Below are 57338 nucleotides of genomic sequence, written 5' to 3'. Positions count from 1 at the left end.
CCAGCACGTCCGCGAGGACCCGAAGCTGCCGTCGTCGATCAACCCTGCGGTGCCGCCGGAGCTCGACGCGATCCTGCTCAAGGCCATGAGCAAGAACCCGGCCAACCGGTACCAGTCGGCCGCGGACATGCGCAACGACCTGCTCCGGGCCCTGGCCGGGCAGCGGGTCGAGGCGACGCCGGTCATGGGCGAGAACGAGAAGACGACGCTGCTCGCCGCCGCGCCCGCCGGCTACGGCTACGGCCGGGACGACGACGACTGGGGCGACGAGGACGACGAGGCCGCGCGCCGCAAGCGCCGGAACCGGATCATCGCCCTGGTCACCGTGCTCGCCGTGCTGCTCGTCGGGGGCGCGATCACCGCGTTCGTCCTGCTCAACAACAAGGACGACAACACCCCGCCGAGCGCCACCCAGGTGACCGTGCCCAACGTGGTCAACGTCGCGGTGGCCGACGCCCGCACCCAGATCGAGGCCGCCGGGCTCACCGTCGGCGCCGTGACGCCCCAGCCCAGCACCGACCAGCAGAAGGGCCTGGTGCTCTCCACCAACCCGGCCGGCGGCGCCAAGGCCGACAAGGGCGCCAAGGTCGACGTGGCCGTCGGCGCCGGCCCGAACACCCAGGCCATCCCCGCCGTCATCGGCCTGGACGTCCAGGACGCCAAGGACAACCTCACCGGCGCCGGTTTCACGGGGAACATCAACACCGAGCAGGTGGACAGCCTCAAGCCCGAGGGCCAGGTCGTCGCGATCGACCCGGCTCAGGGCAGCCAGGCCGCCCTCGACGCCGCCATCACCCTGTCGGTCTCGGACGGCGACGCGCCGATCCCCGCGGTGGTGGGCCAGCAGCAGGACGCGGCCCAGAAGGCGCTCAAGGACGCCGGGTTCACCAACGTGACGGTCAAGCAGGTCGAGGACGCCTCGCAGCCGGCCGGCACGGTCACGGCTGTCGACCCGGGGCAGAACACCCAGGCGACCGCGGACACCGCGATCACCCTCTCGGTGGCCTCCGCGCCGACGAAGATCACGATCCCGCCGTCCATCGTCGGCAAGACCGAGCCCCAGGCACGGGCGATCCTGCAGCAGGCGGGCTTCACGAACGTCACGTCGCTGCAGACCGAGCCCCCCAACGGCGAGGCCCCCGGCACCGTCGTCGGCTCGGACCCGCAGCCCGGCACCCAGGCGGGCAAGGACGACCAGATCACCCTCCTGGTCGTCGGACCCGCCTAGGGCCCGCCCAGAGACGCGACGAGGGCCCCTTCCCACACCGGGAAGGGGCCCTCGTCGCGTCCGGCCCTCAGGCGGGCAGCAGGCGGCGCATCCCGGCCTCGGCGGCCGCCACGGTCGCCTCGTCCGGCGCGAGGCCGCAGGCGGCCAGCCAGGTGGCCAGCATCCGGTGCCCGCCCTCGGTGAGCACCGACTCGGGGTGGAACTGCACACCCTCGATGGGCAGCTCCCGGTGCCGCAGCGCCATGACGATGCCCGACGGCGTGTGCCCGGTGACCTCGAGCTCGTCGGGCACGGTGGCCGGGTCGACCGCGAGGGAGTGGTACCGGGTGGCGGTGAACGGCGAGGGCAGCCCGGCCAGGACGCCGACGCCGTCGTGCACGACCTCGCTCGTCTTGCCGTGCAGCAGCTCCGGCGCGCGCACCACCTCGGCGCCGAAGGCCTCCGCGATCGCCTGGTGGCCCAGGCAGACGCCGAAGACCGGCGTCCCGGCCTCGGCCGCGGCGCGGACCATGGGCACGGTCACGCCGGCGCCGGCCGGCGTGCCGGGGCCGGGGGAGAGCAGCACCCCGGCGACGTCGAGCTCGGGCAGCTCGTCCACGGTGACGGCGTCGTTGCGGCGCACGATGCAGCGCACGCCCAGCTGGCCCAGGTACTGGACGAGGTTGTAGACGAAGCTGTCGAAGTTGTCGACGACGAGGACGGGCCGGTTGTCAGGCACGCCTCAGGTGTACACGGCTAGTGCGCCTCGGCGTACTGCAGGTCCAGCGAACCGGTGAACTTCGGCAGGGTCACCTGCGACTTCGCCTTCACGGAGAAGGTCAGCCCGAAGGCGTCCACGGCCTGCTGGAGCAGGTCCACCTGCGGCGAGGCGGCCAGCTGCGCCTTGACGGCGTCGACGTCGCCGATCGCGGTGATGACGAACGGCGGGGAGTACGTCCGGCCCTGCAGCAGCAGCACGTTGCCCACGCACCGGACGGCGCTGGTCGCGTCGAGCCGCTGGTCCATGATCGCCACGCCGTCGGCCCCGGAGGCCCAGACGGCGTTGACGACCGCCTGGACGTCGCTCTGGTGGATCACCAGGTCGTCGGGACGGGCGTTGGCCGGCAGGGTGCCGTCGGGCCGCGTGGGGGCGTCGTCGAGGGTGATCTCCACGCCGGGCCCGGTCAGCGCGACCAGCCCGGCCGAGACCGCTCCCGAGTCGCCCTCCTGCTTCGCCTGGGCGACGCCGGAGTTGCGGGAGGCGGCCTGGTCGGTGAGCTGCTGGATCTGCTGCTGCAGGTCGGCGAACTGCTGCTCCTGGCGGGCGATGGCCCCCTGCCGCTGGGAGATGAGGCCGGACAGCTCGGTGACGTCGCCGGCGCGCAGGTCGGTGCCCTGGGCGGTGCGCCCCGACGTGGCGAACAGCAGCCCGGCGGCAAGGGCGACGACAGGGACGAGCGCGGCCCATCCCGAGGGACGACGGAGCCTGGGGATGCGGGCCACGACACCTCCTCGGGACACTGGACGGGGACGGCACGTCGGGTGGCTACGGCACGGTGGTCCGCCACCGCCGTCCACTTCCAGCTTAGGCTGGAGGGCAGCAGTGGCCGGGGACGACGAACCGGCCCCCGGAGGGAGTTCGCACGTGCCCAAGTCCAAGGTGCGCAAGAAGTCGGTCTACACGCCGCCGAGCGACGTGCTGGCGCGCGGCTCGCGGGCCAAGGCGGTCCAGCCCAGCCCGCGCTGGTACGCGATCCTCATGGTCGCGCTCATGCTCATCGGCCTGGTGTGGATCGTCGTGTACTACGTGGCCGGCGACAAGATCCCGCTCATGGTGTCCCTCGGCGCCTGGAACTTCGCGATCGGCTTCGGCGCGATGGTCGTCGGGCTGGTCATGTCGATGCGCTGGCGCTGACCGCGCCGCTCGGTCTCCGAAGGCCCTCGTCCCCCACCGGGGACGGGGGCCTTCGTCGTCCCCGGGGTTGTGGATGCTGTGCACAGCCGGGCGCTTCGTCCACAGGTCGACATGGCGCCCTACCCCCAGGGTTGTCCACCGCGTGTGGAGAGAGGGACGGGGTCGTCACACCGCTGACCTGCGCAGACGCCGCAGAAGGGACGGATGTGACGACCTCGCCATCGTCGTAACTACACCGATGTGAGTCTGTCCCCAGCTGTGTACCCAGCTGTGGAGAAGTCGACTTGTACTCCCCAGCGACGCGGTGACCTGCGGATTCGCCGGCCGTCCCCAGGGGTAAGGCAGGCACCGGTAGCTGCACCTGGTGGACGGGCGTCGTCCCGGGGCGGGCGCCCTGGGAGCCTGGGGACGTGCAGTGGTCACCGCGGCCGGCCGAGACGGCCGCCCTCGCCGTCATCGGGCTCGGTCTGGCGCTCGCCGTCGTCCTGGTCGACTCGGCGGGCCGGCTGCTCGTCGGTGCGGCCGCCCTGCTGGTCCTCGGGCTCGCGGCCCGGGACGCGCTGCTGCGGCCGAGGCTGTCCGCCGGTGCCGACGGCGTCGTCGTCCGCACGCTGGCCGGGCGCCGGCACCTGCCGTGGCACGGGCTGCGGGTGCAGGTGCGGGCCACCAGGCGGTGGGGCGTGCGGGGCCGCACGCTCGAGCTGGACACCGCCACCGGCCCGGACGACGACGGCGTCCTCGTCCTGCTCGGCCGCCGCGACCTCGGCGCCGATCCCGAGGAGGTCGCCCGGGTGCTCCGGGGCCTGGCGGCCTAAAGGACGACGACCGTCGGGACGGTCAGGGCGACCACGACGAGTGCGACGGCGAGGACCGCCGTACCGGCGATCTGCAGCGACCTCGTGCGCTTGGTCAGGACGAGCACGGCCATGGCGAGCGCACCGGCCACGAACCCACCGATGTGACCGACGAGCGAGATGCCCGGGATGACCACGCTGATGACGACGTTGAGCGCCACCAGCGTGACGATGCCGCGCAGGTCCTGCCGCTGGGCGAGCATGAGCACGCCGAAGGCGCCCATGAGCCCCCAGATCGCCGTGGAGGCACCGGCCACCGCGGAGACCGTGAAGAGCTGGACCGCGGCCGCGCCGCCGAGGATGGACACCCCGTACACCGCCAGGTAGCGCCAGCGGCCCAGCGCGCGCTCCAGCTCGGACCCGAACACCAGCAGCGCCAGCATGTTCAGCGCCAGGTGGAACGGGCCGAGGTGCAGGAAGGCCGCGGTGATCATCCGCCACCACTCGCCCGCGTCGACCGCCGGCGGGAACTGGACGAGCGCGGCGCCCAGCGGGGAGACGTAGTTGCGGGTGAGCGGGTTGCTGCCGACCGTCGCCGCGGAAATCGCCGTCGCGACGTACACGGCGACGTTGATCCCGATGAGGACGAGGGTCACCGGCCCCCATCGCCGGCCCGCCGCCCGCAGCCCGCCGCTCTTCGGCGCGCGGGCACCCGCCTGCCCGGCCCGGACGCACTCCGGGCACTGGAACCCGACCGAGGCCGGGACCATGCACTCGGGGCAGATCGGCCGGCCGCACCGCGTGCAGACGATGCCGGTCGGGCGCTCCGGGTGCCGGTAGCAGGTGGTGGTCGGCGGGGCCGGCTGGGACTCGCTCAGCTGCGCTGCACCTCCACCGACTGGAGCACGACGTCCTCGACCGGGCGGTCGTTGCGGCCGGTGGCGACCTTCGAGATGCGGTCGACGACGTCGCGGCTCTCCTCGTCGGCGACCTCACCGAAGATCGTGTGCCGCATGTTCAGGTGCGGCGTCTTGCCCACGGTGATGAAGAACTGGGAGCCGTTGGTGCCGGGGCCGGCGTTGGCCATGGCCAGCAGGTACGGGCGGTCGAACTGCAGCTCGGGGTGGAACTCGTCCTTGAACTGGTAGCCGGGGCCGCCGTAGCCCTGACCCAGCGGGTCACCGCCCTGGATCATGAAGCCGTCGATGATCCGGTGGAAGATCGTGCCGTCGTAGAGCCGGTCGGTGGTCTTCTGCCGCGACTCGGGGTGCGTCCACTCGCGACGCCCCTCGGCCAGGTCGGCGAAGTTGGCCACCGTCTTGGGGGCGTGGTCGGGGAACAGGTTCACCCGGATGTCGCCGTGGTTCGTGTGCAGGACGGCGCTGCGCGCCGGAGCAGTCGATTCGGTCACGACGTCCACTCTCCCACTCGACGGTTGTTCCACGGGAAACGGCCGTCGATCAGCTCTCTCCCGTCCAGCAGGCGAACACGCCGGCGGCGAGCAGCCGGACGACGTCGATCCGCCGCTGGTGGCCCGCCCCCAGGTCGTCGGGGAGGGCGGTGGCGTCGACGGTGAGCACCAGGTTGTCCTTGACCGCGACCAGGACGCCGCCCGGCGCGCTGTAGGCCCGCGCGCCGAAGCCCTGCTCCGGGGCGGTGGCGCCGACCTGGGTGCGGAGAGCGTCGAGCTCTGCGCCCGCGGCGTCGACCGACGGCGCGACGGTCACCGCCAGCACGAGCGTGCCCATCGGGACGGCGTAGGTGCACGTGTAGACGTGGTCGGCCCAGGCGGACTGCGGGGTCGGTGTGCTGTCCAGGTCGAGGGCACCCGTGACCTGGCTGCGGATCTCGTCGCTGCAGATCATCGTGGCCGAGGACGGCGGTGTGGGGCTCGCGTACTGCTCGGCTGCCACCGACGGGTCGACCGTCGTCGCGGTCGCCGACGTGGTGGCCGGCGTGGTCGGGGCCGCGGACCGGGCCGCGTCGGAGCAGCCGGTCACGAGCAGGGCGAGCAGGACCGCGACCACCACGCGCGCTCCCGGGCCGACGATCCGCACGGGAACCATCCTGCGCCCGCGGTCGCCCGCACGGGGAGGTTCAGCGAGCCGACGGATGACGTCGAGGAGTGGAGACGAGGGGAATCGAACCCCTAACCCCCGCCTTGCAAAGGCGGTGCTCTGCCAATTGAGCTACGTCCCCGTGAGCTGTCCCCGGCGAGCGGGGAGGGAGCTCAGCGGGCGGTCGGAGTGCTGACCGCGCCCGGGCCGCTGGTGGCCTCGTGCCACAGGTCGGCCTCGGCCTTGCCTGCGGAGCGCTTGCGGATGGCGGTGATGGCTCCGGCGATGACCGCCGCGAATGCCAGCTTCTTCAGCACGCGTCGAACCTCCTCGCAGCACGTCGCGCCGCGGGACGCGCGTGCGTCTCGGCACCGGGGGCGCCGGCACACGGGTGGGCCTGGGAGGACTTGAACCTCCGGCCTCATCCTTATCAGGGATGCGCTCTAACCGTCTGAGCTACAGGCCCGTGAACCTCGAACAGCTTACCTGGGTTCGTTCTCGGCCCTGGAGCCCCCCTCAGTCCCGCTCGGAGAGGGTGAGCTCCAGGCCGCCGACCAGGTCGGAGCAGAGGTTGTAGATGAACGTGCCGACGGTGCACAGCGCCGTCATGAGGATGACGTTGATCGCGCCGATGACCGCCGCACCGCCGAACACGATGCCGGGGGTGATGACGTCCTTGCCGCCGCCCGAACCGGAGGCGCTGCCCAGCTGGCCGAACAGGTCGTTGAGGGTGTCGAAGACGCCGAGCGCGGACAGGACGCCGTAGAGGATCCCGACCGCAACCATCCAGATGAAGAACAGCGCGATCGACAGCACCAGCGAGATCTTGAACGCCGACCAGATGTCGATGTGCCGCAGCTGCAGGCGGGCCCGGCGCGGACCGCGACCGGCGGCCTTGCCGCCACGCCCGCGACCCTGTGCCTTCTTCGCGGCCGGCGCGGAGCCGGTCGGCGTGCCGGCGGTGCCGGTCGGCAGACCGCCGCCCTGCGCCCGCAGACCTCCGGTGCCCGGGATCGCCTGCGTGGTCGAGACGGATCCCGGCGCCGGTTCCCCGGCAGCGGTGTCCTGCGTGCGCACCGAGCTCTGCCGGTCGCTCATCCCGATCTCCCAATCCCCGGCGGCTCGCGCCGTCCGCTCGCTGCCCGACCGCCCAGGGTGACGGTTCTCCCGCCACCCTGGAGCGGTCCAGCTCCGTGACTCGACAGGCCCCGGTCCGTCCGTCGCAGGTTACGTCGCGAGGCCGGGCACGCGCCTGTCATCGGGGATCACCCTAGGCTGTGGCCTCGTCATTGTCCGTCGTACGGGCGATCGCCACGATGCTCACGTCCTCCGGCAAGTTCATGAGCTTGACACCCATGGTGGCACGGTCCTTGTTGTGCCGGACGCCGTTGACCGGGGTGCGGATGACGCCGCCACCCGACGTGATCGCGTAGAGCTCGTCGCCGAGCGTGACCGCCAGCGCGCCGACCAGGTTGCCCTTGCGGGCCTTCGGGTCGGCGGTCAGCACGCCCTTGCCGCCACGGCCCTGCGCCGGGTAGTTCTCGATACCGGTCCGCTTGGCGAAGCCGCGCTCGGTCGCGACCAGGACGTCGACGCCCTCCTCGACGACCATCATCGACAGCAGGGCGTCGTCGCCGACCAGCGAGATGCCACGGACGCCCTCGGTGGCCCGGCCCATCGGCCGCAGCGCGGTGTCGTCGGCCTTGAACCGGATCGACATCGCCTTCTTGGTCACCAGCAGCAGGTCCTGCTCGGGGTTGATCAGCGCCGCGCCGACCAGCTCGTCGCCGTCGCGCAGGTTGATCGCGATGACGCCGCCGCTGCGCGGGGAGTCGAAGTCGGTCAGCCGGGTCTTCTTGACCTGACCGTTCGCCGTGGCCAGGACCAGGTACGGGGCGACCTCGTAGTCCTTGATCTGCATGACCTGGGCGATCCGCTCGTCGGGCTGGAACGCCAGGATGTTGGCCACGTGCTGACCGCGCGCGGTCCGGTTGGCCTCCGGCAGCTCGTAGGCCTTCGCCCGGTAGACCCGACCCTTGTTCGTGAAGAACAGGATCCAGTCGTGGGTGGAGCCCACGAAGAAGTGGTCGACGATGTCGTCCTGCTTGAGCTGGGCCCCCATCACGCCCTTGCCGCCGCGGCGCTGCGACCGGTAGAGGTCGCTCTTCGTCCGCTTGGCGTAGCCGGTGCGGGTGATGGTGACGACGACCTCCTCCTCCGCGATGAGGTCCTCGATGGAGACGTCGCCCTCGTTCGGCACGAACTTGGTGCGGCGGTCGTCGCCGTACTTGTCGACGATCTCCTTGAGCTCGTCGCGGACGATCTGCCGCTGCCGCTCGGGCGAGGCGAGGATCGCCTGAAGGTCGGCGATGCGCGCCTCGAGCTCGGCCAGCTCGTCGTAGATCCGCTGCCGCTCGAGGGCGGCCAGGCGGCGCAGCTGCATGTCCAGGATCGCGGTGGCCTGGATCTCGTCGATGTCCAGCAGCTCCATCAGGCCGGACCGCGAGGCGTCGGCCGACTCGCTGCGCCGGATGAGGGCGATGACCTCGTCGAGCATGTCCAGCGCCTTGGCCAGACCGCGCAGGATGTGCGCGCGCTCCTCGGCCTTGCGCAGCCGGTAGCGGGTGCGCCGGACGATGACGTCGATCTGGTGGTTGACCCAGTGCCGGACCAGCTCGTCGAGCCGGAGGGTCCGGGGGACGCCGTCGACGATCGAGAGCATGTTGCAGCCGAACGTCGTCTGCAGCTGGGTGTGCTTGTAGAGGTTGTTCAGCACGACCTTGGCGACGGCGTCGCGGCGCAGCGTGATGACCAGCCGGCGGCCGACGCGGTCGCTTGACTCGTCGGCGATCTCGCTGATGCCCTGCAGCCGGCCGTCGCGGACGGAGTCGGCGATCGCCTCGGCCAGGTTGTCCGGGTTGACCTGGTACGGCAGCTCGGTGACGACGAGCTGCACGCGGCCGCGGGAGTCCTCCTCGACGGTGACGACGGCGCGCATCTTCACCGAGCCGCGGCCGGTGCGGTACGCGTCCTCGATGCCGTCGCGGCCGACGATCAGGCCGTAGGTCGGGAAGTCGGGGCCCTGGATGCGGGCCATGCACGCGGTGAGCGCCTCTTCGGCCTCGGCGTCGGGGTGGTCGAGCATCCAGAAGACGGCGTCGGCGACCTCGCGCAGGTTGTGCGGGGGCATGTTGGTCGCCATGCCGACCGCGATGCCGGCCGAGCCGTTGATCAGCAGGTTGGGGATGCGGGCGGGCAGGACCAGGGGCTCCTGGTTCTTGCCGTCGTAGTTCGGCTGGAAGTCGACGGTCTCCTCGTCGATGCCGGCCAGCATCTCCATGGCCAGCGGGGTCAGCCGCGCCTCGGTGTACCGCATCGCCGCGGCCGGGTCGTTGCCCGGGGAGCCGAAGTTCCCCTGGCCGTCGATGAGCGGGTAGCGCATCGACCACGGCTGGGCCAGCCGCACGAGGGCGTCGTAGATCGCCGAGTCGCCGTGCGGGTGGTAGTTACCCATGACCTCGCCGACGACGCGGGCGCACTTCACCGTCGCGCGGTCGGGGCGGAAGCCCTGGTCGTACATCGCGTACAGCACGCGCCGGTGCACGGGCTTGAGCCCGTCGCGGACCTCCGGGAGGGCGCGGCCGACGATCACGCTCATCGCGTAGTCGATGTAGCTGCGCTGCATCTCCTGCTGGAGGTCGACCGGCTCGATGCGGTCGCGGGAGGGGGTCTCCGTCACGGTTCAGATCTCCACAGTCACATACACAGAGGTGGATAAAGTCGCTGGTCAGACGGCATGAACGGAGTGCCAGGGGCGCGCTTTCCGCGCCGTGGCACTCCGTTCACGTCAGACGTCGAGGAAGCGGACGTCCTTGGCGTTGCGCGTGATGAAGGACCGCCGGGCCTCGACGTCCTCGCCCATGAGCACGCTGAAGATCTCGTCGGCGGCGGCCGCGTCCTCCAGCGTCACCTGCGAGAGGATCCGCGACTCGGGGTTCATCGTGGTCTCCCACAGCTCCTTGGCGTCCATCTCGCCCAGGCCCTTGTACCGCTGGATCGCGTCGTCCTTGGGCAGCTTGCGCCCGGCCTCGGCGCCGGCCTTGAGGACGGCGTCGCGCTCCTTGTCGGAGTACACGTACTCGTCGCCGACCTTGCCGCCCCACTTGATCTTGTACAGCGGCGGGTTGGCCAGGTACACGTGGCCCGCCTCGACCAGCGGCCGCATGAAGCGGAACAGCAGGGTCAGCAGCAGCGTGCGGATGTGCTGGCCGTCGACGTCGGCGTCGGCCATCAGCACGATCTTGTGGTACCGGAGCTTCGACAGGTCGAACTCGTCGTGGATGCCGGTGCCGAACGCCGTGATCATCGACTGGACCTCGGTGTTCTTGAGCACCCGGTCGATGCGCGCCTTCTCGACGTTGATGATCTTGCCGCGGATCGGCAGGATCGCCTGGAACATCGAGTCGCGGCCGGACTTGGCCGAGCCGCCGGCCGAGTCACCCTCGACGATGTAGACCTCGGAGTTGCGCGGGTCGGTCGAGCGGCAGTCGGCCAGCTTGCCCGGCAGCGAGTTGTTGTTGAGGACGTTCTTGCGCGCCAGCTTGCGGGCGTCCTGCGCCGCGCGGCGGGCACGGGCGGCCGAGCTCGCCTTGACGATGATCGTCTTGGCCTCGGTCGGGTTGGCCTCGAACCAGTGGGTGATCTGGTCGTTGCAGACCCGCTGCACGAAGCCCTTGACCTCGGTGTTGCCGAGCTTGGTCTTCGTCTGGCCCTCGAACTGCGGGTCGCCGAGCTTGACCGAGACGACGGCGGCCAGACCCTCGCGGATGTCCTCGCCGGTGAGCTTCTCGTCCTTCTCCTTGAGCAGCTTCTTGTCGACCGCGTACTTGTTGACGATCGAGGTCAGCGCGGCGCGGAAGCCCTCTTCGTGGGTGCCGCCCTCGTGGGTGTTGATGACGTTGGCGAACGTGTAGACCGACTCGGAGTACGCCTCGGACCACTGCATGGCGACGTCGACCGACATGCGCATGTCGTTCTTGCCGGTGCCCTCGGCGGCGAAGCTGATCACCGACTTGTGGATCGGGGTCTTCTTCGCGTTGATGTGGGCGACGTAGTCGACCAGACCGCCGTCGTACTTGTAGGTGATCTCGGTGGCCTCGAACGCGGCGGCCTCGGCGCCGGGCGCCGGCGCCTCCTCGGCGACGGAGATCTCGTCGGCCAGACCGGTCTCGGCCTTGCCCTGACCCGGGCGCTCGTCGCGCAGGACGATCTTCAGGCCCTTGTTGAGGAAGGCCATCTCCTGCAGGCGGCGGTTGATCGTGTCGAACGAGTAGGTCGTCGTCTCGAAGATGCCGCCGTCGGCCCAGAAGGTGACCGCGGTGCCGCGCTTCTTGGTCGGGCCGACCTCTTCCAGCGGACCGGGCTTGGCCTCGTTGTAGACCTGGTGCCACTCCTTGCCGTCGCGCCAGACGCGGACGTCGAGCCGCGTCGACAGCGCGTTGACGACGGTGACGCCGACGCCGTGCAGACCGCCGGAGACGCCGTAGCTCTTGCCGTCGAACTTCCCGCCCGCGTGCAGGACGGTCATGATCACCTCGACGGTCGGGCGCTTCTCGACCGGGTGCATGTCCACCGGCATGCCACGACCGTTGTCCTCGACCCGGACACCGCCGTCGGCGAGCAGGGTCACCTGGACCGTGTCGCAGTAGCCGGCCAGCGCCTCGTCGACGGCGTTGTCGACGACCTCCCACACCATGTGGTGCAGGCCGCGCTCGCCGGTGGAGCCGATGTACATACCGGGGCGCTTGCGCACCGCCTCGAGCCCCTCGAGCACGGTGATGGAGCTGCCGGAGTACGTGTTCTCTGGCTTGGGTCGAGCGACCACGTGGGGCCTTCCTCTCGCGCAACCGGCGCACCTCGACCCCGACGACGACGGAGGGCACGAAGGCGCAGAACGGCGCTGAGCCGGTTGCTGGCGGTTTCTGCCGTCGAGTCTACCCGGGGCTACGACAGGAATGCCGCCGTCCACGCCCTCAGGGCGGATCTGCGCCACTTTCGACTCGTCCGCCACCCCCGGTCCTGCCCGGGCGGGTGACACGCCGTCCTCGGGGCGGCTGGACGGCTTGCCCGTTCCACGTGGAACACGCCCCGGACGGCGACCCGGCTACACGCCGGCGAGGGCCCCCAGGCACGCACCCAGCAGCCGGGCGTGGTGCTCGATCAGCGAGCCGCGGTGCGGCAGGGCGCGGATCGCGGCGAGGTGACCACCCGCGGTCCAGAACTCGTCGCGGTCGTCGCCGGCGAGCAGCAGCCCGCGCACCGCCGGGTCGGCGACCAGCCGGCGAAGCTCCGGGGTGTCCTGCTCGGTGAGCAGCACCCACCGGGTGTCGAACTCGGCGTCCCCGCTGGGCAGCTGCAGCAGGCCTCCGGTGCGGTGCTTCCACAGCCGCGCCGGCGACAGCCGCATCCGCGGCAGCGGGATCAGCACCGGCGCCGCGGTCACCGCGTACTCGACCTGGCGGACCCGCCCCGACACGTAGGTGACGTCGAAGGCCACCAGCTCGATCGAGCCGGCCCGGCCGCGGACGACGCCGGTCGCGCGGTGCTCCTTGCCGATCCGCCGCGCCGGCGCGGTGTCGATCAGCTCCTGCAGGACGGCGTCCTGCGGACCGGTGCCGTCGGACAGCGTCCAGCCGTGCCTGATCGCCCAGTCCTGCGCGCTGGACTCGCCCACGACCAGCGGCTCCTCGGCCGGGCCGCCCCACGAGCCCAGCCACCCGCCCGCCCGGTCGGCGGCGGGGGGCTCGGCGGTGGGCGGCGGGCCCTGGTACTCCTCCTGCGCCGGGCCGCGCTCGGCCGGCGGCAGCGACCAGCCCGGCGGCTCCCACGGGGCCGAGCGGTCCGGCTCGCCGGAGCGGTCCTGCCCGCCGCCCAGGTGCGACGGCTCGCGCCAGCCGGCGCCCTCGTCACGGCCGTCCCCGGCGTCGTTCCGGTCGGTGCTCATGCCTGCCTCATGGCTGGATCGCCCTCATCCGTAGGTGTCGCGCGGCCCTCGGCCGCGCACGGAGCGCGGGCCCTTCTTCCACGAGGGCGCCGTCGGTCCGACAACGCGCAACTTCGTCACGACGTCCCCGCCGACCGAGGCGCGCAGCTTGCTCAGGATCGTGGGGGCGAGCAGCCGCAGCTGCGTCGCCCAGGCCGTGGACTCCGCGACGACGAGCAGCTCGCCGTCGGTGAGGGTCTGCGGCTCGCAGTGGGCGGCGATGTCCGCACCGACCAGCGTCGACCACCGGCCGAAGACCGTGCCGACCTTGGTGTGCTCCGACCAGTCCTGCGCGCTGACCAGCGAGTCCACCAGCCGGCCGAGCGGCTGGGGGTCGTCCTCGCTCGCCCGCGGGCCGGTCCAGGCGCGGCGGGGGCCGGCGATCCGGCGGCGCGTGGGCTGGGGACGCGCGGCCGAGGCCGCCCGGGCCGCCTCCAGGGCGGCGCGGGCGATGTCGCTCGGCCGCGCCGGCCGCTCATCGGTCACCGGGCACCTCCATCAGCTCCGCATGGTCCTCGTCGCCGGCGTCGTCGAGCGGCACCGCCGCGCCGTCGGCCACCCGCACCACGTGCCGGCGCAGCTCCGCCGGCACGTCCTCCAGGACGGCGGCGGTGATCAGCGTCTGCTCGGCCGTGCGGGCCACCCCGGCCAACGCGGCCCGCCGGTCGGCGTCCAGGGTGGCGAAGACGTCGTCGAGCACGAGGACCGGCTCCTGGCCGTCGGCCCGGAACAGCGCGAAGGTGGCCAGCTTCAGCGACAGCGCGAGCGACCAGGACTCGCCGTGGCTGGCGAAGCCCTTCGCCGGGGCCGGCCCGAGGTGGATCACCAGGTCGTCGCGGTGCGGGCCGACCAGCGTCATCCCGCGGTCGACCTCCTCGCGGCGCCGCTCCTCGATGCGGGCGCGCAGCGCGGCGGCCAGCTCGTCGGCCGTGGGCAGCGTCGTCCCCTCGGTCAGCGGGGCGCCGTCGCCGGCCAGCGGCACCGTGCTGGTGTAGCCGAGCGCCGCGCTCGCGGCGTCCGGCCCGGCCACGTCGGCGTAGGCCCGGGCCATGTGCGGGGCGAGGTCGGCGATCAGCCGCAGCCGCGCGGCCAGCAGCTGGCTGCCGAGGTCGACGAGGTGGCCGTTCCAGACGTCGAGGGTGGCCAGCGCGTCACCGCGGGCCAGCCGCGCCGTCTTGAGCAGCGCGTTGCGCTGCTTGAGCACGCGGTCGTAGTCGCTGCGGACGCCGGCCAGCCGCGGCGTGCGGCTGACCAGCAGCTCGTCGAGGAACCGGCGGCGCTCGGTGGGGTCGCCGCGGACCAGGGCGAGGTCCTCGGGGGCGAACAGCACGCTCTTCACCACGCCGATCAGCTCGCGCGGCCGCTGCAGCGGTGCCCGGTTGACCCGCACCCGGTTGGCCCGGCCCGGGTTGACCTCGATCTCGACCAGCAGCTCCCGGTCGCCCCGGCGGACGGCCGCGCGGACCACCGCCTGCCCGTCGCCGTGGCGGACCAGCGGACTGTCGGAGGACACGCGGTGGCTGCTCAGGGTGGCCAGGTAGCCGACCGCCTCGACGAGGTTGGTCTTGCCCTCGCCGTTGCGGCCGACGAACACCGTGGGACCGGGGAGCAGCGCCAGGTCCACCCGCTCCCAGTTGCGGAACGAGCCGAGCTGCAGGTGCCGGACGTACACCTCAGCTGGTGACCGTCGACGTCATGCGGGGCGCTCGGCCTCCTGCGCCGCGACCGCGCGGACGGCGTGCCCGCCGAACTGGTTGCGCAGGGCGGCGACCGCCTTCATGGTCGGGGAGTCGTCCTGGCGCGAGACGAAGCGGGCGAACAGCGACGCCGCGATCGCCGGCATCGGGACGGCGTGCTCGATCGCCGCCTCGACCGTCCACCGGCCCTCGCCGGAGTCCTCGGCGTAGCCGCGGATCCGGTCCAGCTGCGGGTCCTCGTCCAGCGCCCGGACCAGCAGGTCGAGCAGCCAGGAGCGGATGACGGTGCCCTGCGTCCACGAGGCGATGACGCCGGGGACGTCGTCCACCAGGTCGGTGGCCTCGAGCAGCTCGTAGCCCTCGCCGTAGGCCTGCATCATCGCGTACTCGATGCCGTTGTGGATCATCTTCGAGAAGTGGCCGGCGCCCGCCTTGCCGGCGTGCACGAAGCCCGCGGCGGGCAGCTCCTGGCCCGACTCGTCGGTCTGCGCCGGCGGCTTGAGCGCGTCGAAGATCGGCTGGACCGTCGCCACGTGGTCCTTGTCGCCGCCGACCATGAGCGCGTAGCCGTTCTGCAGGCCCCACACCCCGCCGGAGACCCCGCAGTCCAGGTAGCCGATGCCCTTCGCACCGAGCTCCTGGGCGTGCAGCTGGTCGTCGGTCCACTTGGAGTTGCCGCCGTCGACGACGATGTCGCCCGCGCTGAGCAGGCCGCCGAGCTCACGGACCACCGACCGGGTCGGGTCGCCGGAGGGCACCATCACCCAGACGACGCGGGGGGCGTCCAGCGCCTGGACCAGCTTCTCCAGGCTGTCGACGTCCCGTTTCGGCGAGGACCTGTCGAAGCCGACCACCTCGTGACCGGCGCGGCGGATCCGCTCGGCCATGTTGCCGCCCATCTTGCCCAGCCCGACCAGCCCCAGCTGCACGGTGACGTCCCCTCTCGAGCGATCTCTGAAGTCCGAGTGCGCCGTGCCCGGGAGGCACCGCGCTGACACCTCAGCCTGGCAGCCGGACCGGCATGATCAGGTAGCGGTAGCTGCCGCTGCGCTCGGCCGGCCGCGCCGGGGCGTCCCCCTCGTCGTCGGTCGCCGGCTCGTCGACCCCGGAGAGGACGGCGGGCTTGAGCGGGCTGGTGAAGTCCATCCGCGCCCGCGGCGTGTGGACGGCGGCCAGCCCGTCGAGCAGGAACGTCGGGTTGAAGCCGATGGTCAGCGGCTCGCCGTCGAACTCGACGTCGCAGCGCTCCTCGGCCTGGCCCTCGTCGTCGGTGCCGCCGGCGCGCAGCGTCACCTGCCCCGGGGTGAACTCGCAGCGCAGCGGCGTGCCGCGCTCGGCCACGAGGGCGACGCGCTTGGCGGCGTCGGTGAACAGGCCGACGGGCAGGACGGCGTGCGCCGCGGACTCGCTCGGCATGATCGCGCGGTACTTCACGAACTCGGCGTCCAGCAGCCGGGTGGTGGTCTGCCGGTCCTTGCCGGACAGGCCCAGGATTCCCTCGCCCGAGCCGCCCGAGGACAGCGATACGACGATCTCCGGCCCGCTGGTCAGCGTCTTGGCCGCGTCGGCGAGCGTGCGCGCGGGCACCAGCACCGCCGCCGAGACGCCGGGGGTCTCCGGCCGCCAGGCGAACTCGCGCACGGCCAGCCGGTAGCGGTCGGTGGCGGCGAGGGTGATCAGGTCGTCCTCGATCTCCAGCCGCACGCCGGTGAGCATCGGGAGGGTGTCGTCGCGGCCGGCGGCGACGGCGACCTGGCCGACCGCCTCGGCGAAGACGTCGCTGTCGACGACACCCGCGGACGACGGCATGGCCGGCAGCGACGGGTAGTCCTCCACCGGCAGCGTCGGCAGGCTGAACCGCGCGTTGCTGCAGGCGATCGCCAGCCGCGGACCCTCGGCGGTGATCTCGACCGGGTGCGGCGGCAGGGCCCGGGTGATCTCGGCCAGCAGCCGGCCGGGGACCAGCGCGCGGCCGCCCTCGGTGGCGTGCACGTCGACCTCGGCCCGGGCGGACACCTCGTAGTCGAAGCCCGAGACCGAGAGCTGGTTCCCGTCGACCTCCAGCAGGATGCCGGCGAGCACCGGTACGGAGGGACGCGGCGGAAGGCTGCGCGCCGTCCAGGCGACGGCGTCGGCGAGCACCTCGCGTGCCACGCGGAACTTCATCTCTCGACCCACTTCAGCTCAGCCCGTGCCCGTCGACGGCGGTGTGCCGTCCCCGAGTCCGGGACGCTCCCGTGCTCTCTCGTTGCTCATCGTGCCTGGTGCGGTCGTCCAGGGGGAAACCGCGGCTCTTCTTCAACCCGTTGGGGTCCCGATCTGGCCCCTCCTCGAGCGGGATCCCCACCCAGACTGGGGTTCGAGAAAACCTCGAGATATCTCCTTCATCCTCGTCATCACTGGTGTGGAAGCTGGGGAGAACCCCCGACCGCGCAGGTCAGCGCGGGAATCGACATGTTGGCTCGTTGTGGGTGGCCGGCGTCGTCCTGTTGTCGACACGTGGACATCTCGACGGCCGTGCACACGTCGGCGTCGTCGTCCACGATCTGTCCCCTGTCTGCCCCCTGTGCGTCCCCAGCCCGTCCGCAGGCCGCCCGGTCCGTTCCGCGACGTACCACCAGGGCTTTTGCAAAAGCGCAGGTCAGCGGCCCGAATTACATCGCACTGCAAGTACGGTCCCGGGCTCGACCGCAAGCCCCTCGGGACGACGGAGAGGTGAACAGTGCGCGTCGGTGACCCGACGTGAGCCGGTCCGCACGCGGATTCCCCAACCTGTGCACATCCCTGGGGACAACTTCTCGACGAGTCGACCGACCGGAGCCGCCCGATCGCCCGTCGACCGCGCGGGACGTGGGGTTACGCCATGCACACGGTTCCCCACAGCTGTGGAGAAGTCGACCTGGCGACCGTGCCGGCCGCGGTCGGCGGGTCAGTTGCGGGCGCGGCTCTTGATGCGGGCCGTCAGCTCGGTGACCTGCGTGTACGTCGCGCGGCGCTCGCTCATCAGGTTGGTGATCTTCTTGACCGCGTGCATGACCGTGGTGTGGTCCTTGCCGCCGAAGGAGGCGCCGATCCGCGGCAGCGACAGCTCGGTCAGCTCGCGGCAGAGGTACATCGCGATCTGCCGGGCGTTGACCAGCGTGCGGCTGCGGTTGGTGCCCTGCAGCTCCTCCATCGTCACGGAGAAGTACTCCGCCGTGGCCGCCATGATGATCGCCGCGGTGATCTGGGGACCCTGCTCGTCGCTGATCAGGTCCTTGAGCACCAGCTCGGCCAGCGGCAGGTCGACCTGCTGCTTGTTCAGGCTGGCGAAGGCGGTCACCCGGATCAGCGCGCCCTCGAGCTCGCGGATGTTGGTCTGCACCTTGCTGGCGATGAACTCCAGCACCGGGTCGGGGACCTGCAGCCGCTCGCCCCACGCCTTCTTGCGCAGGATCGCGATGCGGGTCTCGAGGTCCGGCGCCTGGACGTCGGTGATCAGGCCCCACTCGAACCGCGTCCGGAGCCGGTCCTCCAGCGTCGTCAGCTTCTTCGGCGGCCGGTCGGAGGTGATGACGATCTGCTTGCTGGCGTTGTGCAGCGTGTTGAACGTGTGGAAGAACTCCTCCTGCGTCCGCTCGGCGCGCTCCAGGAACTGGATGTCGTCGATGAGCAGGAAGTCGATGTCGCGGTAGCGGCGGCGGAAGTCCTCCGCGCGGCCGGAGTGCACCAGGTTGATGAACTCGTTGGTGAACTCCTCGGTGCTGACGTAGCGCACCTTGACGTTGGGGAACATCCGCGCCGCGTAGTGCCCGATCGCGTGCAGCAGGTGGGTCTTGCCCAGCCCGGACTCCCCGTAGATGAACAGCGGGTTGTAGGCGCGCGCCGGGGCCTCGGCGACGGCGACGGCCGCGGCATGGGCGAACCGGTTCGAGTTGCCGATGACGAAACTGTCGAAGACGTACTTGGGGTTCAGGCCCGGGTCGGCCGGGGTGGCCGCCGCCTGCCGGCGCGTCCGCGGGCCGGCGTCGGTGCTCCCGCGCCGCCCCTCGGGAGCGGGCAGGTCCAGGTCGAACGGCAGGACGTCGGCCGTCGGCCCGGTGTCGTCGCCGGCGCCCGCCTCGGGTGCGGCCGGCGTCTCCGGCGCCCAGGCGGCCGGGCTCCAGTCCTCGGGTGCGCCTCGGTCGGGGGTCGGCCGGCCGGGGACGTCGTCCGACCCCGTGGCCGGCTCGCGCTCCCAGACCGGCAGGGCGTCGGTGCGCACCCCGAAGGCGCTGCGGCCGTCGTCGGCCCGCGCGCGGTCCTCGTCGTCCTCGTCCCGGCTGGGCTCGGGCGGTGACCACGGCCGGCGGACGGGCGGCTCGTGCGCGGTGGAAAGCTGGTCGGCCGGCGCGTCCTCCAGCTGGACGGCGACGCGGATGTCGCGGCCGAACTGCTCGGACAGGGCCTCCGAGAGCACCCGGCGCATCCGGGACTCCAGCACGGTCTGGGTGAACTCGTTCGGCGCGGCCAGCACGGCGGTGTCCTCGACCAGGCCCAGCGGCCGGGTCAGGTTGAGCATCGCGTTCTGCTGAGGGGACAGGCTCGTGGCCAATCGCTCGCGGATCTGGTCCCAGACCGTCGCCAGGTCCAGCGTGGCATCGGTCATGCCCGTCGTCCTCCCCATTGCCCGTGTTCTCCGGGCCGAGCCCGGTCGTCCCCCGCGGTGCGCGTCCGCCTGCGCCCGGCCTGTGGATACCCGAACACACGGGGTCCACATCGCTGTCCACAGGGTGTGCACGATCGACGCCCGTCGTCCACCGGGGACCGCGGTCGCGGTCCTGGAGGACGATATCGGCGCTGGTCAGGGCCCTGTGTGGCAACGGACGGGGGAACGGCCACGCCGGTCGGACCGACGGGTCCGCCCCGGTGCCGGGCCGCTACGACCCGACGCGGAGCGACGGCGACGCTAACAGCCTCATCCACAGCCCGGCAACGATCGCCGGACGTTCTTCGGCGCGTCGGCGCGAGTTCACGCCGCTGTCGCCACGGCGTGCCTGGGTGCGGTTGGCGAGGGCGTCGTGCAGCCTGGAACGTCGGCTCCCCGGGCGGTGCCCGGCAGCGGTCGATCCTCGGCTATGCTGGTCGGAGTCTGCGATGGCGCCGCGGTTCGGCGCAGGGTCTGCCCTGCCCACCGGTCGCCGTCGTGGGGAAACCAGCTTCCGGGGGTCTCCCCCGAGCGTGCCCGTCGGCCGGCGGGCACGCCCCCGCCGATGTCGTTGCAGTAGGAGTACCTCGTGAGCAAGCGCACGTTCCAGCCGAACAACCGTCGCCGGTCCAAGACCCACGGCTTCCGGCTGCGGATGCGCACCCGCGCCGGTCGGGCGATCATCGCCGGTCGCCGGCGCAAGGGTCGCGAGAAGCTCTCCGCCTGAGGTGTTGCCCGCGCAGGCCCGCCTGCGCCGGCGTCCGGAGTTCACCGCGGTCGTCCGGTCGGGGCGACGCGTCGGGCGGTCGACCATGGTGCTCCACTACCTTCCCCAGCGCCCCGCCGCTCCCGGTGGGGTAGCCGCCGCCGGTCCGCGCGCGGGCTTCGTCGTCGGCCGCACCGTGGGCAACTCCGTGGTCCGCCACCGGGTGACCCGGCGGCTGCGTGCCGTCGTCCTCGGCGAGCTGCACCGCCTGCCCCCGACCGCCGACCTCGTCGTCCGTGCCCGCCCCGAGGCGGCCGAGGCGACCTCCGAGCGGCTGCGCCGGGATCTGGCCTCCGGGCTCGACCGCGTCCTCGGGGAGCAGGTCCGGTGAGGACCGCCCTGCTGGCCGTCGTCCGCTTCTACCAGCGGGCGATCAGCCCTGCCTTCCCGCCGCGGTGCCGGTTCTACCCGTCCTGCAGCGCCTACGCGCTCGAGGCGATCGAGCTGCACGGCGCCGCGCGCGGCAGCTGGCTGGCGCTGCGCCGGCTGGCCAAGTGCGCCCCCTGGCACCCCGGCGGGGTCGACCTCGTTCCCGGGTCAGGAACCGCTGGGGCGGGCCACACGTCGTCCACAGCGGCGTCCGATCTCGCCACCCCGCCGGCCCGCCGGGCCCCGTCGGAGGAGTCCGCCGTTGCTTGACTGGCTGTACACCGCCATCTCCTGGGTGCTGGAGCAGTGGCACGCCCTGTTCTCCACGTTCCTGGATCCGGCCGGCGGCATCACCTGGGCCCTGTCGATCATGTTCCTGGTCGTCACGATCCGGCTGCTGCTGTTCCGCCTGTTCATCCGCCAGGTGAAGTCGCAGCGGGCGATGCAGGAGATCCAGCCGGAGATCCAGAAGCTGCGCAAGCAGTACGGCAGCGACCGGCAGGGCTTCAGCCAGGCGGTCATGGCGCTGCAGAAGGAGCGCGGCGTCAACCCGCTGGCCGGCTGCCTGCCGATCCTGCCGCAGATCCCGGTCTTCATCTCGCTGTTCCACGTGCTGCGCCGGCTCAAGCCGGGCGCCGCGGGTCTGTACGGCTGGTCCTACGAGCTGACCCAGCAGGCCGCCACGGCCAAGCTGTTCGGCGTCGCGCCGATCTCGGCGTCGCTGACGATGCAGGAGCCGAAGAAGAGCTCGATCCTCGCCATCCCGGGCGTCACGCAGGCCGGCATCACGACGGTCTGCATCGTCCTGATCATCGTCATGGTCCTGACCAGCTACTACACGCAGCGGCAGATCATGAAGCGATCGGGCCCGGTCGAGGGCCAGGCCGCCATGGTGCAGAAGCTGATGCTCTACGGCATGCCGCTGGGCCTGCTCGTCTCGGGCTCGCTGTTCCCGATCGGCGTCCTGCTCTACTGGTTCACCAACAACCTGTGGACCCTGGGCCAGCAGTTCTACATCCTCAAGAAGCTGCCCCCGCCGCCCGGATCGCCGGCCGCGCTGGCCGCCGCCGCCGCCGAGAAGGCGGCCATCGACCCCAAGGCGCTCGCCCCCAAGCCCGGCGCGAAGCCGGTGCGCGGCAAGGGCGGCCGCCCGGTGCTCCCGACCGCGGCTCCCGCTGCGGATGCCGAGCCCACCACCGGTTCGGACGGCGCCACCTCCCCGGTGGCGCCCACCGAGTCCGACCGCACCCAGGGCAACGGCGCGTCGCCGAACGGCTCGACCGCGCCGGCACCGGGTGCACGCCCACCGGGCAAGCCCAAACGCAAGCGCCGCTGACCGGCGCCCCGCGTCCGTCCCGGGACGCCCCTGCCGGCGCCGACCGGCCATCGACCACCCGCACCGACGAGGAGGATTCCCGTGAGCGCTCCGCAGCAGCCCGCGACCGTTGAGCCCGAGGCCGCCCCGGACCTGCCGGACACCGACGACGACAGCGACGACGCGCTCGTCGACGACGTGAGCGACGACGAGAACGACAGCGAAGACGACGCGGGCGACGACACCGGCCGGGGCACCGACCGGGACGGCGGCTCCGACGACCTGCTGGTCCGTGAGGGCGACGTCGCCGGGGACTACCTCGAGCGGCTGCTCGACATCCTCGACGTCGACGGCGACATCGACCTGGACGTCGAGGGCGACCGGGCCTCGGTGGCGATCGTCGGCGGCCAGCTCGACGACCTCATCGGCCAGGAGGGCCAGGTCCTCGAGGCCCTGCAGGAGCTGACCCGGCTCGCGGTGGCCCAGTCCACCGGAGTGCGCAGCCGGCTGATGCTCGACGTCGGCGGCTTCCGGGCCAAGCGGCGGGCGGACCTCTCCTCGCTCGCCGGTGAGGCGGCACGCCGGGTGGCGCAGAGCCGCCAGCCCGAGCGCCTCACGCCGATGAACCCGTTCGAGCGCAAGGTCGTGCACGACGTCATCGCCGCGGTGAGCGGCGTGCGCAGCGAGTCGGAGGGCGAGGAGCCCAACCGTCGCGTGGTCATCCTCCCCGAGGCGTGAGGCTTCCGGACGAATCCGTTCCGCCTGCGCCGGACGTCGCCCGCGCCGTCTTCGGCGACGCCCTCCCGCAGGCGGAGCGCTACGTCGCCCGCCTCGCCTCGGACGGCGTCACCCGGGGCCTGATCGGGCCGCGCGAGGTCTCCCGGCTGTGGGAGCGGCACGTGCTCAACAGCGCGGCGGTGGCCGAGGCCGTCCCCGACGGCGCCCGCGTGGTCGACGTGGGCAGCGGGGCCGGCCTGCCCGGCATCCCCCTCGGGTTGGCCCGTCCCGACATCTCTCTATCCCTCGTCGAGCCGATGGCCCGGCGCGTGGAGTTCCTCGAGGAGGCCGTCGCCGAGCTCGGCGCGCCCTGGCGCGTGGTCCGCGGCCGGGCCGAGGACCGCTCGGTGGGCGCCGCGGTGGGCCAGGTGGACGTCGTCACCGCCCGGGCGGTGGCCGCGCTCCCCCGGCTCGTCGCCTGGTGCCGCGGACTGCTCCGCCCGGGGGCCCAACTGGTCGCCCTCGTCGGCGCGCGGGCCGTGGCGGAACTGCCGGCGCTCGTGCCCGAACTCGAGGCGGCAGGCATGCGCGAGATCCGTGCACGGGCTGTCGGCGCCGCGCTCGGAGAGGCTGCCACTACCGTGGTGGTGATGACCCGCGCGGAACGCTGACGGCGACACCGTCCGCTGTTCCACGTGGAACCGATGAGAAGTGCCCGACCCGTTCCACGTGAAACGGGTTGCGGGAAACGAGGGGGAAGGACCGCGATGACCGACCCGGGCGAGCGGTTGCGGAGCAGTCTGGCCGCCGCTGACCAGGGCGCACCGGGGGACTTCGACAGTCCCATCGCAATGGAGGCCCTGCGCGCCACCCGCGTCCTGCACGCCGCCGACCAGGACCCGTTCCCCGCGCCGTCGCGGCTGCGCGTGATCACGATCGCCAACCAGAAGGGCGGCGTCGGCAAGACCACGTCCGCGGTGAACCTGGGGGTCGCGCTCGCGCTCTACGGCCTGCGGACGCTGGTGATCGACCTCGACCCGCAGGGGAACACGAGCACGGCGCTCGGGGTCGAGCACACCGTCGGGACGCCGTCGGTCTACGACACCCTGGTCGGGGACAGCCCCCTGTCGGCGGTCACCCACGCGACGACGGCGAGCCCGCTGCTCACCTGCGTCCCGGCCACCATCGACCTGGCCGGCGCCGAGATCGAGCTGGTCTCCGTGGTCGCCCGCGAGTACCGGCTGCGCCGCGCCATCGAGGCCTACGTGCACTCCCTGCCGGAGGAGCGGCGGCCGCAGTACGTGCTCATCGACTGCCCGCCGTCCCTGGGTCTGCTCACCCTCAACGCCCTCGTGGCCGGCGACGAGGTGCTCATCCCCATCCAGTGCGAGTACTACGCGCTGGAGGGTCTCGGGCAGCTGCTCAACAACATCGATCTGGTCCGCGCGCACCTGAACCCGGGCATCGCCGTCCGGACCATCCTGCTGACGATGTACGACGGCCGGACCAAGCTCGCCGACCAGGTGGCCGAGGAGGTCCGCAACCACTTCGGCGACCTGGTGCTGCACGCGGTCATCCCCCGCAACGTGCGGGTGTCCGAGGCGCCCGGCTACGGCCAGTCGGTGCTGACCTACGACCCGGGATCGCGCGGCTCCACCAGTTACGTGGAGGCGGCTCGCGAGCTCGCCGAGCGCGGTGCCGCCCTCCCGCCGCTCGAACCGGGCAAGGCGCCGGCCGGCGTCGCCCCGCCGTCGTACGGCGATCTCAGCGCATCCACCGATTCCTCGACGGAGAACCGATGACCAAGCGTGGCGGACTCGGCCGCGGCCTGGCGGCCCTGATCCCCACCGCGCCTCCCCCGGCGCCGGAGGAGCCGGCCGTCGAGCGGCCGACCGTCGTCCCGGACGCCGCACCGGCCGGGGCCGCGGCTCCGGCCGGTGCTCCGGTCAGCCCCGTGCGGCCGGTGCCGGTCGCCGAGGAGACCGTCGGTGTCCCGGGCGCGCAGCTGCGCGAGGTGGCCGTCGACGACGTCGTCCCCAACCCGAAGCAGCCGCGGCAGGTCTTCGACGACGAGGCGCTCGACGAGCTCACCCACTCCGTGCGGGAGTTCGGCCTGCTGCAGCCGATCGTCGTCCGGGAGCGGCCCGAAGGCGGCTACGAGCTCATCATGGGCGAGCGCCGGCTGCGGGCGGCCAAGGCGGCGAACCTGGAGAGCGTCCCGGCGATCGTCCGGGACACCACGGACGACGCCCTGCTGCGCGACGCGCTGCTGGAGAACATCCACCGGGTGCAGCTCAACCCGCTGGAGGAGGCCGCGGCCTACCAGCAGCTGCTCGAGGAGTTCGGCGCCACCCACGAGGAGCTGGCCAGCCGGATCGGCCGCAGCCGCTCCCAGGTGACCAACACGATCCGGCTGATGAAGCTGCCGGTGAAGGTGCAGACCCGGGTCGCGGCCGGCGTGCTGTCGGCCGGGCACGCCCGCGCCCTGCTCGGGCTGCCGTCCAACGAGGCGATGGACGCGCTGGCCACCCGCATCGTGGCCGAGGGCATGTCGGTGCGGGCCACCGAGGAGGCGGTGGCGATCGCCGCCGCCGAGGAGCCGACCGCCAAGCGCCGCACCCGGCGGATCAGCGCGCCCGGGGTCGAGGACCTCGGGCAGCGGCTGTCCGACGTCTTCGAGACCAAGGTGCAGGTGCAGATCGGCCGGGCCAAGGGCCGCATCGTCGTCGAGTTCGGCTCGGTCGACGACCTGCAGCGCATCGTCGGCCTCATGGCTCCGGACATCACCGGGCGCCGGACCGACTCCTGAGCGGCGCCCGAGGATCGGTCCGGCAAAACGTCACGGACGTAATTCAGCGGGCTGAGCCGGCCCTTCGGGCGAGCAGCTTGCCCAGGACCTCGCCGAGGTCGTAGCCCGCGGCCTCGACGGCCATCGGGAACATCGACGTCTCGGTCAGCCCCGGGGAGACGTTCACCTCGAGGAAGTGGACCTCGCCGTCCGGCGAGACGATCGCGTCGGTCCGCGACAGGTCGGTGAGCCCGAGCTCCTCGTGCACCAGCACGGCGAGCGCGGCCGCCCGGACGGCGACGTCCTCGGGCACCCGGGCCGGGGTGTGGTACTCGGTGAGGCCCGGCGTGTACCGCGCGGTGTAGTCGAAGACGCCGGACTCCGGGACGATCTCGACCGCCGGCAGCGCCTCGGGCCCCTCCCCCAGGTCGACCACCGACAGCGCCAGCTCCACGCCCTCGACGTAGCGCTCGACCATCACGGTGTCGCCGTAGGCGAAGCAGCTGACCATCGCCGCGGGCAGGTCCTCGACCCGGCTGACCTTCTGCACGCCCAGCGAGGAGCCGCCGGAGGCGGGCTTGACCATCAGCGGCAGCCCGAGCCGGGCCACGATCAGGTCGAGCACGGCGCCGGCGCCCAGCTCGCGGAAGGTGCTGTGCGGCAGGGCCACCCAGTCCGGCGTCGCCGCTCCGGCGCCCCGCACGACCGACTTGGCCGCGGGCTTGTCCCACGCCAGCCGGCAGGCCGCCGCCGGCGACCCCACGTACGGAACCCCGGCCAGGTCGAGCACCGCGCGCAGCGACCCGTCCTCGCCGGTCGCGCCGTGCAGCGCGATGAACACCGCGTCGGCGGGGGCGGCGGCCAGGCCCGGCAGCAGCTCGGCGTCGGCGTCGCGCAGCTCGGCCTCCAGGCCGTGCCGGGTCAGCTCCTCGACCACCTGGGTGCCCGAGGAGAGGCTGACCTCCCGTTCGAAGGTCAGCCCACCGGCCAGGACGACGGCCCGCAGCGCGTGCGGTCGCTCCCCTGCTGCCTCGACGGGTGCTGCTGCGGGCTCGGTCACCGGCGGTCCTCGAATCGGTCGCTGTTGGCGGGGCCGACGAACGGCTCGACGTCGGGCACCTGGGGTCCGAAGGGCTGTCCCCCACCCGACCCACCGTGCTCAACGGCGCGGAACTGCCCCGTGTCCACCTTGTCGAAGGTGCGGTGCAGGTCCAGCTCCGCCTCGATGACGCGGGCCAGCCGGCGCACGCCCTCGCGGATCTGGTCCGGCTCGGGGTAGCAGTACGACAGCCGCATGTACTCGCGGCCGTTCCCGTCGGCGTAGAAGCCGATGCCGGGCACGTAGGCGACGTGCGCGTTGACCGCGCGCGGCTGCATGAGCTTCGAGTCCAGACCGTGCGGCAGCTTCAGCCAGACGTAGAAGCCGCCGTCCGGACGGGTCCAGGTGGTCCCGGCCGGCATGAGCGCGTCCAGCGACTCCAGGGTGGCGTCGCGGCGCTCGCGGTAGAGCTCGGTGAACAGCTTGATCTGCTCGCGCCACGGCTGGGTGTCCAGGTAGCGGGCGACCGCGTACTGGGTCAGCGACGGCGGGCAGAGCACCTGGGCCTCGGTGGCCAGCACCAGCTTCTCGCGGACGGCGAGCGGCGCGAGCACCCAGCCCACCCGCAGGCCCGGGGAGAAGGTCTTGGAGAACGAGCCGAGGTAGATGACCCGCCGGCTGTCGCGGGCCCGCAGCGCCGGCAGCGGCTCGTGGTCGAAGCCGAGCAGGCCGTAGGGGTTGTCCTCGATGATCAGCAGGTCGTACCGGTCGGCGAGGTCGATGATCGCCCGCCGGCGCGGCTCGGACAGGGTGACGCCGGCCGGGTTGTGGTAGTTCGGCACGGTGTAGAGGAACTTCACCCGGTCGCCGTTGGCGCGGCACTCCAGCAGTGCCTGCTCCAGCGCCTCGGGGATCAGGCCGTCGTCGTCCATGGGGACGTGCCGCACCCGGGCCTCGGCGGCCTGGAAGACGCCGAGCGCCCCGACGTAGGACGGGCCCTCGGCGAGGATCACGTCGCCCGGGTCGCAGAAGACGCGGGTGACCAGGTCCAGCCCCTGCTGGGAGCCGACGGTGACGACGACCTCGCTGGGGTTGGCGTCGGTGATGCCCTCCAGCGCCATGACGTCGCAGATCCGCTCGCGCAGGCGGGGGTCGCCCTGCCCGGAGCCGTACTGCAGGGTCTGCGCGCCCATGCCGGAGACGAGGTCGCCGATCATCGAGCCGACCGCGTCCAGCGGCAGGGCGGTGACGGCGGGCATGCCCCCGGCCAGGGAGACCACCTCGGGCCGGCTGACCACGGAGAACAGCGCGCGGATCTCCGAGGTCTTCATGCCGTGGGTGCGTGCTGCGTAGCGGTCCGCCAGCGGGTCCAGCCGCGGATGCCGCGGCGTCACGTGCGCATGCGCACCGGGACCTTGGGGGGTCGGGCCCCCGGGGGAGACAGCCACCCTCACGAGTGTAGGGAGGGCGCCCCAGCGGTTTTCCACGACACGGCGGACGGGGCGAGCGGGGATCTGCCCGATCGCCCTTCCGTCACACCCCCGAGCCGGTCGCGGGGAGCACGAAGGTGCCGGTCGGCGGGTCCGCCTCGGGCGCCAGGTAGAGCCGCTGGACGGCGGCGAGGACGCCGTGGGCGATGGTGCTGCGCAGCCGGGCGTCCAGCAGCAGCAGCCGGTCGACCGGGTGGGAGAGGTAGCCCAGGTCGATCCGGACGGCAGGCATCCGGGTCATCCGCAGCAGGTCCCACGTCTTGGGGTGCGAGCCCAGGTCGAGCATGCCGGTGCGGGCGAGCACCTCGCGGCGGACCAGGTTGGCGAACTGCTCGCCGCCCGTGGACGAGGCGCCCGAGCCGGTGCCGTAGTAGTAGCTGGCCACCCCGCGGGCGTGCTCGGAGGGGTGGGCGTCGACGTGCAGGGAGAGGAACAGGTCGGCGCGGGCCTGGTTGGCGAACGCGGTCCGCTCATCCGCCGTCGGGTTCTGGTGCCGCCCGCGGGTCAGGTAGACCGTGGCACCCGCTGCGGCCAGCCGGCCCTCGATCCGCGAGGCGATGTCGAAGACGAGGTCGGCCTCGGTGGTCTCACCGAAGGTGAACCCGGTCTCCGTGCCGCCGTGCCCGGGGTCGATGACGATGCGCCGGGCCAGCAGGTGCGGGCCGCTCTCGACGAAGGAGGCGCTCTGCCGCAGCAGCTGCGGGCGGCCGCCGACCACCTTGCGGCCCAGCTGGCGCAGCGCGCGCAGGGTGGCCGGCCCGCAGGTGCCGTCGGCGGTGAGCCCGTAGTCGCGCTGGAAGGTGCGCAGGCCGGTCTCGGTCTCCGGGCCGAAGACGCCGTCGACCGGTCCGGCGTCGTAGCCGAGCTCGTGCAGGCGGTCCTGCAGGTTGGTGACGTCGTCGCCGCGGGTGGGGCGCTCGGGGTCGTAGCGCAGCAGCCGGTCACCCAGCGACCAGCGCGCCTCGGAGAGGGCGCGGTAGGTCTCCTCGCCCACCCGGCCGTCGACCGACAACCCGCGGACCTGCTGGAAGTGCCGCACGGCGAGCGCGGTGGCCTCGTCGTAGACGGCCGCCTCCGCGGCCTCCTCGTGATCCGGGCCCGCCGGCAGCAGCTCGAGGCTGCGCAGCGCGGCCTGCACGTCGGCGACCGCTGGGCCACGGTCCCCGGTGCCGAGGGGCTGCATGCGACTGTCGCTCATCGTGTCCTGATTGTCGCCCGCCGCAGCCGACGCGGCCCAGTCGGGGTGCCCCGGACGTGGCAGAGCCCGTCCGACCGGGTGGTCGGACGGGCTCTGGGTCACGCTGCGTGCGAGAGCGACGAGGACGCTCAGCCGATGTAGTCGGCCAGGTCGGAGAGGATCGCGCCCTTCGGCTTGGCGCCGATGATGCTCTTCACCGGCTTGCCGCCCTGGAACACGGTCATCGTCGGGATCGACATGACCTGGTAGTCACGGGCGATCTGCGGGTTCTCGTCGATGTTCAGCTTGGCGATCGTCAGCTTGTCCGCGTGCTCGGCCGCGATCTCCTCGAGGACGGGGGCGACCATCTTGCAGGGGCCGCACCACTCCGCCCAGAAGTCCACCAGCACCGGCTTGTCGCTGCCGAGGACGTCGGTCGCGAAGGTCGCGTCGGTCACCGTCTTGGTGTTGCCTGCCATGGTCGTACTCCCTGAAGGGTTGCTCGGAGGTGTCGGTAGGAGAACGGGCGCTGCGGGGGTTCTATGCCCGCGTCAGCGCTCGTCGAAGGTCTCGGCCAGCCAGCGCTCGGCGTCGATGGCCGCGGCGGCGCCGGTGCCCGCCGAGGTGATGGCCTGGCGGTAGATGTGGTCGACGACGTCCCCGGCGGCGAAGACGCCGTCGATGTTGGTGCGCGTCGTCGGGTGCTCCACCTGGATGTAGCCGGCGTCGTCGAGCTTCAGCTGGCCGGCGAAGAGCTCGCTGCGCGGGTCGTGGCCGATCGCCACGAACACCCCGGAGACGGGAAGCTCCTCGGTGCTGCCGCTCTCGACGTCGGTCAGCCGGACACCGGAGACGGTGTCGCCGCCGAGGACGTCGGTGACCTGCTTGCCGAGCTGCCAGCGGATCTTCTCGTTGTCCTGGGCGCGCTTCTGCATGATCTTCGAGGCGCGCAGCTCGCTGCGGCGGTGGACGACGGTGACGCTCTTCGCGAAGCGGGTGAGGAAGGTGGCCTCCTCCATCGCGGAGTCGCCGCCGCCCACGACGATGATGTCCTGGTCGCGGAAGAAGAAGCCGTCGCAGGTGGCGCACGCGGACACGCCGCGGCCGAGCAGCCGCTGCTCGTTGTCCAGGCCGAGGTACCGGTACTTGGAGCCGGTGGCGACGATGACGGCGTGCGCGAGGTGCACCTCGTCGCCGACCTTGACGACCTTCGGCGTCGCGGTGAGGTCGACCTCGCTGACGTCGCGCGGCTCCAGCTCGGCGCCGAAGCGCTCGGCCTGGTTGCGCAGGTCGTCCATCAGCTGGGGACCCTGGATGCCCTCGGGGAAGCCGGGGAAGTTCTCCACCTCGGTGGTGGTCATCAGCGCGCCGCCGAACTGCGAGCCCTCGAAGACCAGCGGGTGCAGGTTGGCCCGGGCGGCGTAGATCGCAGCGGTGTAGCCGGCCGGCCCGGACCCGATGATGATCAGGTCGCGGACGCCGTCCTGCTCGGCCGGCGGGATGCCGGGGTTGGCAGGGTCGGTCTCGACCGCAGGGCCGGGAGTCGGCGAGGAGTTCGTCACGGGCGGCACAACCCCGATGGTAGGGGTGGCATTCCCGCTCGGGCGCTCAGCGCGCGGCGTGGACGACGACCTCGGCCAGGTTGCCCTGGAAGCCGCCCTCGCTCGGCACCAGCCCGGTGACCCAGACCAGGACGAACCGCGCCTTGGCGGGCTTGTCGAAGGTCAGGTCGGTGGTGCCGTCGACCTTGCCGCTGGCCCCGACCGCGTAGCTGTCCAGATCGCCCTTCGGGTCCTCGCCGGTGCGGACGTCGACCGCGATGCCCGGCGTGGTGGTGGTGAGCGTCACGCCGGCGATGTTCTGGTCGCTGCCGAGGTCGTACAGGATGCCGACGCCGTCCTTGAGGTTGCCGAACGCCGGCGAGCCCCGGTACTCCAGCGTCGACCACGAGGTCGACGGGTCGTTGTCGTAGCTGAGCGGGACCTCGCGGTCGTTCTCCGGCTCGCCGTCGCCCTGCGGGTCGTACACGTCGGCGCTGACGATGGCGATCGGCGCGCCGGGCTGCGCCGATGCGCTGGAGCTCTGCGCGGACGACGAGGAACCCGCCGGGGGCGTGCTGCCCTGGCGCTCGTCGACCGAGTCGGCCACGGTGAGCACGTTCGTGCCGATCCACCAGGCCAGGGCGATCACCACGGCCAGCGCGAGGACCGAGACGCCGATGAACGCGACCCGGCGGCGGGCGCCCGGCTCCTCGGTCTCGGCGAGGTCGGTGCTCCCGGTGTCGGTGTAGGGCTGCGAGCGGTACCCGGCGTCGCTCCAGCCCTCGTCGTGGAGGACGGCGTCCAGGTCGTCGGAGGTCGACGTCCACGGCTCGGCCGCGACGTAGGCGGGCCCGGTCTGCGGCACCGGCCGGACCGGGAGCGGCACCGGCGGGAAGGTGTGCGGGTCGAGCCGGACCGGCGCGTCGACGCTCACGGTCGGGGCGGGCGGCTCCGAAGCGATCGGAGCGGCGGCCGGAGCGGCGGGCAGGTCGGCCTGCTCCGTGGCGGGCGCGCCGGCGTCCTGCTGGGTGCGCAGGCGGCGCAGCCAGTTCTCCGACTCACCGCGGTCGGAGGACGACAGCGACGACGAGGGGGACGTGCGCGGCCGCTCGTTGAGCAGCGAGACCATGGCCGCCACGCTGGACAGGCCCTGGCCGGGCTCGGTGGAGCGGGCGCGGCGGACCAGCGCGGCCAGGTCCGGGGGCACGCCGACGCCGCGACGGGGGCCGCGGCCGGCCGCCTCGACGGCCTGCGCGCCGCCCAGGCACGCCTCGAGCAGCCCGCCGAGCGCGGTGATGTCGCCCTGCACGGTGCCCGTGGCCGCCGGCACCGCCCGCAGGCCCACCAGGCCGTTCGGCCGGAGGACGACGTGCTCCGGGGTGAGGCCGCCGACGGCGAGGCCGACGCGGTGCGCCTCGGCGACGCCCTCGGCCAGCCGGCGGATGACGGTGCGCGCCTCGCGCTCGGGCAGAGGTCCGCGCTGCAGCCGGTCGGCGAGGGTCTCGCCGTCGATCCACTCGTTGACGACGTAGGCCGCGCTCCCGGGGGCGTCGACGTCCTCGCTGCCCTCGGCGGCGTCGTAGACCATCGCCAGCGCCGGGGTGGCCAGGCCACCGGCGGTCAGCGCGCGGGCGATCCAGGCGTGCGCCGCAGGGCCGCCGGGGGTGTGCACCCGGATCGCCACGTCGCGGTTGAGCACGCGGTCCTTCGCCCGCCAGGAGCGGATGACGCCGGTGGGCGTCGGCTCGTCGCCGCCCACCTGGTCCAGGGGTCGATAGCGGTCGGGCAGGCCGGTGACCGTGGAGGTCATGGAAGCGGACGACCTCCTTCTCCTTCTCCGGCCCGGTTCACGACCGCCCGCGGCCGAACCGCGCCCGGACCGCTTCGAGCGGCTCCCGGACCTCGGGGACACGGGCGACCACGAAGCCTGCAGCAACCGCGACGCCGATGACCACGGTACCGACCAGGAGAGTTCCGAGCGAGCCTGCCACCGATGTACCCAAAACGTGACCGAGCAGGGCGACGACCGCCCAGCCCAGCAGGCCGGCGGCCGCCGACACGCCGGCGATCCGCAGCACCGGGGCGAGGGTCTCCCGGGTCCGGACGGCGCCGAGGACCCGCCGCAGGGCGACGTCCCCCAGCACCCACCCGGCCACGTACGTGACGCTGGTGACGAACATGAGCCCGGCCACGACGTGCTCGGGCCCGACCACGACCGGCACCAGCAGGAGCAGCGGCACCCGGACGGCGACCATGCCGACCTGGATGAGCGTGGGCGTGCGGGCGTCCTTCATCGCGTAGAAGACGCGCAGCTGCAGCAGCGTGATCGCCATCGGCAGCAGCCCGAACGCACCGATCGCGAGGGCCTCGCCGATCCCGCGCGCCTCCTCGACCGTGGTGTTGCCGCGGGCGAAGACGACGGCGGCCAGCGGCGGGCCGAGGACGATCAGCCCCGCGGTCACCGGCAGCAGGCCGAGCGCCGACAGGCGGGTGCCCAGCGCGAGGTCGGAGACGACGCCGGGGACGTCGTGGCGGGAGGCCGCCCGGCTCATCCGCGGCAGCAGCGCCGTCAGCAGGGCGACGCCGATGATCCCGTAGGGCATCTGGAACAGCAGGCTCGCCGTGGCGAACGCGGCCGATCCGAGGCCGCCGTGGCGACCGGCGGCGTTGGCCACGTTGGTCGCGACGACGACGCCGACCTGGCTGACCGCGACGTAGCCGATCACCCAGAGGCCGAGGGTGCCCGCCTCGCGCAGACCGGTGTTCTTCAGCCCCCAGCGCGGGCGCAGCGGGACGCCGGCCTTCGGCAGCAGCGGCAGCAGCACCAGGGCCTGCACGGCGATGCCCAGCGTGGTGCCGATGCCGAGCAGCCACACCTGGCCCGAGGTGATGGTGAGCGGGGTCAGGTCGCCCGGTCCGCTCGCCGCGATGAACAGCAGGCCGGTCGCGATGACGACGACGTTGTTGAGCACCGGCGCCCACGCCGGCGGCCCGAACACGTCGCGGGAGTTGAGGATCGCCGTCGCCAGCGCACCGATGCCGTAGAAGACGATCTCGATCAGCAGCAGCCGGGCCAGCCAGTTGGCCAGGTCGACCTGCTCGCCGCGGATGCCGTACAGCCAGGTCAGGGCCGGGGCGGCGATCACCGCGACCACGGTGATGACGGACAGCCCCGCGATGGCGAGGGTCGCCAGCCGTTGCGCGTAGCCGGCCCCGCCGTCGCGGTCGCGTTCCTGGGCGTGCACCAGCAGAGGGACGACGACCGAGGTGAGCACGCCCCCGAGCAGCAGCTCGTACACGATGTTGGGCAGCGTGTTGGCGGTGTTGTAGGCGTCGTTGACCAGCGTCACGCCCAGCGCCGCGACGAGCACCATCGTCCGCAGCAGGCCGGTCACGCGGGAGACCAGCGTGGCCACGGCCATGGTCCCCGCGGCGCGGAGGATGCCGCGGCTGGCACCGGGCGCACCCTCCCGCTCCTCGAGCGCCGCGGCCTCGGCGGCGACGCGCGGCACCGGCGGCAGGACCGGGATGAGCTGGGTGAACTCGTCGTCCGGGTGCGGCACGAACCGCCGCCGGGCGGCCGGCGGCGGGGGCGGCGGGACGGGCGGCGTGGGCAGCCGGCGAGGAGCCGGCTGGGCCTGCTGCGCCGGCGGGTACGGAGGCGGCGGCAGCACCGGCGTCGCCGGACCCGGGACGGGCGGCGGCGGGCTCCCGCCCAGCGCCCCGGCCGACGGGACCGACGGCGGCGGTGCCTCCTTGTACGGCGGTGGCGGCAGGGGAGCCGGGCCCCGTGGCGTCGCGCGCGGCGCGGCCGGCGGGACGGGTGGCAGCGGGCGGCCGCCGTCCTCGTCGCGCACCGGTGCCTCCTCGACCGGCTGCTGCTCGGCGCTCACACCGGGCTCCTGGTGGGCGGAACCGGCACGGCCGCGCCCTCGGGCGCGGGCTCCGGCCCGCCGTCGGACGGCGGCCCGCCGCGCCGGCGGCGCATCAGGAACCGGATCAGCCGGCGGAGGAACAGCAGCCCGAGCAGCACGGCCGCACCGATCGTGATGATCAGGGAGATCGAGCCGTACGCGGTGCTCTTGACCTGGAACGTCACGCGGTCCCCCAGCGGGCCGCCGCTCGGCGTGGTCAGCGACGCGGTCACCGCGAACCGGCCGGACTGGCGGACGTGCGTGGGGACCTGCAGCACCGTCCGCTCCCCCGGGGCCAGCTCCTGCGGGCCGATGTCGTCGATGGACAGGCCCACGTTGCCGCGGGTGCGCAGCTGCAGCAGCACGCGGACGGTGAACGGCAGGTCGTTGCGGACGGTCAGCACGAGCGGGGCGTCGCTGGAGGCGAGGCTGTAGGTGCCGTCGGCGGGTGCCAGCAGGGTGACCCGGTCGCGCTGCTCGCCGATCGTCGTCCGCACGTCCTGGGCGGCGTCGCGGAAACCGGCCGGGTCGGTGCGCCAGGCCACGGACGTGGCACGGGAGAGCGCGGCGTCCTCGGGGGCCAGCGCGCTGTCGGCGTCCCCGACGACGGCGCCGGCGAGGTCGTCGCGGGAGGCGACCGCGGCGGCGACGTCGGCCAGACCGCTCCCGTCCAGGGCCGTCGTCCCGGCGGCGACCAGCGTCCCGGCGTCGCTCGACGGCCCGGTGGTGAGGTCCTCGACCGAGGCGGCGCGCAGCCACGGCAGTTCGGCGGTGTCGGACATCATCTGGCGGACGCCGTCCGGGTCGGCCCCGACCTCGCGCGGCGGGGCGATGAGGACCGACGGCGCCTGCGCCGGGTCGGCGGGGGCCTGCAGCGCGAGCACCGACAGCTCGGCGAGGTAGCGCTGCTCGGCGATGCGCACCCCTCCGGCGGTCTTCTCGGTCGAGCCGCCCAGCGCGCCCAGGGTGGGGTCGGCGACCAGCGCGTCCATCGGGCCGCTGCTCAGCGCGACGCTGGTGCGGGCGGCGGCACTGCTGCCCCGCAGGCCGACGGCCCGGGTGCCCTCGCTGAGCGCGCCGGCGTCGAGGACGACCTGCTTCGCTCCGCCGTTCTGCAGCGCGGCGAGGGTCTCCGGGTGGACGGCGCCGTCGGCGACCCAGGCGACGTCGGTGCCGGGCTCGACGCCGAGCGCGTCGGCGAGGATCCGCGCCCCCGCCCCCTGGCCCTCGCCACCGGCCGACGCGGTGCCCGCCTCCGGCAGGCTCCGGGTGAGCACCGCGCCGAGGCCCGCGGTCTGCAGGGAGTCGGCGTCGACGTCGCCGTAGGGCAGGGCGACGACCGGGTGGACGGCGGCGACCGCCCGTAGCCGCTGGAGGAACGCCGCGGCGTCGTCCGTCCCCTTCCCGGCGTCCTCCTTGCCGGCGACGGCGTACGGGCCGGCGGCCATGGTCTCCAGCTCCTCGACGAGGGCCGGGTCGACGGCCAGGGTCACCGGCACGCTCGGCGTCGGGTTGCCCCCACCGACCGGGGTGGTGCGGGGGAGCTCCTCGACGACCGACAGCGCGCGGTCCAGCCGGCCGCCGGAGCGAACCGACCCGGCCAGGCCGTCGTCGACGAAGTCCCCGGAGGCGTCGCGGTGGCTGCGCTCGACCAGCGGCCACAGCCAGGCGACCGTCGTCCGCCCCGTGGGGAGGGCCGGCTGCTGGACGAGGTAGGTGGACAGCTCGCCGAGGCGCTGGCGGTCGCCGCCGCCCGTGGTGCCGTTGACGTTGAGCAGGACCGGGTAGACGCCGTCCTGGGTGAGCTGGAGGCTGGCGGTCGGGATCGTGTAGGTGAACTGCATCGACCTGCCGGGGCCGATGCTGCCGTCGTAGTCCTGGAAGGGCGGGACGACGGTGGTGTCCGGGTCGGCGGCGGTGTCGGCGGCCGCCAGCTCCGCGCGCGTGGTCAGCACCTCGCCGCGCTGCAGCCGCACGCCGAGGTCGGTCACCGTCTGGTCGCCGGTGTTGGTGAGCACGCCGCTGACGGTGATCACGGCGCCCGGGACGACGCTGCGCGGCTCGAGCCGGCTCACCTCGATGCTGATCGGGCGGTCGTGACGGGTGTCGTCGTCCGGGGCCGCCTGCGCGTGCGGTGCGCCGACGACGCTGCCGCCGAGTGCCGCGAGGCAGACAGCTGCGGACGCCAGCACGCTGCGGAGTCCCGGCCGGCGGCGGCCGTCGGCGGGAGCGCTGCCGGCAGCCGACGAGCTCACGCGCTGTCGGCCAGCAGGGCGGGTGCCCGCTCGACCAGTGCTCGCTCGTCGGCGTAGGCCAGCCGGGAGGAGAGCTCCGAGAGGGGGACCCAGGCGACCTCGGTCACCTCGATGTCGGCATCGGAGAGTGCGCCACCGATCGCGCGGAGCAGGAAGTGGTGCACCGTCTTGTGCACCCGGCGGCCCTCGGCGACGAACCAGAAGTCGATGATCCCGAGCGGGGCCACGACCTCGCCGATGATCCCGGTCTCCTCCGCCACCTCGCGGACGGCCGTGTCCTCCGGGGTCTCGCCCTCCTCGATGTGCCCCTTGGGCAGCGACCAGAGGAGGCGGCCGCGGCGGTCGGTGCGGCCGATGAGGGCGGCGCGGGGCTCGTTGACCCCGTCGTCGGCGACCACCAGGCCCCCGGCGGAGGTCTCGTCGACCCGGCGCAGCCGGCGGCCGGGGCGCCCGCGTCCGCCCGTCCCAGCCATGCGAGGAGGGTAGCGCGCGACTCGGCACTACCCTGGCTCGTCGTGTCCGCAGAGCCCCCGAGTCGTCCCCCCCACGGGTCCGTGCCGCCCGCCGTGCAGGAGACCGTGCGCGAGCTGGTCGACCTGTCCCCCGTGCTGACCGAGCTGGGCGAACGCTTCAGCGCGGCCGGCTTCGAGGCGCACCTCGTCGGCGGCTCGGTACGTGATGCACTGCTCGCCGCCGGCTCCGGCGCGCCCCGCGTGCCGGGCGATCTCGACGTGACCACCGACGCCCGGCCGGAGCAGACGCTCGAGCTCCTGCGCGGCTGGGCGGGTTCCACGTGGAACACCGGGATCGCCTTCGGCACGGTGGGCGCCGACGTGCACGGCGTCCGGGTGGAGATCACCACGTTCCGCGCCGACCGGTACGACCGCGAGTCGCGCAACCCGGAGGTGGCGTGGGGGACCTCGCTCGAGGACGACCTGGCCCGCCGGGACTTCACCGTGAACGCGATGGCGGTCTCGCTCGGCCCGGACCGGCGGGTCACCGACCCGTTCGGCGGGCTCGGCGACCTGCTCAAGGGGCAGCTGCGCACACCCGGCTCGGCCACCGAGTCCTTCCTCGACGACCCGCTGCGGATGCTGCGCGCCGTCCGCTTCGTCGCGCAGCTGCAGCTCACGCCGACCGACGAGGTCGTGGCCGCGATGCGTGACTTGGCCCCGGAGCTCGGCCGGATCACCCCCGAGCGGGTGCAGGTCGAGCTGTCGAAGACCCTGCTGCAGGACTCTCCGCGCGCCGCGCTGGAGCTGTTCGTGTCGACCGGGCTGGCCGACGTCGTCCTGCCGGAGCTGTCGGCGCTGCGCATGGAGATCGACGAGCACCACCAGCACAAGGACGTCTACGCCCACTCGCTGACGGTGCTGGACCGGGCGATCGCGCTGGAGAAGGCGGACCCGTCGGCCGAGTCGCCGGACCTGGTGCTGCGCCTGGCCGCGCTGCTGCACGACATCGGGAAGCCGGCGACGCGGCGGCACGAGCCCGGCGGGCGGGTCTCCTTCCACCACCACGAGGTGGTCGGCGCCAAGCTGGTGAAGAAGCGCCTCAAGGAGCTGCGCTACCCGAACGACGTCATCGACGCGGTGGCGAAGCTGACGTACCTCCACCTGCGGTTCCACGGATACGGCCGCGGCGAGTGGACCGACTCCGCCGTCCGCCGGTACGCCACCGACGCCGGCGACCTGCTGCCCCGGCTGCACAAGCTGGTGCGCTCGGACTGCACGACGCGGAACAAGAAGCGGGCCGCGGCGCTGGCGGCGACCTACGACTCGCTCGAGACCCGCATCGCCGAGCTCGCGGCGCAGGAGGACCTGAACAGGGTCCGCCCGGACCTCGACGGCAACGCGATCATGGAGATCTTGGGCATCCCACCCGGCCGGGAGGTCGGGGAGGCGTGGCGCTTCCTCAAGGAGCTGCGCCTCGAGCGCGGGCCGCTGCCGCCCGACGAGGCCGAGGCCGAACTCCGCACCTGGTGGTCCTCCCGCAACGGAGGCTGAGAGTGCAGAAAACCTCGCTTCTCAGCCTCCGCTGTGGACGGGGAGAGCGGGGCGGGCGCTGAGTCGCGCACTCTCCGCGGGTGCATCTGGCTCCCATCCGCATCAACGGCCAACAGGTGGCTCCTCGCTCGGTCCTCTCCGCCGCAGGCGTGACTCCCTATCGGCTGCGGAATGCTGTGGCCTCGGGTCGCTGGCAGGAGCCGCTGCCGGGCGTCTTCGTCAGTCACTCCGGACCGCTCACCCGTCAGGAGCGGTGGCACTCGGCCCTCTACTTCGCCGGCAGCGGCGCCTCCCTCAGCCACCGCAGCGCTCTGCTGGCATGGGGCGCCCGGGTGGAAGAGTTGACGCACCGACGGCGAGCCGCCGGCGTTCTCGGTGACTACGAGCCGCCGGAAGAGGGGGGCCTCGTCGAGGTCACGGTGCCCCAGGGGCACCATCTGCGGTCGCGCGGATTCGTCGTCGTCCATCAGAGCCGACGACCGGTTGCGGACGGCTTCGCGGTGGGTCCGCTCCCGGTCTGCCCACCCGCCAGGGCCGCGGTCGACGTCGCGATCACTGCTCGGCGCCAACGCGACGTCGACCACGTCGTCGCCGATGTGCTGCAACGGGACCTCTGCACGGTGACCGACCTCGAGATGGAGGCTGCACTGCTGGGCAGGCGGCTGACATCGTGGCTTCGGCTGGCCATCGGCGACGCCCGCCGAGGCATGCGCTCGGTCGGCGAGGCCGATCTGCGCCGTGCCGTGCTGCTCGCGAAGGTCCCCGAGCCGGAATGGGGCGCCGCGATCGACACCCCGACGGGGACGTACTTCGTGGATGCGTACTGGCGCAGGGCGAAGGTCGCGGCAGAGGCCGACGGGGCGATGTTCCACCTCTCGGCGAACGACTGGAGTTCGGATGTGGGCAGGCAGAACGCCATCCAAGGCGTAGGGGTGCGGCTCTTCCGCTTCCCGGTCAGGCGGCTCCGGGCGCATCCCTTGGCGTGTGGACTGGAGCTCTTGCCCCTCGTCGCCTGAGTGGAGGCTGAGAGCGCAGGAAACCTCGCCTCTCAGCCTCCGCAACCGCAAATCCTCAGCTGATGCGCCAGTAGAGGGCGGCGGTGAGGGCGTAGCCGACGCCGACGGCGACGAGCATGAGGTAGGAGATGCCGGACGCCGGCAGCACGAACGCGCCGATCAGCAGCGCCACGACGTAGGTGACGTTGAACAGCGTGTCGTAGACGGAGAACACGCGGCCGCGGTAGTCGTCGTCGACCACCTCCTGCAGCGTGGTGTCCACGCAGATCTTCACCGCCTGCGCCACGAAGCCCAGGGCCAGCCCCGCGGCGACGATGGTCATCGGCAGGAACGGCAGGCCGAGGGCGAGCTGGGCCAGGCCGCCGCCGGCGAGCACCGCGGTGATCCACCGGGGCTTGCCGATGTGCCGCACCGCCCAGGGCGTCACCGCGGCCGCCAGCAGCGTGCCGATCGCCCCCGCGCCGACCACCTCGCCCAGCCCGACCAGCCCGCCCGGGAACAGCGAGCTCTCCGTCGTGAAGGTGTTCCGGTAGAGCAGCAGCGTCATCAGCGTCAGGAAGCCGTAGAACAGCCGGTGCAGGCTGATCGCGATCAGCGCAGCGGCCGCCGGCTTGTGCGACCACGCGTGCCGCGCCCCGGCCAGCATCCCGACGGCGACCTCGCGGGCCGACAGCCGCGCGGAGCGGGCCATGTGGTCCGGGCCGAGGTACGGGCGGGCGAACCCGGCGACGACGGCGGCCGCGGCCACGTACGGCACCGCCGACGACGCCCCCACCAGCGCGTAGCCGCCGTTGCCCGCCCCGAGCAGCTGCAGCACGCCCAGCGCCGCCACACCCCCGACGACGGTCGCCACCGCGCCGGACGTCGTCGACAGCGCGTTGGCCGAGACCAGCGACGGCTCGTCCACCGTGTGCGGCAGCCCCGCTGACAGCGCGGCGAGCACGAACCGGTTCACCGAGAAGACGAGCAGCCCCGCGATGTAGAACGGGATCCCGCCGACGCCGGCCAGCACCAGGGCGGCCACGCCCAGCACGAGCACCGCGCGCAGCAGGTTCGCCCGGAGCAGCACCTGGCGCCGGCTCCAGCGGTCCAGCCACACCCCGGCGAACGGACCCACCAGCGAGTAGGGCAGCAGCAGGACGGCGAACCCGGCGGCGACGTCCACGGGGTTCGCGGCGCGCTGCGGGTTGAACAGCACCGTGCCGGCGAGCGCGGCCTGGAAGACGCCGTCCCCGAACTGGGAGAGCAAGCGGGTGCCGAGCAGTCGGCGGAAGTCGCTCCGCAGGAGCAGGTGGCGCACGGTCGTGGGCGCCTGCTCCTGCATCCGGTCACCCTACGGGTCCGGACGGATGCATCCGGGTCACCGCCGAGCCGCCTGCAGCCGGTGTCCAGGACTTTTCCGCACAGACAACTGTCCTCCTGCTCTTGACGGCGCAGCCTTGACCTCCCTCCGCGTCGGGTGTGGGGCACACTGGGGTCGATGACTCCGGTGCCCTCGTCGCCCGATCCCGAGTCCGGCCCGCCCACGCGGCCCGCGACCGGTCGCCGACGCGCCGACGCCGTCCCTCCGCTGTGCATCGGCGGGATCGAGGACGTGCGTCCCGGCGCGCTGGTCGTCGCCATGCCCGCGCTGTCGGACCCGACCTTCGCCGGCACCGTGGTCTACGTCCTCGACCACACCGACAGCGGCACGCTCGGCGTCGTCCTGGGCCGGCCCAGCCAGGTGGAGATCCGCGACGTGCTGCCCGGCTGGTGCGAGCTCGCGGTCGAGCCAGGCGTGTTCCACGTGGGCGGCCCGTGCGAGACCGACACCGCGCTGTGCCTGGCCACCTCACCGGCCGTCGTCGCCGACGAGGGCAGCGGCCTGCGCCGCGTCGCCGGTGACGTCTACCTCGTCGACCTCGACAGCGACCCGGCCGACCTCGACGCCCAGCTCACCGGGCTGCGCGTCTTCGCCGGGTACGCGGGCTGGTCGCCGGGCCAGTTGGCGACCGAGTTCGCCGAGGGCGCATGGGCCTGCGTGCCCGGCCTGCCGGGCGACGTGCTCAGCCAGATGGCCGGCCCGCGGCTGTGGCGCGCGGTCATGGGACGCCAGACCGGCCGGTTGGCTGTGCTGTCCACCGCGCCGGCCGACCCCTCCGCGAACTGAAAATTTCCGCGCGTCGGAGCGCGCACGACGCAAAGTTCTGGTAGGAAGTAGCCCGGGAAGGGGCGGTCTGGGGAAGAGGCCGCCCCTTCCTGCTGTCCAGGGGCGGTTTCCCCGCGCCGCTAGACCCCGACCTGGGACGCGATCTCCGGCTGGTCGGCCGCATTCACCGTCTGGTCCGGCGTCGGCAGCGCGATCGTCCGCTCGCCGTGCTCGGACAGCGTGATCGTCACCTGGAAGTCCTGGTCGGGCAGCGGCGTCACGTACTGCAGCAGCAGCTTGTCCTTGGTCGACACCGCGACCGTCTTGCCGCCGCTGAGCGCGTACACCGCCGCCAGCTCGCCGTTGATCGACCGCTGGCCCTGCCAGGTGTACGAGCCGTTCATGAACGCGCGCGGGTCGTCGCCGCCGCGAGCGGAGAGGTTCAGCACCAGCTGGGTGAGGACGTCGACCAGGGACGACGTCCCCTCCGCCGTCGAGCCCGCCATCGGGCGCTCCATGTAGGCCGCGTCGGGCAGCCCGTGGGCGGCGAGGGCCTCAGAGAGCCCGGGGACGTCGCCGAACCAGATGTTGTCCGGCGTGAAGAAGACCTCACGCGTGTCGTCGGGGCGCCCGTCCTGGTACTTGGTGACCGCCTGGGCGTGCCCGATCGAGCGGACGAAGTCGACCTGGCCGGTGAGCGTCAGCACCGCGCCCTCGCCGTAGGGAGCGGACTCGACGAAGTCGGCGCCGCCGTGCTCGAAGTTCTGGTGCAGCAGCTCGGCGAGGACGTCGGCCTCGTCCCGGGTGATCTTGTCACCGGGATTGCGCTCGGCGGCGGAGCTGTCGGAGCAGCCGGCGAGCAGTGCGAGCAGCAGCCCCAGGGCGAGCAGGAGCGAACGGGGGCGGGACGGCATGGCCGCCAGGGTAGGCACGGTTCCTAGGAGAGGCCTGGAACCGCACCGGGCCCGCCCCCCGAAGGGAGCGGGCCCAGGTGACGTTCTGGAGCGGCCTGCTCGCAGGGACCCGGCCCGAGCGTGCGAGGGCTGGGGGGCGAGGAGGTCCTTTTAGCGCTCGACCTCGCCGCGGATGAACTTCTCCACCGCGTCGTGCGCCTCGCTGTCGGAGTACTGCACCGGCGGGCTCTTCATGAAGTACGACGACGCCGACAGCAGCGGGCCGCCGATGCCCCGGTCCTTGGCGATCTTCGCCGCACGGATGGCGTCGATGATGATCCCGGCCGAGTTCGGGGAGTCCCAGACCTCGAGCTTGTACTCCAGGTTCAGCGGGACGTCGCCGAACGCGCGGCCCTCGAGACGGACGTAGGCCCACTTGCGGTCCGACAGCCACGGCACGTGGTCCGACGGGCCGATGTGCACGTTGCCGACGCCCATGTCGCGGTCGACCTGCGAGGTGACCGACTGGGTCTTGGAGATCTTCTTGGACTCCAGCCGTTCCCTCTCGAGCATGTTCTTGAAGTCCATGTTGCCGCCGACGTTGAGCTGCATCGTGCGGTCCAGCCGCACGCCGCGGTCCTCGAACAGCTTGGCCAGGACGCGGTGGGTGATGGTGGCGCCGACCTGGCTCTTGATGTCGTCGCCGACGATCGGCAGCCCGGCGGCGGTGAACTTGTCCGCCCACTCCTTGGTGCCGGCGATGAACACCGGCAGCGCGTTGACGAACGCGACGCCGGCGTCCAGGGCGCACTGGGCGTAGAACTCGGTCGCCTGCTGCGAGCCGACCGGCAGGTAGCAGACCAGCACGTCGGCGCCGGACTCGCGGATCGCAGCGACGACGTCGACCGGCTGCTCGTCGGACTCCTCGATCGTCTCGCGGTAGTACTTGCCGAGGCCGTCGAAGGTGTGGCCGCGCTGCACGGTCACGCCCAGCGGCGGGACGTCGCAGATCGAGATGGTGTTGTTCTCGCTGGCCACGATCGCCGCGGAGAGGTCCTGGCCGACCTTCTTCGCGTCGACGTCGAACGCGGCGACGAACTCCACGTCGGAGACGTGGTACTCGCCGAAGCGGACGTGCATCAGCCCGGGCACGGACGTCGTCTCGTCGGCGTCCCGGTAGTAGTGGACGCCCTGCACGAGCGACGCGGCGCAGTTGCCGACGCCGACGATGGCGACCTTGACGCTTCCCATGGATGCTCCTTCTCTTCGGACCGGTGCGGCCCTGGCGTGTGGGGGTCTAGAGCGGTTCGGACGGCGGATCCGCGGAGGTGTCCGCGGAGGGATCGGGGGACTGCGCCGTGCGGCGCTCGTGGTCGATGAGCTCGGAGAGCCAGCGGACCTCGCGGTCGACCGAGTCGAGGCCGTGCTGCTGGAGCTCGAGGGTGTAGCGGTCGACCCGCTCCCGGGTGCGGGCCAGCGAGGCGCGCAGCCCCTCGCGCTGCCGCTCGACGGTGCGCCGGCGGCCCTCGAGGATGCGCAGCCGGGCGTCGGCGGCGGTGTGCCGGAAGAAGGCCAGCCGGACGCCGAACAGACCGCTGTCGTCGTAGGCCTCGGGGCCGGTCTCGCTCACCAGCTCGTGGAAGCGCTCCTTGCCCTCGGCGGTGATCGTGTAGACCACCTTGCCGCGGCGCCCGGTCAGCGGCGGGGCGTCGGCCGGCAGCAGGGCCTTGGGTTCGGGGTCGGCGGTGGTGATGTAGCCGGCCGCGTGCAGCCGCTTCAGCGCGGGGTAGAGCGAGCCGAACGAGATGCTCCGGAGCCCGCCGAGCAGCTGGGCGAGCTCTTTGCGCAGCTCGTAGCCGTGCATCGGGGACTGCTGCAGCAGGCCGAGGATGGCGAACTCGAGCACGGTCGTCGCCCTCCGTCCGTCGTCCCGTCGATGTATCGAGACGATACATCGGCAGGTGAACACGGACACAACGGGCCGGAAACGGACGCCGCCCGCCGACGTCGCCGACCCGCCGCCGGAGGGCCCCTTTGCGTACATTGACGCCGTGCGCCGATCCGTCGTCGACTACTCGCTGCAGAGGCGAGCGGTCCTGGCCGACGTCTACTCCGGGCGCACCGGGTTGTACGAGGTCTGCGACGCCAGTCCGTACCTGTCCCGGGCGGCGAAGTACCACGGCCAGGCGACCGACGAGTCGTGCCCGGTGTGCCGCAAGGAACGGCTCACCCTGGTCAACTACGTCTACGGTGAGAACCTCGGCCACATCGCCGGACAGGCCAAGACCGAGGTGGAGCTGGCCCGCATGGACGCCATGCAGGACGAGTTCTCCGTCTACACGGTCGAGGTCTGCCGCAGCTGCGGCTGGAACCACCTGGACTGCTCGTACGTGCTCGGTGCCGAGCCGGCCCCGGGTGGGCGCAAGAGGCGTCGGGCCGCCACGGAGTAGTGCCGGTCACAGCCTGTCCGGGAACAGACCGGTCACGTCGGACCCTTCCGTCACAGGCGTTCCGTGACGCGCAGTGTCCTCGCGCGTTGTCCCCGTGATTGACAGCTGAAGACGCCACCCTGGCGACCGGGACCTGCCCGGTGCCCTGCACACGACTGTCCGAGAGGGGCCGTATTCGTGCCTTCCCACGACGAGACCTCCCCGGTCGCGCCGCGATCAGGCTCGGTCCGCCGGCCGCCGCCGGCGCGCACCCGGAGCACCGGAGGGGGAGGCGGCGCCTCGGGGCGCAGCGGCAGCGGTCGTGGCACTCCCCCGCCGCCCCGCCGCTCGTCCGGCGGGGGTGGTCGTGGTCGCACGACCGCTTCTCGCGCCGGTTCCGGCGGTTCCGGCAGCGGCGGCAGCGGGGGTAGCGGCGGCGGTCGGCCGCCCGGCGGCCGTCCCCCCGGCGGCCGTCCCGCAGGCGCCGGCCGCCCCGGGGGCCGCAAGGGCAAGCCGGCGCGCACCAAGAAGCAGCGCCGTCGTCGTCGCCTGAAGATCGCGCTGGCGAGCATCCTGGGCCTGTTCGTGCTCCTCGGCGTCTTCATCGGCGTGGTGTACGCCAGTACTGACGTCCCGGACCCCGACTCGGTGGTCAACGCCCAGACGACCGTCGTGTACTACTCCGACGGCACCACCGTGATGGCCAAGCTCGGCGACGAGAACCGCACCAACGTCACGCTCGACCAGGTGGCGAAGCCGGCCCGCTACGCGATCCTCGCCGCGGAGAACCGCAGCTACTACTCCGACCCGGGCATCTCGTTCACCGGCATCCTGCGGGCCGCCTGGAACAACGTCACCGGCGGCTCGACCCAGGGCGGGTCGACGATCACCCAGCAGTACGTCAAGAACGCCTTCCTGACGCAGGAGCAGTCGTTCAGCCGCAAGTTCCAGGAGCTGTTCCTGGCGATCAAGCTGGACAACAACTACTCCAAGGACGAGATCCTCCAGAACTACCTCAACACCATCTACTTCGGCCGCGGTGCGTACGGCATCGAGGCCGCGGCGGAGACGTACTTCGGCGTCCAGGCCGCGCAGCTCACCCCGCAGCAGGGCGCCGTCCTCGCCGTCCTGATCCGCAACCCCTCGTACTACGACCCCGAGTCCCACCCCGAGGACGCGCAGGACCGCTGGGGCAAGGTGCTCGACGCGATGGTCTCCGAGGGCTGGCTGTCCTCGACGGACCGGCAGGCATCGACCTACCCGCCGGTGAACCCGAAGGCGGCGAGCGGGCTCGGCATGCCGAAGGGCCCCGAGGGCCTGATCGTCACGCAGGCCATCCAGGAGCTGGAGAGCAAGGGCTACACCGAGCAGCAGATCCGCGCCGGTGGCCTGCGGATCACCACGACCGTCGACCCGGGCATGCAGAACGCCGCCGTCACCGCGGTCAACGACGTGATGGGCGGGGAACCGCAGAACCTGCGGCAGGCGCTGGTCGCCGTCGACCCGAGGACGGGCGCGGTCAAGGCCTACTACGGCGGACCGTCGGGCACGGGCAACGACTACGCGCAGGCCCAGCGCCAGCCGGGTTCGTCGATGAAGCCCTACGTGCTGGCGACCGCCCTGGAGCAGGGCATCAGCGTCGACGCGCGCCGGAACGGCAGCTCGCCCCAGACCTTCCCCGACCGGACGGCGCCGGTGCGGAACTCCGGGAACGCCTCGTGCCCCGCCTGCACGCTCAAGGAGGCCATCACCCGGTCGCTGAACACCACGTTCTACGGCCTGGCCTACGAGGTGGGGCCGGACAACGTGCGCGACACCGCGCTCAAGGCCACGGGCCTGCCGGAGACGTGGCAGGGCGGCCTGCTCGACGGCAAGAAGACGCTGGCCTCGCCCGAGAGCGGGGTCACCGGCTCGTCGATCGGCATCGGTGAGTACGAGGTCCGCGCCGTCGACCAGGCGGTCGGCTTCGCCACGTTCGCCAACGGCGGCATCCACCACGCGCCGTTCTTCGTCGCGAAGGTCGCCGACAACACCGGCGCCGTCCTGCTGCAGAACGGCGGCGACGCCGGCACCCAGGCCGTCCCGTCCGACGTCGCCAACGACGTCAGCTTCGCCCTCGAGGGCGTGGCCGACTACTCCCACCGCTCGCTGGCCGGCGGCCGCCAGGTGGCCAGCAAGACCGGTACGCAGGGCAAGCAGGGCAGCACCGTCGACGACACGGATGCCTACATGGTCGGGTACACCCCCTCGATCTCCACCGCGGTGTGGATGGGCAGCGACCAGCAGGACGCCATCGTCAACGCCCAGGGCAAGCCGATCTACGGCTCGGGCCTGCCGGGTGCCATCTGGCAGGAGTTCATGAACACCGTGCTCAAGGGCACGCCGAAGGAACCGCTGCCGAGCAAGGCGCTCATCTCCGGCGACACCGGGCACGGTGTGCCCGACCCGTCGCAGTCCGCCGCGCCGACCTCGGACGCGCCGGCGCCGACGCAGCAGTCCGCACCGACGCAGTCGACCGAGCCGACGGAGACCGACCCCTCCGAGACGTCCACCAGCACGTCGTCGTCGTCGTCCACCAGCTCGCCGCCGCCGGCCGGGGGGCTCCCCCTGCCGGGACCGGGAGGCGGCGGCCAGGGCGGCACCCGCACCCAGGGCTCCCCGCCCGGGCAGGGTGCGCCGAACGGCTGACCCGGCGCGGCAGACTGGGGGAGTGACCCCAGCGCACACGGACGATCCCCCCACGGACCCCTCCGGCCCCCGGCCGGAGGGGTCCGTGGCGTCTGCGGCCCGGCCGGATCCCGAGTGGCCCGACCGCGTCGTCCCCACCTGGGTCGACCCCGTCGCCGTGCAGGCCAGCGAGGCCGTCGGCGGACCGTGGGGGCGCTACGCCGTCACGGGGCGGGCGCTGTTCTGGACGCCGCTGCGGATCTGCCTGCTGTTCACCACGCTCGTGCTGGCCGCGGCCTGGATCAAGCAGGTGCCCTGCGCCAGCGGCAACTGGGCGGGCTTCGTCCAGTACACGCACTTCTGCTACTCCGACAGCGTCCCGCTGTTCAGCCTGCGCGGTCTGGGCAGCGGACAGGTGCCCTACCTGGACTCACCGGTCGAGTACCCGGTGCTCACCGGCGGCTTCATGGCGCTCGCGGCAGGCATCTCGGGCGGCTACGACGAGCTGGCCCGCTCCTTCGGGCTGCTGCCGCAGGTGCCGGCGGTGGAGAGCTACTACGTCGTCACCTGCCTGCTGCTCTCGGCCTGCGCGTTCCTGATCACGCGCGCGGTGCTCGGCCTGTCCGGACGGCGGCCGTGGGACGCGGCGATGGTCGCGCTGTCACCGCTGCTGTTCGTGCACGCGTTCACCAACTGGGACCTGTTCGCCGTCGCGCTGTCCACTCTCGGGCTGTGGGCGTGGGCGCGGTCCCGCCCCGCGCTGGCCGGCGTCCTGATCGGCCTGGGCGTCGCCGCGAAGCTCTACCCGGTCCTGCTGCTGGGGGTGCTCTTCCTGCTCTGCCTGCGCGCCGGACGGTTGCGCCCCTGGCTGCGCGCGGTGATCGCCGCCGGAGTCACGTGGCTGGTCGTCAACGGACCGATCGCCGTCCTCGCCCCGGCGAACTGGGCGCGCTTCTTCGCCCTCAACGGCAGCCGGCCGGCAGATCCGGACACCATCTGGAACCTGCTCCTGGCGGCCACCGGCCAGCGGCTGTTCGACGGGCCGCTGGCGGAGGGGCAGACGCCGACGGTGCTCAACATCGTCATCGCCGTCGTCCTGCTGCTGTTCGTCCTCGGCATCGCCTGGCTGACGCTCGCCGCTCCGACGCGCCCGCGGGTGGCGCAGCTGGCCTTCCTGGTCGTGGCCGGCTTCCTGCTGCTGAACAAGGTGTGGAGCCCGCAGTACTCGCTGTGGCTGCTCCCGCTGGCGGTGCTGGCCCGGCCGAAGTGGCGCTCGCTGCTGCTCTGGCAGGCGACCGAGGTGCTGCTGTGGGTGCCCCGGCTGCTCTGGTACCTGGGCACGCAGAACAAGGGCATCGAGGTCGAGTGGTTCTTCCTCGCCGTCGGCATCCGGGACGTCGCCGTCGTCACCCTGATGGCGCTGGTGGTGCGCGACATCCTGCGCCCGGACGAGGACGTCGTCCGGCGCTCGTGGCCCGGCGTCGACGACCCGGCGGGCGGCGTGCTCGACCACGCCCCTGACCGGTTCGTGCTGCGTCGGCGGTCAGCCGGCGAGCGCCTCGCGGAGGGCCGCGATCTCCCCGGCGTGCGCGGCGCTGTCCCCCGGGGTCTCCAGGACGACGGGGCAGCCGGCGGAGCGCGCGACGCCGACGAGTAGCTCGGTCGGGATCTCGCCGTCCTCGAGCGGGGCGTGCCGGTCGCGGCTGGAGCCCTGCGGGTCGCGGCTGTTGTTGAGGTGCACGAGGTCGACCCGGCCGGTGATCGCCCGGACGTCGTCCACGGCGGTCTCGAGGTCCCAGCCGGCGGCCCAGGCGTGGCAGGTGTCGAGCACGAAGCCGGCGCCGAACTCGCCGATCGCCTCCCACAGCCGGCCGAGGGCGTCGAGGTCGCGGGTCATCGCGTTGCCCCCGCCGGCGGTGTTCTCCAGGAAGATCGGCAGGGGGAAGCCGCCGTCGTCGGCCTGACGGCTGAACGTCTTGCGCCAGTTGTCGACGCCGACCGCGGGGTCGTCCTTGGCCAGCACGTGGCCGCCGTGCACGACCATCCCGAAGGCGCCGACGGCCGCGGAGGCCTGCGCGTGCGCGGCCAGGAGCTTGCGGCTCGGGATGCGGATCCGGTTGTTCGTCGTCGCCACGTTGAGCATGTACGGCGCGTGGACGACGACCAGGACGTCGCTGGCCTTGAGCGCCTCGGCGTCCGGACGGGGCTTCGGCGTCGCGTAGCTCTGCGGATCGGTCAGGAAGATCTGCACGCCGTCGGCGTCCATCTCCGCCGCGCGGGCGAGCGGACCGCCGTCGACCAGCTCGTTCTCGTCGGTGAGTCCTGGGCCGATGTGTACGCCGATCGGGTGAGTGGCCACGGTGACCGACCCTAGTTCGGCCGCAACTTCAGGTTTAGCCGTAACTCCGCACACACATCATCGTTCTTGCAGCGTGACGGGGGTTACTCGCTGGTAACAGGCGCCAGGAGCGGCGCCGGTGGACGCGGAGGTACGGAGCAGATGGCAACCGGTCGGATCACGCGCAGCGCGCGCCGCGGCCTCGCGGCGATCGTGCTGGGCTGGCTGGCGATCCTCGTCGGCTCGGTGCTGCTCGCACCGAGCGCCAGCGCTGACCCCACCGCCAAGGTCGAGATCAAGGACCTGACACCGCCGCTGGTGTCGGTCGACGCCGGCGGCAAGGTCACCTTCGTCAACCTCATCGAGGACAAGACGGTGCAGGTCGGCGGCGGCGGGCTGATCCCCTCGCTGGTCACCGCCACCGTCCACACCGACGTCGCGCTCGGTCTGCCCTCCGGCGCGCACCCGCTGAAGAAGGGCGAGTCGTGGGCCGAGACGTTCCCGTCGTCCTGCGTCGGCTGCACGATCACCTACACCTACCGGGTCACCGTCCCTGACAGCTCGATCGTCGGCACCGTGCTCAACTCGGTGACCGGCCAGGCGATCGCGGCCATGCCGCAGAACCAGGTCGTCAACTACAACGGCCAGCAGACGACGGTGGCGATCGGCGTCCCGACGCCGTTCATCGTCAACACCCTGCTCCCGCTGCCGAACCTGCCGAGCGTGAACCTGCCGCAGGTCCCGCAGGTGACCGTCCAGGTGCCCGCGCTCGGCGGCACGACGATCCCGCAGGCGAGCGGGGGCGTGCCCGGCACGCAGACGATCACGACGACGACCACGACCGGCACGACGGCGCAGAGCGTGCCCGGCACCCAGTACACCTACGACACGGGTGCGGGCGCGCCGCAGATGGCACCGGTGGACACCGCCGCTGCCGCCGCGTTCGACCCCTCGCGGTTCTCCGCCCCGGGCAGCGGCACGCCGAGCGGTTCCTCCTCTGCCGCCGGTGGGGCCGGCGGGGTGGCCGGGCAGTACGACGGCGCATCGGTGCCGGTGTTCGGCCAGCTGGCCGGTCTGAACGGCTCGGACCTCGAGGAAGCCGACGCCGCCGCGGCCGCCCCGGGTGCGGCGTCGGCCCCGGCGCTGCCCGTGCCGGCGCTCGCGGCCGTGGTCGCGCTGGCCGCCGTCACCGCGGCTCTGGTCCGCACGCACCAGGCCCACCGCGCCGCGCAGCAGGTGCACCGCGGTCGCTGAACGACCCGTTCGCTCGTCACGCGGCCGTCGTCCCCTCACGGGTGACGGCGGCCGCGTTCCACGTGGAACGCGGCCCTCCCTGTGGACGGCGGGCGGGGCCTTCTGCGGCGCTGGTAGCCTTGTCGCTGCGCGTTCCGGCACCGCCGGGGCGCGCGACGCGTGTACGACCCTCCTGCTGCAGACCGACTGCAGCCGCCCAGACCAGAGGAGGTGGGGTTCTCCGTGCGTCACTACGAACTGATGGTCATCCTCGACCCCGAGCTCGAGGAGCGGACGATCGCTCCGTCGCTCGACCGGTTCCTGACCGTCATCACCAAGGCCAACGGCACCATCGGCAAGGTGGACATCTGGGGCCGTCGCCGGCTCGCCTACGAGATCAAGAAGCAGATCGAGGGCATCTACGCCGTCATCGACATCGATGCCGAGCCCGCGGCCGTGGCCGAGCTCGACCGGCAGCTCAACCTGAACGAGTCGGTGCTGCGCACGAAGCTGATGCGGCCCGAGGTCCACTGACCATGGCCGGCGAGACCGTCATCACCGTCGTCGGCAACCTGACCGCCGACCCGGAGCTGCGCTTCACGCCCTCGGGCGCCGCCGTCGCCAACTTCACCGTGGCCTCGACGCCGCGCACCTTCGACCGCCAGTCCCAGGAGTGGAAGGACGGCGAGGCGCTGTTCCTCCGCTGCAACGTGTGGCGGCAGGTGGCCGAGAACGTGGCCGAGTCGCTGACCCGCGGCTCGCGGGTCATCGTGAGCGGCCGGCTCAAGCAGCGCTCCTTCGACACGAAGGAAGGCGAGAAGCGCACCGTCATCGAGCTGGAGGTCGACGAGATCGGCCCCTCGCTCCGGTACGCCACGGCCAAGGTCACCCGCGCCTCGCGCGGTGAGGGCGGCGGCGGCTTCAGCGGTGGCGGCGGCGGTGGTGGCTTCAGCGGCGGCGGTGGCGGTGCCAGCGACCCGTGGTCGACGCCCGCCGGGCCGTCCGACGAGCCTCCCTTCTGATCCTTCCTGAACCCCTTTTCGACTTTTCTGGAGAACTCCGGTGCCCAAGCCACCCGTTCGCAAGCCCAAGAAGAAGGTCTGCCAGTTCTGCAAGGACAAGGCGACCTACATCGACTACAAGGACACGGCCCTGCTGCGGAAGTTCATCTCCGACCGCGGCAAGATCCGTGCCCGCCGCGTCAGCGGCAATTGCAGCCAGCACCAGCGGGACGTCGCCACGGCCGTGAAGAACAGCCGTGAGATGGCCCTGCTGCCCTACACCTCCACGGCGCGCTGACCATGACCACCATGAAGCTGATCCTGACGCAGGAGGTCACCGGTCTCGGGTCCTCCGGCGACACCGTCGAGGTCAAGGGCGGCTACGGCCGCAACTACCTCCTGCCCCGCGGGCTGGCCATCAAGGCCACGCGCGGTGCCGAGAAGCAGGTCGACTCGCTGCGCCGGGCGCGGGCCGCTCGTGAGGTCCGCTCGCTCGACGAGGCGCAGGCCCTGGCCGGCAGCCTCTCCGGCCTGACCGTCCGGGTGCCAGCCCGCGCCGGTGACGGCGGCCGCCTGTTCGGCCGGGTCACCACCGCCGACGTCGCCGCGGCCGTCACCGCCGCCGGTGGCCCGGAGCTGGACCGGCGCCGGATCGACCTGCCCAGCAGCATCAAGACCACGGGCCAGCACACCGTCACCGTGCGGGTGCACCCCGAGGTCACGACCCAGCTGGTCATCGACGTCGTCGCCGCGTAATAAAACACCCCGTCCCCCTCACCCCTCGCACGCTCGGGGTGAGCCTCTGGACGGGGCCCACCGCCCGCGAGGGGCGTCGGACTCCGGTCCGGCGCCCCTCGCGGCGTTCACGGCCCGGTAGCGGCCGCCGCACCGACGGCGGTGGCCTCGATCTCCACCATCAGCTCGGGGAAGGCGAGGCGGGTGACGCCGACCAGCGTGCTCGTCAGCGAGCCGCCCGCGGCCTCGAAGCGCTTCGTCATGGCCTCCCAGGCGCCCAGCATCGCGTCGACGTCGGTGGTGAAGACGTTGATGCGGACGACGTTCGCCAGCGTCATGCCGGCCTCGCGCAGCACCGTCTCGATGTTGTCGACGGCGAGCGAGGCCTGAGCGGCCATGTCCCCGATGTGCTGCGGGGAACCGTCGGCCGCCGCGGCGGCCTGCCCGGAGAGCACGAGCACGCGGCCGGCGCCCTCCACCAGCTCGCCCTGGTTGAAGCCGAAGGCCAGCGACCAGGGCCAGGGGTTGATAGGCGTTCGGGTCAGGGTCATCGCGGCTCCCTCCGCTCACGTCCGGCCCCGCCGGCCGGGGTGCCGACCATGCTGGACCCCCTGACCGGCCGCCTGGCGGGTCTGGAGCGTCTCGTCCGGAGGCCCCTCAGGGGCTGTGGACGGTGGGACGGATGAGCAGCGACGGGCAGTCGCCGCGACACGCCGGGGGACGACGCGCGGACGATTTTGGGACTTTCTCCGGTCCACAGGCCGTGAGCGGCGTTCGTGCAGGTGACAGGCCCGATGACGGGAGATGTCCGGCAGGTGTCCCCGCACTTCTCCACATGTCGACATGCGTCCGTCCACCGACTTGTCCACAAGTTGTGCAGAACGACGTCCCCACCGGTGTTGGACTGGTCCGTCCGCGCTTCCTAACGTCCTCTCTCGCTGCTGCCGGAGCGCGCGAAGTTGTCGGTGCCCGGCGGTAGACACGACCCGAACACACGTTCGAGTCTTTGCGTGTCGCGTCCTGGTGCTTCCCCCACCAGACCCCCGTCAGCGACGGGGGTCTGTTCGCGGGTGCGCAGGTGAGTGGATGGAGGGGTCCGGCGTGGCGATCGCCGACGAGTTCAGCAGGCCGACCCCGTCGGCGCCCGAGTACGACCGGCAGCCGCCGCAGGACGTCGCGGCCGAGCAGTCGGTGCTCGGCGGCATGCTGCTGAGCAAGGACGCGATCGCCGACGTGGTCGAGGTCCTGCACGGCAACGACTTCTACCGCCCGGCCCACCAGGTCATCTTCGACTGCATCCTCGACCTCTACGGCCGCGGTGAGCCGGCCGACGCCATCACCGTGTCCGCGGAGCTCAACCGCACCGACCAGCTGTCCAAGATGGGCGGCGCGGTGTACCTGCACACGCTGATCCAGTCGACCCCGACGGCGGCCAACGCCGGCTACTACGCGGCGATCGTCGCCGAGCAGGCGGTGCTGCGCCGGCTGGTCGAGGCGGGGACCCGCGTGGTGCAGCTCGGGTACGGCGCCGCCGGCGGGCGCGGGGACGTCGACGACATCGTCGACCGCGCCCAGCAGGAGATCTACGACGTCACCGAGAAGCGGATGTCCGAGGACTACTCGCGCCTCGAGGACATCCTGCAGCCGACGATGGACGAGCTCGACGCCATCGCCTCCCGCGGCGGCGTCAGCCGCGGTGTGCCCACCGGCATCCGCGACCTCGACGAGCTGACCAACGGCCTGCAGGCCGGCCAGATGATCGTCATCGCCGCTCGTCCGGGCGTGGGCAAGGCGCTGGCGCTCGACACCCCGATCGCGACGCCCGACGGCTGGACCACGATGGGCGAGATCCGCGTCGGCGCCCGGGTCCTCGGTTCCGACGGCCGGCCGACGACTGTCGTGGCCGCCACCGGGGTGATGGTCGACCGTCCCTGCTACGAGGTCCACTTCTCCGACGGCTCGGTGATCGTCGCCGATGCCCAGCACCAGTGGCTCACCGAGACCCGTGCCAGCCGTAAGTCCGCCCAGGCCGCCGCTGCCGGCTACAACGGCTACCGCAGCCAGAGGACGTTCGCGGAGGTGCGGACCACTGAAGAGATCGCCCGGACGGTCCGCTGCGCCACCAAGGACGCACGGCTCAATCACTCGGTGACGAATGCCGCGCCGTTGGACCTGCCTGCGACCGACCTGCTGCTCCCGCCCTACGCCCTGGGCGTCTGGCTCGGCGACGGCACGTCCGCTGCAGCGCAGTACACCAGCGCGGATCCGGAGATCGCGGCCTACATCGAGGCCGAGGGCCTCGTTGTCGACCAGACGAACGTCGACCGCCGCTACGCGATGCGGCTGCCCGAGCCGGCCGCCATCATCGAGCGCGCCTGCCCGATGTGCGGGCGTCTCTTCGCGCCGAAGACCTCGCAAGTGCAGACGTGCGGCAAGACCTGTGGCGGTGCTCTGCGCGCCAGCGGCGGAGTGGGGCGCCGGGCGACCTGCCCGGACTGTGGTGGACCGTCAGCTGGTCTCCTCCAGTGCCAGGCCTGTCGGGACGACCACGGAACCGTCAAGGCGCTTCTCCGCAAGGTCGGCGTGCTGAACAACAAGCACATCCCGATCCAGTACCTCCGTGCATCCGAAGCTCAGCGACGGGCACTGTTGGCCGGTCTGCTCGACACCGACGGCACGGTCACCCCCGGAGGCGCCGTCCAGTTCGCCGTGACCAGCCGACGACTGGCCGAGGACACTCGTGAACTCATCGCGAGCCTTGGTCACCGAGTGCGGATGACCACCAAGCGGGTCCGCGGCCGCAGCGAGGACTCATCGACCGCCTACACGCTGACGTTCAGCACGGACGACCAGGTCTTCAAGCTCGTTCGGAAGCAGATCCTGCACAAGGAGCGGGGTGCGCGAACGTTCACCGCGCGCGGAACCCGCTTCATCACGGACGTCCGCCGGATCGCGAGCGTGCCGGTGCGGTGCATCCAGGTCGACGCGGGGGACCACCTCTTCCTGGCGGGGCGCAGCTTCATCCCGACGCACAACTCGACGCTCGGGCTGGACATCGCGCGCTCGGCGGCGATCAAGAACCACCAGGCGACCTGCATCTTCTCGCTGGAGATGAGCAAGCACGAGATCACCATGCGTCTGCTCTCGGCCGAGGCGAAGGTGCCGCTGCACCACATGCGCGCCGGCACGCTGTCCGACGAGGACTGGTCGAAGCTGGCCCGCCGCATGGGCGAGGTGGCCGACGCACCGCTCTACATCGACGACTCGCCGAACATGACGATGATGGAGATCCGCGCCAAGGCCCGGCGGCTCAAGCAGCGCAACGACCTCAAGCTCGTCGTCATCGACTACCTGCAGCTGATGACCTCCGGGAAAAGGGTTGAAAGTCGTCAGCAGGAAGTGTCAGAATTCTCCCGGGCACTGAAGCTTCTGGCGAAGGAACTCGAGGTTCCGGTCATCGCGATGAGCCAGCTCAACCGTGGCTCTGAGCAGCGGCAAGACAAAAAGCCAATGCTTTCTGACCTTCGCGAATCGGGTTCGATCGAACAAGATGCGGATATGGTCATGATGATCCACCGCGAGGACATGTACGAAAAGGAATCCCCTCGCGCCGGAGAAGCGGACATCATGCTGGTGAAGCACCGTAATGGTCCGACGGCAAATGTCACGGTCGCATTCCAGGGCCACTACAGCCGCTTCGTGGACATGGCCAACTGACCCGGCCCTGAACGCCCCCTCCGCCCCGGCGGAGGGTCCGTTCGTCGTTCCGGACCCGCAGGACGGCGCGCGCCGAGGCTTGGCAGAGTGACCCCGTGCGCGTCGGAGAGCTGCAGGTCACCGCCCTGACCGACGGGACGTTCATCGCCCGACCGCGCTACTTCGGCCCCGATGCGGTGTCCCACGCACGATCCGACGTCTTCGACCGCGCCGGTGCGGCGTGGCTGCCGATCGGCAGCTTCCTGGTCCGCGCCGGCGGCCGGACGATCCTGGTCGATGCCGGCCTCGGGCCACAACTGCAGCAGCTCCCCGAGGACATGTACCTCGTCGGCGGGCAGCTGCTGACCGGCCTGCGCGCCGCCGGGGTCGACCGCGAGGAGATCACCGACGTCGTCTGCACGCACCTGCACGCCGACCACGTGGGCT

Annotated in this window: 54 protein-coding genes and 2 tRNA genes (2 of these 56 cut by a window edge); 24 read left to right on the top strand and 32 right to left on the bottom strand. The window is 72.4% G+C overall.

Annotated features, from left to right (window positions below; translation table 11 throughout):
• Positions 1–1228 carry the 3' portion of a Stk1 family PASTA domain-containing Ser/Thr kinase gene (gene pknB / locus GGQ55_RS08650; RefSeq protein ID WP_179716084.1) on the top strand. It extends 677 nt beyond the left edge of the window, so only the last 1228 of its 1905 coding nucleotides appear in the window; its start codon lies off the left edge, out of view; the stop codon is at positions 1226–1228.
• Positions 1229–1295: 67 nt separating this feature from the next.
• On the opposite strand, the gene GGQ55_RS08645 is transcribed toward pknB, so the two are convergent.
• Both GGQ55_RS08645 and GGQ55_RS28265 read right to left on the bottom strand, forming a co-directional pair.
• On the bottom strand, positions 1296–1946 hold the full coding sequence (locus GGQ55_RS08645; RefSeq protein ID WP_179716082.1) for an aminodeoxychorismate/anthranilate synthase component II: 651 nt from the start codon (positions 1944–1946) through the stop codon (positions 1296–1298).
• Positions 1947–1963: 17 nt separating this feature from the next.
• Positions 1964–2710: a DUF881 domain-containing protein gene (locus tag GGQ55_RS28265; protein WP_179716080.1), complete on the bottom strand. Its 747-nt coding sequence runs from the start codon at positions 2708–2710 to the stop codon at positions 1964–1966.
• A gap of 142 nt (positions 2711–2852) precedes the next feature.
• Between GGQ55_RS28265 and crgA the strand changes: the two genes are divergently transcribed.
• Both crgA and GGQ55_RS08630 read left to right on the top strand, forming a co-directional pair.
• Complete coding sequence (gene crgA / locus GGQ55_RS28260) at positions 2853–3122, top strand: cell division protein CrgA (protein ID WP_179716078.1); 270 nt, start codon at positions 2853–2855, stop codon at positions 3120–3122.
• A 410-nt stretch (positions 3123–3532) separates the two neighbouring features.
• Complete coding sequence (locus GGQ55_RS08630) at positions 3533–3937, top strand: PH domain-containing protein (RefSeq protein ID WP_179716071.1); 405 nt, start codon at positions 3533–3535, stop codon at positions 3935–3937.
• Here the strand turns inward: GGQ55_RS08630 and GGQ55_RS08625 are convergent.
• From GGQ55_RS08625 to dnaA, 15 genes are all read right to left on the bottom strand, one after another.
• The gene (locus GGQ55_RS08625) at positions 3934–4686 is read right to left on the bottom strand and encodes a rhomboid family intramembrane serine protease (protein ID WP_179716069.1); all 753 of its coding nucleotides are present in this window, start codon (positions 4684–4686) and stop codon (positions 3934–3936) included. The two genes, GGQ55_RS08630 and GGQ55_RS08625, sit on opposite strands and share 4 nt — an antisense overlap.
• Positions 4687–4790: 104 nt before the next feature.
• The gene (locus GGQ55_RS08615; protein ID WP_179716067.1) at positions 4791–5327 is read right to left on the bottom strand and encodes a peptidylprolyl isomerase; all 537 of its coding nucleotides are present in this window, start codon (positions 5325–5327) and stop codon (positions 4791–4793) included.
• A gap of 49 nt (positions 5328–5376) precedes the next feature.
• The gene (locus GGQ55_RS08610; protein ID WP_179716065.1) at positions 5377–5973 is read right to left on the bottom strand and encodes a hypothetical protein; all 597 of its coding nucleotides are present in this window, start codon (positions 5971–5973) and stop codon (positions 5377–5379) included.
• Positions 5974–6042: 69 nt separating this feature from the next.
• Positions 6043–6115 (bottom strand) — tRNA-Ala (locus GGQ55_RS08605).
• A 31-nt stretch (positions 6116–6146) separates the two neighbouring features.
• Positions 6147–6290 (bottom strand): DLW-39 family protein, encoded by a 144-nt coding sequence (locus GGQ55_RS26835; RefSeq protein ID WP_179716063.1) that lies wholly within the window; start codon positions 6288–6290, stop codon positions 6147–6149.
• A gap of 75 nt (positions 6291–6365) precedes the next feature.
• Positions 6366–6439: transfer RNA gene (locus GGQ55_RS08595), tRNA-Ile, on the bottom strand.
• Between the two features lie 50 nt (positions 6440–6489).
• Positions 6490–7071 carry a DUF3566 domain-containing protein gene (locus tag GGQ55_RS08590; protein WP_179716061.1) on the bottom strand — a complete coding sequence of 194 codons (582 nt, stop codon included), beginning with the start codon at positions 7069–7071 and terminating at the stop codon, positions 6490–6492.
• A gap of 172 nt (positions 7072–7243) precedes the next feature.
• Positions 7244–9712: a DNA gyrase subunit A gene (gyrA, locus tag GGQ55_RS08585; RefSeq protein ID WP_179716059.1), complete on the bottom strand. Its 2469-nt coding sequence runs from the start codon at positions 9710–9712 to the stop codon at positions 7244–7246.
• Between the two features lie 108 nt (positions 9713–9820).
• Positions 9821–11857, bottom strand: a complete 2037-nt coding sequence (gene gyrB / locus GGQ55_RS08580) for a DNA topoisomerase (ATP-hydrolyzing) subunit B (RefSeq protein WP_179716057.1) — start codon at positions 11855–11857, stop codon at positions 9821–9823.
• 279 nt (positions 11858–12136) lie between these two features.
• Positions 12137–12976, bottom strand: a complete 840-nt coding sequence (locus GGQ55_RS08575) for a hypothetical protein (protein WP_179716056.1) — start codon at positions 12974–12976, stop codon at positions 12137–12139.
• A 24-nt stretch (positions 12977–13000) separates the two neighbouring features.
• Complete coding sequence (locus GGQ55_RS08570) at positions 13001–13501, bottom strand: DciA family protein (RefSeq protein ID WP_179716055.1); 501 nt, start codon at positions 13499–13501, stop codon at positions 13001–13003.
• The gene (gene recF, locus GGQ55_RS08565; RefSeq protein ID WP_179716054.1) at positions 13491–14687 is read right to left on the bottom strand and encodes a DNA replication/repair protein RecF; all 1197 of its coding nucleotides are present in this window, start codon (positions 14685–14687) and stop codon (positions 13491–13493) included. The genes GGQ55_RS08570 and recF overlap by 11 nt, the downstream gene beginning before the upstream one ends.
• 21 nt (positions 14688–14708) lie before the next feature.
• Positions 14709–15641 (bottom strand): phosphogluconate dehydrogenase (NAD(+)-dependent, decarboxylating), encoded by a 933-nt coding sequence (gene gnd, locus GGQ55_RS08560; RefSeq protein ID WP_179716053.1) that lies wholly within the window; start codon positions 15639–15641, stop codon positions 14709–14711.
• Positions 15642–15711: 70 nt separating this feature from the next.
• The gene (gene dnaN, locus GGQ55_RS08555; protein ID WP_179716052.1) at positions 15712–16878 is read right to left on the bottom strand and encodes a DNA polymerase III subunit beta; all 1167 of its coding nucleotides are present in this window, start codon (positions 16876–16878) and stop codon (positions 15712–15714) included.
• A 763-nt stretch (positions 16879–17641) separates the two neighbouring features.
• Positions 17642–19339, bottom strand: a complete 1698-nt coding sequence (gene dnaA / locus GGQ55_RS08550) for a chromosomal replication initiator protein DnaA (protein WP_179716051.1) — start codon at positions 19337–19339, stop codon at positions 17642–17644.
• 628 nt (positions 19340–19967) lie between these two features.
• On the opposite strand from dnaA, the gene rpmH reads away from it, so the two are divergent.
• The 8 genes from rpmH (at position 19968) to GGQ55_RS08510 (ending at position 25354) form a co-directional block, all read left to right on the top strand.
• Complete coding sequence (gene rpmH / locus GGQ55_RS08545) at positions 19968–20105, top strand: 50S ribosomal protein L34 (protein ID WP_089305879.1); 138 nt, start codon at positions 19968–19970, stop codon at positions 20103–20105.
• Position 20106: 1 nt separating this feature from the next.
• A complete protein-coding gene (rnpA, locus tag GGQ55_RS08540; protein WP_179716049.1) occupies positions 20107–20475 on the top strand; it encodes a ribonuclease P protein component in 369 nt (122 codons plus the stop codon).
• Entirely contained in the window at positions 20472–20783 is a 312-nt protein-coding gene (yidD, locus tag GGQ55_RS08535; RefSeq protein WP_366489011.1) for a membrane protein insertion efficiency factor YidD, read from the top strand. The genes rnpA and yidD overlap by 4 nt, the downstream gene beginning before the upstream one ends.
• Positions 20776–21849 carry a membrane protein insertase YidC gene (gene yidC / locus GGQ55_RS08530; protein ID WP_179716047.1) on the top strand — a complete coding sequence of 358 codons (1074 nt, stop codon included), beginning with the start codon at positions 20776–20778 and terminating at the stop codon, positions 21847–21849. The genes yidD and yidC overlap by 8 nt, the downstream gene beginning before the upstream one ends.
• A gap of 81 nt (positions 21850–21930) precedes the next feature.
• The gene (locus GGQ55_RS08525; protein WP_179716045.1) at positions 21931–22566 is read left to right on the top strand and encodes a Jag family protein; all 636 of its coding nucleotides are present in this window, start codon (positions 21931–21933) and stop codon (positions 22564–22566) included.
• Entirely contained in the window at positions 22563–23216 is a 654-nt protein-coding gene (rsmG, locus tag GGQ55_RS08520) for a 16S rRNA (guanine(527)-N(7))-methyltransferase RsmG (protein ID WP_179716043.1), read from the top strand. Before GGQ55_RS08525 ends, rsmG begins: the two co-directional genes overlap by 4 nt.
• A 96-nt stretch (positions 23217–23312) precedes the next feature.
• Complete coding sequence (locus tag GGQ55_RS08515; protein WP_179716041.1) at positions 23313–24347, top strand: ParA family protein; 1035 nt, start codon at positions 23313–23315, stop codon at positions 24345–24347.
• Positions 24344–25354: a ParB/RepB/Spo0J family partition protein gene (locus tag GGQ55_RS08510; protein ID WP_179716039.1), complete on the top strand. Its 1011-nt coding sequence runs from the start codon at positions 24344–24346 to the stop codon at positions 25352–25354. The genes GGQ55_RS08515 and GGQ55_RS08510 overlap by 4 nt, the downstream gene beginning before the upstream one ends.
• A gap of 43 nt (positions 25355–25397) precedes the next feature.
• On the opposite strand, the gene GGQ55_RS08505 is transcribed toward GGQ55_RS08510, so the two are convergent.
• From GGQ55_RS08505 to GGQ55_RS08465, 9 genes are all read right to left on the bottom strand, one after another.
• Complete coding sequence (locus GGQ55_RS08505) at positions 25398–26393, bottom strand: D-alanine--D-alanine ligase family protein (protein ID WP_179716037.1); 996 nt, start codon at positions 26391–26393, stop codon at positions 25398–25400.
• Positions 26390–27766, bottom strand: a complete 1377-nt coding sequence (locus tag GGQ55_RS08500; RefSeq protein ID WP_179716036.1) for an aminotransferase-like domain-containing protein — start codon at positions 27764–27766, stop codon at positions 26390–26392. Before GGQ55_RS08500 ends, GGQ55_RS08505 begins: the two co-directional genes overlap by 4 nt.
• A 139-nt stretch (positions 27767–27905) precedes the next feature.
• Positions 27906–29060, bottom strand: a complete 1155-nt coding sequence (locus tag GGQ55_RS08495) for an N-acetylmuramoyl-L-alanine amidase (RefSeq protein WP_246323782.1) — start codon at positions 29058–29060, stop codon at positions 27906–27908.
• A 128-nt stretch (positions 29061–29188) separates the two neighbouring features.
• Positions 29189–29518 (bottom strand): thioredoxin, encoded by a 330-nt coding sequence (gene trxA, locus GGQ55_RS08490; protein WP_179716034.1) that lies wholly within the window; start codon positions 29516–29518, stop codon positions 29189–29191.
• A gap of 72 nt (positions 29519–29590) precedes the next feature.
• Entirely contained in the window at positions 29591–30610 is a 1020-nt protein-coding gene (gene trxB / locus GGQ55_RS08485; RefSeq protein ID WP_436277826.1) for a thioredoxin-disulfide reductase, read from the bottom strand.
• Between the two features lie 37 nt (positions 30611–30647).
• Positions 30648–32390 carry a protein kinase family protein gene (locus GGQ55_RS08480; protein ID WP_179716032.1) on the bottom strand — a complete coding sequence of 581 codons (1743 nt, stop codon included), beginning with the start codon at positions 32388–32390 and terminating at the stop codon, positions 30648–30650.
• 37 nt (positions 32391–32427) lie between these two features.
• Positions 32428–34473 (bottom strand): murein biosynthesis integral membrane protein MurJ, encoded by a 2046-nt coding sequence (gene murJ / locus GGQ55_RS08475; RefSeq protein ID WP_366489010.1) that lies wholly within the window; start codon positions 34471–34473, stop codon positions 32428–32430.
• A complete protein-coding gene (locus GGQ55_RS08470) occupies positions 34470–36749 on the bottom strand; it encodes a DUF6049 family protein (RefSeq protein WP_179716030.1) in 2280 nt (759 codons plus the stop codon). The genes murJ and GGQ55_RS08470 overlap by 4 nt, the downstream gene beginning before the upstream one ends.
• On the bottom strand, positions 36746–37222 hold the full coding sequence (locus tag GGQ55_RS08465) for an NUDIX hydrolase (RefSeq protein ID WP_179716028.1): 477 nt from the start codon (positions 37220–37222) through the stop codon (positions 36746–36748). Before GGQ55_RS08465 ends, GGQ55_RS08470 begins: the two co-directional genes overlap by 4 nt.
• Before the next feature lie 42 nt (positions 37223–37264).
• Here GGQ55_RS08465 and GGQ55_RS08460 point away from each other — a divergent pair, with 42 nt between their 5' ends.
• On the top strand, positions 37265–38755 hold the full coding sequence (locus tag GGQ55_RS08460) for a CCA tRNA nucleotidyltransferase (protein WP_366489008.1): 1491 nt from the start codon (positions 37265–37267) through the stop codon (positions 38753–38755).
• Between the two features lie 80 nt (positions 38756–38835).
• Positions 38836–39771, top strand: a complete 936-nt coding sequence (locus GGQ55_RS08455) for a hypothetical protein (RefSeq protein ID WP_179716026.1) — start codon at positions 38836–38838, stop codon at positions 39769–39771.
• Between the two features lie 55 nt (positions 39772–39826).
• Here GGQ55_RS08455 and GGQ55_RS08450 read toward each other — a convergent pair whose 3' ends face one another.
• The gene (locus GGQ55_RS08450) at positions 39827–41095 is read right to left on the bottom strand and encodes an MFS transporter (protein ID WP_179716024.1); all 1269 of its coding nucleotides are present in this window, start codon (positions 41093–41095) and stop codon (positions 39827–39829) included.
• Positions 41096–41251: 156 nt separating this feature from the next.
• Between GGQ55_RS08450 and GGQ55_RS08445 the strand changes: the two genes are divergently transcribed.
• Positions 41252–41920 carry a YqgE/AlgH family protein gene (locus tag GGQ55_RS08445; RefSeq protein WP_179716022.1) on the top strand — a complete coding sequence of 223 codons (669 nt, stop codon included), beginning with the start codon at positions 41252–41254 and terminating at the stop codon, positions 41918–41920.
• 119 nt (positions 41921–42039) lie between these two features.
• Here the strand turns inward: GGQ55_RS08445 and GGQ55_RS08440 are convergent, their stop codons facing one another.
• From GGQ55_RS08440 to GGQ55_RS08430, 3 genes are all read right to left on the bottom strand, one after another.
• Entirely contained in the window at positions 42040–42813 is a 774-nt protein-coding gene (locus GGQ55_RS08440) for a hypothetical protein (protein ID WP_179716021.1), read from the bottom strand.
• 150 nt (positions 42814–42963) lie between these two features.
• On the bottom strand, positions 42964–44043 hold the full coding sequence (locus tag GGQ55_RS08435) for an inositol-3-phosphate synthase (RefSeq protein ID WP_179716018.1): 1080 nt from the start codon (positions 44041–44043) through the stop codon (positions 42964–42966).
• 46 nt (positions 44044–44089) lie between these two features.
• Positions 44090–44698: a PadR family transcriptional regulator gene (locus tag GGQ55_RS08430; RefSeq protein WP_179716016.1), complete on the bottom strand. Its 609-nt coding sequence runs from the start codon at positions 44696–44698 to the stop codon at positions 44090–44092.
• Positions 44699–44843: 145 nt separating this feature from the next.
• Between GGQ55_RS08430 and GGQ55_RS08425 the strand changes: the two genes are divergently transcribed.
• The 3 genes from GGQ55_RS08425 (at position 44844) to GGQ55_RS08415 (ending at position 49545) form a co-directional block, all read left to right on the top strand.
• Complete coding sequence (locus GGQ55_RS08425; protein ID WP_366489007.1) at positions 44844–45242, top strand: DUF5318 family protein; 399 nt, start codon at positions 44844–44846, stop codon at positions 45240–45242.
• Positions 45243–45806: 564 nt separating this feature from the next.
• Positions 45807–47909: a transglycosylase domain-containing protein gene (locus tag GGQ55_RS08420; RefSeq protein WP_366489006.1), complete on the top strand. Its 2103-nt coding sequence runs from the start codon at positions 45807–45809 to the stop codon at positions 47907–47909.
• Between the two features lie 85 nt (positions 47910–47994).
• Positions 47995–49545 (top strand): glycosyltransferase family 87 protein, encoded by a 1551-nt coding sequence (locus tag GGQ55_RS08415; protein ID WP_366489005.1) that lies wholly within the window; start codon positions 47995–47997, stop codon positions 49543–49545.
• On the opposite strand, the gene GGQ55_RS08410 is transcribed toward GGQ55_RS08415, so the two are convergent.
• A complete protein-coding gene (locus tag GGQ55_RS08410; protein ID WP_179716009.1) occupies positions 49432–50247 on the bottom strand; it encodes a deoxyribonuclease IV in 816 nt (271 codons plus the stop codon). The two genes, GGQ55_RS08415 and GGQ55_RS08410, sit on opposite strands and share 114 nt — an antisense overlap.
• Positions 50248–50388: 141 nt before the next feature.
• Here GGQ55_RS08410 and GGQ55_RS08405 point away from each other — a divergent pair, with 141 nt between their 5' ends.
• The 5 genes from GGQ55_RS08405 to rplI all read left to right on the top strand — a co-directional run bounded on the left by GGQ55_RS08405 (position 50389) and on the right by rplI (position 53216).
• Complete coding sequence (locus GGQ55_RS08405; protein WP_179716007.1) at positions 50389–51480, top strand: hypothetical protein; 1092 nt, start codon at positions 50389–50391, stop codon at positions 51478–51480.
• 222 nt (positions 51481–51702) lie between these two features.
• On the top strand, positions 51703–51993 hold the full coding sequence (rpsF, locus tag GGQ55_RS08400) for a 30S ribosomal protein S6 (RefSeq protein WP_179716005.1): 291 nt from the start codon (positions 51703–51705) through the stop codon (positions 51991–51993).
• A gap of 2 nt (positions 51994–51995) precedes the next feature.
• Entirely contained in the window at positions 51996–52481 is a 486-nt protein-coding gene (locus GGQ55_RS08395; protein ID WP_179716003.1) for a single-stranded DNA-binding protein, read from the top strand.
• 40 nt (positions 52482–52521) lie between these two features.
• On the top strand, positions 52522–52758 hold the full coding sequence (rpsR, locus tag GGQ55_RS08390; RefSeq protein WP_179716001.1) for a 30S ribosomal protein S18: 237 nt from the start codon (positions 52522–52524) through the stop codon (positions 52756–52758).
• 11 nt (positions 52759–52769) lie between these two features.
• A complete protein-coding gene (rplI, locus tag GGQ55_RS08385) occupies positions 52770–53216 on the top strand; it encodes a 50S ribosomal protein L9 (protein ID WP_179715999.1) in 447 nt (148 codons plus the stop codon).
• Between the two features lie 107 nt (positions 53217–53323).
• On the opposite strand, the gene GGQ55_RS08380 is transcribed toward rplI, so the two are convergent.
• Entirely contained in the window at positions 53324–53746 is a 423-nt protein-coding gene (locus tag GGQ55_RS08380; RefSeq protein WP_179715997.1) for a RidA family protein, read from the bottom strand.
• Between the two features lie 550 nt (positions 53747–54296).
• Between GGQ55_RS08380 and dnaB the strand changes: the two genes are divergently transcribed.
• Entirely contained in the window at positions 54297–56912 is a 2616-nt protein-coding gene (gene dnaB, locus GGQ55_RS08375) for a replicative DNA helicase (protein ID WP_179715995.1), read from the top strand.
• 95 nt (positions 56913–57007) lie between these two features.
• On the top strand, positions 57008–57338 hold the 5' portion of the coding sequence (locus tag GGQ55_RS08370) for an MBL fold metallo-hydrolase (RefSeq protein WP_179715993.1). Its footprint extends 470 nt past the window's final position; only the first 331 of its 801 coding nucleotides appear in the window; it begins with the start codon at positions 57008–57010; its stop codon lies beyond the right edge, outside the window.

The sequence above is a fragment of the Petropleomorpha daqingensis genome, from assembly GCF_013408985.1.
Taxonomy (GTDB): domain Bacteria; phylum Actinomycetota; class Actinomycetes; order Mycobacteriales; family Geodermatophilaceae; genus Petropleomorpha; species Petropleomorpha daqingensis.
Note: the sequence above shows the minus strand (reverse complement) of the source record. Positions and strands in the feature narration are given on the sequence as shown.

What these genes read in the sequence shown, in the direction of transcription:
- GGQ55_RS08625 (WP_179716069.1), bottom strand. Translation starts at nt 4,686, where the DNA reads ATGGTCCCGGCCTCGGTCGGGTTCCAGTGCCCGGAGTGCGTCCGGGCC.
- GGQ55_RS08590 (WP_179716061.1), bottom strand. Translation starts at nt 7,071, where the DNA reads ATGAGCGACCGGCAGAGCTCGGTGCGCACGCAGGACACCGCTGCCGGG.
- GGQ55_RS08575 (WP_179716056.1), bottom strand. Translation starts at nt 12,976, where the DNA reads ATGAGCACCGACCGGAACGACGCCGGGGACGGCCGTGACGAGGGCGCC.
- dnaN (WP_179716052.1), bottom strand. Translation starts at nt 16,878, where the DNA reads ATGAAGTTCCGCGTGGCACGCGAGGTGCTCGCCGACGCCGTCGCCTGG.
- dnaA (WP_179716051.1), bottom strand. Translation starts at nt 19,339, where the DNA reads ATGACCGATGCCACGCTGGACCTGGCGACGGTCTGGGACCAGATCCGC.
- GGQ55_RS08515 (WP_179716041.1), top strand. Translation starts at nt 23,313, where the DNA reads ATGACCGACCCGGGCGAGCGGTTGCGGAGCAGTCTGGCCGCCGCTGAC.
- GGQ55_RS08510 (WP_179716039.1), top strand. Translation starts at nt 24,344, where the DNA reads ATGACCAAGCGTGGCGGACTCGGCCGCGGCCTGGCGGCCCTGATCCCC.
- GGQ55_RS08495 (WP_246323782.1), bottom strand. Translation starts at nt 29,060, where the DNA reads ATGAGCGACAGTCGCATGCAGCCCCTCGGCACCGGGGACCGTGGCCCA.
- trxA (WP_179716034.1), bottom strand. Translation starts at nt 29,518, where the DNA reads ATGGCAGGCAACACCAAGACGGTGACCGACGCGACCTTCGCGACCGAC.
- GGQ55_RS08480 (WP_179716032.1), bottom strand. Translation starts at nt 32,390, where the DNA reads ATGACCTCCACGGTCACCGGCCTGCCCGACCGCTATCGACCCCTGGAC.
- GGQ55_RS08465 (WP_179716028.1), bottom strand. Translation starts at nt 37,222, where the DNA reads ATGGCTGGGACGGGCGGACGCGGGCGCCCCGGCCGCCGGCTGCGCCGG.
- GGQ55_RS08450 (WP_179716024.1), bottom strand. Translation starts at nt 41,095, where the DNA reads ATGCAGGAGCAGGCGCCCACGACCGTGCGCCACCTGCTCCTGCGGAGC.
- GGQ55_RS08445 (WP_179716022.1), top strand. Translation starts at nt 41,252, where the DNA reads ATGACTCCGGTGCCCTCGTCGCCCGATCCCGAGTCCGGCCCGCCCACG.
- GGQ55_RS08440 (WP_179716021.1), bottom strand. Translation starts at nt 42,813, where the DNA reads ATGCCGTCCCGCCCCCGTTCGCTCCTGCTCGCCCTGGGGCTGCTGCTC.
- GGQ55_RS08435 (WP_179716018.1), bottom strand. Translation starts at nt 44,043, where the DNA reads ATGGGAAGCGTCAAGGTCGCCATCGTCGGCGTCGGCAACTGCGCCGCG.
- GGQ55_RS08405 (WP_179716007.1), top strand. Translation starts at nt 50,389, where the DNA reads ATGGCAACCGGTCGGATCACGCGCAGCGCGCGCCGCGGCCTCGCGGCG.
- GGQ55_RS08395 (WP_179716003.1), top strand. Translation starts at nt 51,996, where the DNA reads ATGGCCGGCGAGACCGTCATCACCGTCGTCGGCAACCTGACCGCCGAC.
- rplI (WP_179715999.1), top strand. Translation starts at nt 52,770, where the DNA reads ATGAAGCTGATCCTGACGCAGGAGGTCACCGGTCTCGGGTCCTCCGGC.
- GGQ55_RS08380 (WP_179715997.1), bottom strand. Translation starts at nt 53,746, where the DNA reads ATGACCCTGACCCGAACGCCTATCAACCCCTGGCCCTGGTCGCTGGCC.